This is a genomic window from Psychrobacter sp. CX21 (genome assembly GCF_057396255.1).
The window spans coordinates 57,672-115,342 of the sequence record NZ_JBXYJG010000008.1; the positions used below are offsets into that span (position 1 = coordinate 57,672).

A 57,671-nucleotide genomic window follows, 5' to 3' on the forward strand; every position below is an offset into this window, starting at 1 on the left:
AGTTTTAGAGCGTTAAACTCGCTTAGGCTGTGCTAGTAGTTCTTATACTTAAATGACTTACTCGTTTGCCTTGTACCATTTCTAAGATTTATAGCATATATATGTCCAATAAATTAGTTTAAAAAAAAGTCTTTCAATGAGTTGATTGAAAGACTTTAATTAAGACAACTGCATACATACAAAGGCTATTTCATTAATAGTCCAAGACCTTTTTTAAACAGCTTGCTATACGGAGGTAGCATCAGATTCATGCCATTTATTTTTGCTTGAACAAAAACAGGCTTCATATGGCTTAAGCGCTCAAAGCCATGCTTTCCGTGATAGGCGCCCATACCAGAATTACCAACCCCACCAAAAGGTAACTCGCTTTGCGCAACATGCATAATTACTTCATTTACTGCAACACCGCCTGAAACGGTATAATTGCGCACATATTGTATATCTTCGTTACTTTCTCCAAATACATACAACGCCAGTGGACGTGGACGACTATTAACAAATTCAACCGCATCTCGTAACCCATTAACATGTATGAGCGGTAGCACCGGAGCGAACAGCTCATTTTGCATCACATCACTGTTAGTATCTGGATTGGCTACGATAACGGGCGGCATTAAACGGGTCTCTTCGTTAGCCGATTCTGTCGTTAAAGGGATCACCTTTTCACTCGGCAAATTATCTAAATACCCTTGAATACGTTTAAACTGTTTTGGATTAATGATACGAGTATAATCATTATTGTTGGCAATATTTGGATAATGTCTGTTTACCCATTCTTTAGCCAGTTTGATAAACTTGCTGTGCAGCGATTCTTTAATAAGGACATAATCTGGCGCGATACAAGTTTGGCCTGCATTAATGGTTTTACCCATCATCACTCGGTTCACCACACTTTCAAGGTTAGCATCATCAAGTACAATGACAGGTGACTTGCCGCCAAGCTCTAAAGTCACAGGTGTTAGGTTTGGCGCTGCTGCCGCCATGACCTTTTTACCAACTTCTGTCGAGCCTGTATAAAGTAGATGATCAAAGGGTAACTCACTAAACGCGACTGCCAAATCAACTTCACCAAGTGCTACAGATATAACATCTGGTGAAAAATGCTCAGAAATAGCTTCTGCAAAGACAGAGGCAAATAAAGGCGCAGACTCGCTCATTTTAACCATAACGCGATTGCCAGCAGTTAACGCATCTATGATAGGCCCTATCGCTAAAAATAAAGGGTAGTTCCAAGGCACCATAATACCAACCAGCCCAAGTGGCTGCGGCTGAATTTCATTGTGTGCAGGGCGGTATAGGGAATAGATACCAACCTTTTTTGTTTTCATCCACGATTTGCCGTGTTTTTTGGCATAGGCAATACCGTGTAACGTTGGAAAAGTTTCAGCAAAATTGGTTTCATCTTTGCTTCGATTGCCAAAGTCTTGTTTAATTGCTTCTGCAAACTTATCTTTGTTATCTTTGAGCATTCTTTCTAATGAATCAAGCAGCGTTTCTCGGTCAGTCCAATTCAAAATTGGCTGTTTACGCGTTAAAGTATGCATGTGCTCGAACTGTGAACCCAGCTCTTGTTGATTGGTTATAATACTTTGACTCATTAATATATCCTTATGTTTATGGTGTCAATGATGTGTTTATGGAATCGATGTTCCAATTATTCGAACTTTATATGGCGTTATTCGAAAACGTATGATTTTTTAAATGATGAAACGCCAAACTAATTAACTCAAATTTATAAAATAAATGTAGAATGAATTCTATACAGTCCGCGTTATTATACAAGTTGTTAAATAAATAAATAAACAAGTTGATTCTACGTTTTTAGTGCTTTAAAAAAATAGCACATATTGAAGATTAAATCCCCTATTTTATGGAATTAAATTTAATTATAAGTCGTTAATTGTTATAGACTTAAGACTTATATACTAGCAGACGTGCTTTCATTATTATAAAAATATATGTCTAAAACTATGTCAAACAAAATGCCGAATACACCTAATGCTCAATCATCTATACCCCTAATTAAAAGGTTATCGTATGCCGACTATTTAGTAACTCATGAGCACATGCTACACACAACTCTTAATCGTATTGATAAGAAAAAACAGGGTATATTTACCCCTGATGAGCTTTGGATAGTAGAACACAATGATGTCTATACTTTAGGTCAAGCAGCTAAAGAGGAACACATTTTACAACGTGGTAAAACACCTATTATACAAACTGATCGAGGTGGTCAGGTCACATGGCATGGTGCGGGGCAATTGGTTTTATATTGGCTGATTGATTTAAATAATGCAGGATGGACGGTACGTGACTTGGTGTCGCACGCAGAGCAAAGTATTGAAGATATTGTTAATAACCACTTAGGCTTCAATGCTACAAATAAGACGCCAAATGTACCTGTAAACGCGCCTACTAATCAGTACTACGCAAGATCACGACGTGATGCACCTGGCGTATATATTTATAATACAAATGAACTGCTGCTAGGAAAAATAGCGTCGCTTGGGTTTAAGATTAAGCATGGTTTTAGCTATCATGGCATCGCACTCAACTTAACTTGCGATTTAACGGTATTTAATGCAATCAATCCATGTGGCTACTCAGGTATGCAGATGCTAAAACTTGCTGATTTTGTGGATTTAAAATCAGTAACTGATGCAACTGAAAATATTAATAAAAGCGTTAATCAAGATTTCCTAAATAAAGATACTAATAGTCAAAACCAGTCCACTGCAAACACTAATAAATGTGCCAACCAGAAGAGCCTTGATTCATCAATGAATCAATTACATCATAATGTTCCTAATACATCTCATAACGTAGCAAATTTAGACGTTACGCAACGCTTAGTAACTAATATCGTGCAGCGTTTACAAGGTAACATTGAACTACGCCAAGTTTCAGAACAAAAGAAATCATTAAAGATTGTTAATTAAATATCGTCAATTATATAAAGACGCTTGATACAATTATTTCAATAGGCTCAACAAGTGCTATTAAAGCTGATCGGCTTATTTAAATCCAGTTATACGTATTTAGAACCTGATTTAATAGACCAGAAAAATAGAAAGACCTATTTGAATAGGATGCATAATTATGAGTGAAAATATGACCGACAACATAAAGTCTATCCAACCGTTTAATGATACTAATAATAGTCATAATATAGCTAATACTCCCAACGATTTTGATAGTAATCAGAACGATGATACTAATACTGATATTTCTATAAATGATATTTCTATACCTGATGTAGCTATAAACGATATGCTCGCTCTTGAATTAGCAGCAAACCCCAATACCATTGTACTAAATGAATTAGTGATTGATGATCAAATTGTCTGGCAGATTCATAATTGTAAAATCACTGAGAACACTGCATCTCAAAATGAAAAACTGCCTTTTTTATACCATTACGATGCCTTACCTGAGGACGTAAAAGAACGTCACCCTCTTAACGCAAAACTCTTAAAATATTTTAATACCCCTCTTGATACTAACGAAGCTGCTAATCTAATTGGCATTTCTGAGTCATTATTTCAGTCGCCTTGGCAGGTTAAAATCAAAGGTACGTTAGTGATGTTCAACGAGCGTTTACAAATTGCTCTGCGCCTTAAATTTACCAATACGTCAAAAGACAATGATGCTGTTTATACCAGAGACAAAGCAACTGCGATTAAAACAACAATGCAGAATTGGACGTTTTATGGCAATGTATTTGTGCTAAATAAGTCTACTAAGCCCCTATTGGTAGTAAGTGACGATAGCATAATGCGATTACTAAGCTTATCGGAGTATCAAAGCTTGTCAAATGAACATTCGTTACGCCTCTTAGAAATACTTGAAGAACAAAAATCTCGGTTGGATCAGCTTGATGACGCCATTTTATCCAGACTAATTTAGCTAATTAGCTTAAAAAATAGCTAAATATACTAGGGCGTGTCCCTATTTAGATTAAGAGACTAAAAATTAGATAGATTTTTGTCTAACACGAATAATTTCTAAGATTATATAAACATATTAGCTAGAAATTAGACACAGTTTGGCGAAAATATAGCCATTTTTAGACCCTAATTTATTTCACTTTCAAATAGGGACACGCCATAGATAAATATTTGATTTATCTAGGGTCTGTTGAACATTCAAATATGGAACTGGCGGCGGTTATTTTTTAGGCAATATGCAGGGAAATTTTAGACACTTAGTTATTCTAAGTTAGAACCCCTAATTATTGAAAGTCACAAAATATTGACAAAAAATAGACCCGCCCCGTAGGGCTGATGCTAAAATTGCCCCAAACGTTGTTATAAACCTAGCTAAGGTCCAATACGCTTCGGGCATTATCGTCGGTTTATGCCTAGTTTGGAACAATTTTAGCTATCAGCAGTCCTAATATTTGAATGTTCAACAGACCCTAATCCAAACTTTATACGTTACAATAGAACACGAACAACTTATTTTATAAGGAAGATATATGCAGTACCGCTCTAAAACCTCTACTTCGGGTCGAAATATGGCTGGCGCGCGCGCTTTATGGCGTGCAACAGGTATGACTGACGGTGATTTTGATAAGCCCATTATTGCCATTGCAAACTCATTTACTCAATTTGTACCGGGCCATGTTCATCTTAAAGATATGGGACAATTAGTAGCTCGTGAGATTGAACGTGTGGGCGGTGTTGCAAAAGAATTCAATACCATCGCTGTTGATGACGGTATTGCCATGGGTCATAGCGGTATGCTTTATTCTCTACCCAGCCGCGACCTCATTGCTGATTCTGTTGAATATATGGTGAATGCGCACTGCGCTGATGCGCTAGTATGTATCTCTAACTGCGACAAAATTACACCCGGTATGCTGATGGCTGCAATGCGTCTGAATATACCTGTCATATTTGTCTCAGGTGGGCCTATGGAGGCGGGCAAGGTTCTGGCTTCTGACTTAGATTCTGGTCTTATCAGTCATAATACCGATGGTTCAGATGATGCACCCGATGAAGATTTAGTCAAAAATGATCAAGGTAAAACAGTTCGTAAACTTGATCTAGTCGACGCGATGATTGATGCAGCAGACGATAACGTTAGCGATGCTGATGTATTAGAAATAGAGCGCTCAGCATGTCCGACTTGCGGCTCTTGTTCAGGTATGTTTACGGCCAATTCAATGAACTGTTTGACCGAAGCTTTGGGCTTATCTCTACCAGGCAATGGGTCACTACTAGCCACGCATGCCAAACGAGAAGCTTTATTTTTAGAAGCAGGACGCCGTATCGTTGACTTGGCAAAGCGTCGCTATGAGCAAGATGATGACTCGGTATTGCCACGCTCTATTGCAACCAAACAAGCTTTTGAAAATGCAATGAGCTTAGATATTGCTATGGGCGGATCTACCAATACTATTCTGCATTTGTTAGCGGCTGCCTATGAAGCAGAGGTTGATTTTAAAATGTCTGATATCGATAAGCTGAGTCGCCAAGTACCTTGTCTATCAAAAGTTGCGCCGGCCACTCAGAAGTATCATATGGAAGATGTGCACCGAGCAGGTGGCGTAATCGCTATCTTAGCCGAGCTTAATCGCGCCGGTCTATTGACGACTGATATTCCAACAGTTCATAGCAAGTCTCTTCAAGAAGCTTTGGAGATGTGGGATGTGATGAATACAGATCATCCAAACCATCAAGCTGCACGCGATTTGTATATTGCAGCACCAGGCGGCGTGCGCACAACTCAAGCATTTTCACAAAACAAAGCGTGGTCAAACCTTGATCTCAATCGTGAATCAGGATGTATTCGCTCGATTGATCATGCCTACTCTACAGACGGTGGTCTGGCAGTATTATTCGGCAATATAGCCGAGCGCGGCTGTGTGGTGAAGACCGCTGGTGTCGATGACAGTATCTTAACCTTTACAGGACGCGCCCGAGTTTTTGAGTCTCAAGATGATGCGGTTGACTCTATATTAGCGGACAATATAGTCGCTGGTGATATCGTTATTATTCGTTATGAAGGGCCCAAAGGCGGACCTGGCATGCAAGAGATGCTCTACCCAACGTCATATTTAAAATCGAAGGGATTAGGAAAAGAATGTGCCCTATTAACCGATGGACGTTTTTCAGGCGGTACCTCTGGATTATCAATTGGACATGCGAGCCCAGAAGCTGCTGAAGGTGGCGCTATTGGCTTGGTTGAAGAAGGCGATACTATTCACATCGATATACCAAACCGCCGTATTAATTTAGATATCTCGCAAGAAGAGCTTCAAAAGCGTAGAGACGTCATGGAGTCACGCGGTAGTAACGCATGGAAACCTAGGACTCGTGAGCGCCATGTTAGTCCAGCACTGCGTGCCTATGCTGCAATGACGACCAGTGCCGACACTGGGGCCGTACGCGATGTCACTCAAGTAGAACGCTAGACTAATAAAAGTCATATAGAGATGTGAACGACTTATCTAATAGTTATTTTGAGTTTTTTATTTAAATTGCATCGTTTTATACATAAATGTCAGCTACGGCTGGCATTTTTGTCTATATAATATTGACTATCCTTTAACCATAAAGACGTTTTAAACCCATGATTGAAAACTATAATCAATTTTTATTACTGTGCGGTGCGGCATTCGCTTTGGGGGCATTTGCACCGCTGATGTTTAAAAAGCTGCCTATTTCTCTTCCTATGCTTCAAGTAAGCTTTGGCTTACTACTTGGTTATTTTTGGACCTCATTAGAGTTCTTAAGTCCACTGGAGAACGGCGTCGTAATAGAAAAGCTGTGTGAAATGGTGGTTCTGGTTTCGCTTGTGGGCGCAGGTATTAAGATTGACACCCCCTTAAGTTATAAAAATTGGCGCCCTACCCTTCGTTTGTTATTAATAACAATGCCGATATGTATCGCACTTATGGCAGCTTTAGGCTATTACGTGTTTAGCTTTAGTTTAGCTGCCTCGATTTTATTAGGAGCAGCGTTAGCACCCACAGACCCCGTACTTGCTTCAAGCATTCAAGTTGGGCCACCAAACACAGGTAATGAAGACGCCACCCGCTTCTCGTTAACCTCAGAAGCTGGTTTGAATGATGGTTTGGCCTTCCCTTTTGTCTACTTAGCCATATTAGCTGCAGAGCATGTTGGTAAAACCGATGGGTTATCTTTAAGTATTGTGTATGAATGGATAACATTTTATGTGCTTTGGAAGATTATAGTCGGTGTGGTAGTTGGCATTATTATTGGCAAATTAATGTCACAAATTGTTTTTGCTCGAAAAGTAAAAGAAACCACCATCTCTCAAGGTTATGTCATTATTGCGCTAACCTTGTTGTCATACGGTGCGGCTGAATTTGTACAGTCTTATGGGTTTATAGCTGTTTTTATTGCAGCATTTACCTTTCGAAGAGGCGAGCTTGGTCATAACTACCACGAAGAGCTGCACCACTTTTCTGAACAATCAGAAGGGCTTTTAATGTCATTAGTATTGGTGTTCTTCGGTATTGCTCTTGGCCAAGGTATTAGCTCAGGGGTTGAACTGACATGGCAGGTTTATACAGTGAGTATCATGTTCTTGCTTTTGATACGTCCTTTAGCAGGCTGGTATGGCCTAAGTGGTTTAAACTTACCAGATAAAGAACGTTTTATTATTTCAAGCTTGGGCATCAAAGGCATTGGGTCTTTTTATTATCTTTCATATGCGTTGAATAAAGATGTTTTCCCTACAGATGATGCTCAAGCGCTTTGGCTGATAACAGGTATCATCGTCTTTATTTCTATATTCCTACATGGTATGACCGCACCCTATTTGATGAAAAAGTCCGGTTAATAAACCATAATAAAGCAAAATATTTTATCAAAAAAAATATGAACAACAGCGATGAAAATAATTAAGATCGGTAAGCGTTTATAACCCTTAAGGTATTACAGCATGTTATGACTGGATGGGTGATGATGTTTAAACCAGTCTAAGACAGTCTCAGTAATCGCAAATTGACGAATATCTGTACTCATGGTGACATCAAAATTATGGACATATGCCATAGCGAGTTTTTGACTCGGGTCGCACCATGCTACCGATCCATTGTATCCCATATGTCCAAAAGCTGTTCGTAACAAAGTATCACTACCACACCGACTAAACACGCGATGATACCCGAGCCGCCAGTACATACTATTGGGCTGCGTCGCGGGCATGATAGCATCAGGGCCCTCGATATATACGTTGGTCATATCATCAAATATCTCAGCATTTATGAGCTGCTTTCCTTCCCATTTCCCTTTGTTAGCGAGCATGGCATACATTCTAGCCAATGCATTAGCTGAGGCCACGTTATTTGCCGCTGGTATCTTAGCCGTCATCGTATCAAATGTATAGTAGTCCAAACCAGCTTTACCACGTGGGGCTAACGCATGCTTGAAATCATGAAAGTTTATTTCTTTCATATCAAAATACAAACCCACTATATCCATCGTCTTTAGTGGTGGTAATGGCGGTTCTTTTTTTTGTTCAGAATTTTTAGCAGATGTTGTTTTATTTAAAGAAGATATTGATTCATTATTATTTAGTAATTGATGCCAGCAGTCATAACTACGCAACTGTTGATAAGTATTTAGTGTCTTTTCGGTATCTTCACGCAGGACTGGTTTGGGCGTTCTTAATTTAGAACGTGCTGATCCATTTTGACCTGAACCATATCTTGAATCATTGTTTGCCAAGGGTGAACTTGAAGAATGCGCTCGTAGATCAAATTCATCAAAGTTTTTTACCAAATTTGCAACGTTAGACACTTTATCACTAGGTACACCAAAATACATCTCTTCACTAATATCTAAGGGTCCAGTGAGATAACTTTTTAGGGCGTCATTAAGTTTTAACTTAGTCACTTTTTCTATAAGACCGCCCAACACCCAACCTGATACCAATGCACTATATGCACTGTGAGCACCTACCATTTTAGGCTCAGCAGTAGGCATTTGTTCTATACGTGATAACATCAAGTCCCAATTTTGCATATCGATCGCAGTATCAGTAATCGAACGTATATCAAACAAACCTGCGCTATGCGTTAATACATCTCTTAATCTTATGGTTTGCTTATTATTTTGAGCAAACTGTGGCCAATGTTTGGCAATCGTATCCATATGATTTAGTAATCCTTGACTCACTAATATATGGATTAACGTAACCAACACCCCCTTACCGGTCGAAAAGTTGAGCGATAAAGTTTGTTTATGCCACTCGTGAGTTGGGGTTGCCTTACCCACGCTAACGCTTGCAATCAATTGACCATCATAATAAACCACAACGGAGCCACCTGCAGGGGCATCTTCTAATTGAAGACTATCCAAGGTCTTTTGCAATGTTTCTTGTAGAGATCGGTTTATATGTTCCATATTGGTCACAGTATTCAATTTATCCTTAGTTTTTAAGCCAACTGTTAAGCCATCTGTTAATCCATTTGATAGGCGATATGCTAGTCCAACAATTTGATATCAGCTATTTGGTATCAGCTATTTGATATTAGCTATTTAATATCCGCTATCTGGGTACCAGCAATCGGTTACGGACTTCTTCTTCTAGTCCGGTTAATCCATGATCTTTTCCCCGCTGTATTGCAGTATCCATTTTGCGGCCACGTAACCAGCCCGCTCTTAATGCCATACAAGCACCTACTCGGTTACCTGAGCCGCAATGCAACAATGTCTTTTTACCATGGTGCTTACGCAATGCTTTATCAAATTCTAGCAGGTTTACTTGCTTCAAATCATCTGCATTGGCTATAGGCAAGTGCGTGTAATGTATGCCATTAGACTCAGCTTCTTTTTTTTCATCAAATGAGAGCTCATCTTCAGGTTGCAAATTAATGATATGTTCGATACCCGCATTAGCCGCTAATGAAACTTTTTCAGGCGTTAAGCTCCCCGTTACTACAGTCCTAACATCAGGAAATTTAGCATTTACTAATTTAGACCCTAAAGCTTTTTGTAATTCTGTTAATTCTGGGTTGTTTGGTTCATTATTTTGAGCATCAACACTTACCGACATAAAGTCTCCTATGTTTATTTAAAAGCTGCGAATAAAATCTTTATAAAGCTATAAATATCTATTTTAAAAACAATTTGCCAATTATACTAAATCCCAAATTTTAGGGTCTGTTAAACATTCAAACATTAGGACTGCTGATAGCTAAAATTGTTCCAAACTAGGCATAAACCGACGATAATGTCTAGACATTAGCTAGGTTTATAACAACGGTTGGGGCAATTTTAGCATCAGCCCTACGGGGCGGGTCTATTTTTTGTCAATATATTGAGAAATTTTCTAACTTAGAATAACTAAGTGTCTAAAATTTCCCTGCATATTGCCTAAAAAATAACCGCCGCCAGTTCCATATTTGAATATTCAACAGACCCTTATAGCCAAAGTTTAACACTTTGGCTATTTGTTTTATTTCTAATACTAGTAGCATTAATAGTACTAGTACTCTTTACAATATATAAGATTATTTAATATCGACTGTCATTATCGTTTGGTAATCTTTCCTGCCAAATGAGGTTTGTCATTTTTAGCACTATATAAATTAAACTCGGCTTCACTGCTATCGTCTAACTGATTTAAATTATCCCCTATTAATTCAACTTCAGAGGGTAAAAATATAGGTAATTTAAAAGCAACATCAACCGTATAAGCTTCTGGCAAATCCATCAAGCTTAAGCATTTGGCTTTAGACCACATACCATGAGCGATTGCTTTAGGGAATCCAAACGCTTTTGCCGTATATTCATGAAGATGTATTAAGTTAAAGTCGCCTGAAATTTTAGCATAACGTCGACCAATGTCCTCAGGCACAGAAAAGATACTGTGAATATCGTCTTTTCCGACCTCAGGCTTTTCAGTAGCGGCTTTGGACTTTTTATCTTTTGAACCAGAGTCTGTTTTTTGACGTGATAAGTAAGTAGACACACCTTCCCAAATGAGTTCATCCTCGCTGAGTACCTGAGTGACAAAATCAAATTGTTTGCCTTTGTCGTGGTCACGAAGGTTGGCAAAACTAACTGTCATCGTTACTGTTTCAGTGTCAGCAATACGGCGGTACTGAGTCACTGAGTTCTCAACATGTACCAAACCTAGCATTGCAAATGGAAATGCTTCATCAACCATCATATTCATTTGTAATGATTGAGATAAAACTGAAAAGTAAGTTGGCGGTATTTGGCCATTTTCTGCAAACCCACAGATACGTCGGTAATCCTGCAAGTTAGATTTGTCAATGCTTAACTCATTAACCTTATAAGATGCTTCGGGCAACGTATTCTTTTTACCCTTTGAACTTTTCCCAATGACGGGTAACAATGATTTAATGACTTTGATGTAGGTCTCACGAGCTTCAGGCAGATTTGAAAATTCACGAGTTGACATACTTTCTCCTTTTTATACTGATTTATTATTGTATGAATGATAACTTACTATTCTTAATTCTATTATGCGCAATAATTTACATTTTATTAGTATAACAAGCGCATCGTACCGTTAATCATATTAAATTGAAAACCATTATTAATTAGAGTAACTATCTTTGATTTGAATAACTATTGTTAATTTAAATAACTATCGTTGATTTAAATAACTATCGTTACTTTGAATAGAAATATGGCACTTATTATCAATAAAAAAGCCATCTTACGATGGCTCTTTAATATACTTTAACGACAGGGATTTAAGCTCTAAAAGCGTATTAAACTTGTGTTTAATGAAGCGTATTAGCAAATTCTTCAAGTCGTTAATTAGATATAGTTAGGCGCCAAGTAAACTTTGACCACAAACTCGTAAAATATTACCATTTAAACCACCTGATGCGGGTGAGGCGAACCACGCTGTTGCTTCCGCCACATCAACAGGTAAACCGCCTTGGCTCATAGAGTTCATACGACGACCCGCTTCACGAATAGTCATAGGAATAGCAGCCGTCATTTGAGTTTCGATGAAACCTGGAGCAACTGCATTTATGGTAATTGACTTGCCTTGATCTTTAAGCATTTTAGCGGTGGCTTGTACCAAACCAATAACACCGGCTTTAGAAGTTGCATAGTTAGTTTGGCCTAAGTTACCTGCGATGCCTGAAATAGATGAAACACAGACTATACGAGCATTTTCATTTAACACGTCATGCTGAAATAAATAGTCATTCACTTTAGCAATACTTTGCAAGTTGATATTAATGACCATGTCCCATTGTTTTTCATCCATATTAGCAAGTGTCTTATCACGAGTAATACCTGCATTATGAATGATACCGTCAAGTCCATTGCGCTTAGCTGCTGCTTCAGCGATTTGCTCACCAGCATCTTCAGCGGTTATGTCTAAAGGCAAGGTTGAACCACCAATCTCTCCAGCAACTTTTTGTAAATCTTCTTGCTGAGGAGGAATGTCTAGACAAATAACATGGGCACCATCGCGGGCTAAAACACGGGCCATTGACTCACCGATACCTCGGCTCGCACCAGTAACTAAAATGGTTTTATCAGCTAAAGGTTTTGACCAGTCAACCTGTTTAGAGTCACCTGAACCTATACGAACCACTTGTCCTGAAACATAGGCAGAACGTGCAGACACAAAGAAACGTAAAGTTGAGTCGATATTATCTTCAGCACCTTCACTTACATAAATAAGCTGAGCGGTTATACCTTTTTTAAATTCTTTACCAACTGATTTTACAAACCCTTCAAGCGAGCGCTGTGCCAACGCTGAACCTATTTCTTTACATTCTTCAGGTGGACGACCAACAACAATAACTCTACCAGACTTTTCAACTTGACGGGCAACTGGGTGAAAGAATTCATACATCTGTTTTAGGTCAGCTGCATTACTTATATTACTGGCATCGAATATCAATACACTATACTTATCAGAATTATCAGCACTGTCTTTAGTTTCGATATCAGCAGTTTTAAATGATTGTTGATGCGCATCATTACCAGCAGTATAAACATCAGCTTGAAGCGTATTCAACGTTGTTGCAATAGCATCACTTATACGACTGTCATCACCATTGGCTGAACCAAATAAAACGCTACCACGTACTACCTTCTCTCCTACTTTAAAACGATCCAGTTTAGTAGGAAGCGGCAACCCTAAGTTTTTAGCTACTTTTTTACCTAGTGGCGACTGAACAAACTCTCCATAACGGTCTGACATACTAACTCCTTGATATAATGATTTTAATTAAGTAATAAATAAAATTTTTATTAAAATTATGTTTCAAATACGTAATTTAGAAGTATATACACAAACTAAATATTAAATTATTCGATAGCTATTATACTATCATTTATAGAATGTCATTAATAATGAATATGCTAAAATCAAACATAATTTTATCACTATAGTAATTAATTATAAAATAATATTATGATTTGATAGTTTCTACTATAAACTGTTGTCATCAATGATACTATATAAAATATTATAGAAGTTAGATGTAGATTTTAAATTAACATCATCTATATCAACACTTATATAAACATTTGAATAAACGAAGTTACTTGCAATTTATTCATTCTGTTTAAGTTTGATAGTAATAGATATGCCGTTACCTAAGATTGTCACCATAACTTAAGATTTATTTATAACTTTTTTCTTAGTTTTAATTTTTTAAAAACCGTTTTAGGACTATCTATGTCGCTAGATAATAAACCTGAAACTTTATAATATATAAGGATAATAAATGAGTAATTCCAATCAGCCTAAAGATACCAATGCTTCAAAAGATGCGCCTATTACCTCAACCGTTGTCAGTAAAGATGGCAAACAGCTTCTTGATGAAACATTAGATAATAACACTCAAAACACAAAATCCAAAGCTCAAACAGATTTTGCAGATTTGAAAGAACAAGTTGCTAATTCTCCTAAAACTGAAGCTGACAAAGTAATCAGTGAAGATAGATCTGCTAAGCAAAAGATTATAGAAGCACGTAAAGAGCAAACAGAACAAGCAGACAATCTAAGCGCTGCTGATAGTGCTAATACTAAATCGGCAGATTCAAAAAAGACTGAAAGCATCAGTACTTATACTAAAACTGATTCAAAACCAAAATCTGATTCAAAATCAAAATCTGATTCAAAACCAAAATCTGATTCAAAACCAAAATCTGATTCAAAACCAAAATCTGAGCCAACTAAATCAGATGCTAATAAAGAGTCTAAAAAAGAATCTGAACAAACGACTACAAAATCTGACTCTGAATCTGAATCTAAATCTAAATCAGCCTTGAAAGGTTCAGATAAGACAGCGTCTTCTAATACTAATACCGAATCACCCGCAAACACTAATTCTACTTCTAAATCAAACTCAAAACCTAATACTAATAAGGAACCATCAATGCCAGATAATGCACCATCAATACGTCCTGTTGCAATTTTAGGCGGTAACCGCATACCTTTCGCAAGATCAAATGGCCCGTACGCTGATGCTAGTAACATTGATATGTTAAGCGCGGCTTTAAATGGCTTAGTAGAACGTTATGAACTACAAGGTGAGCGTGTTGGTGAAGTGGTTGCTGGCGCTGTTTTAAAATTAAGCCGAGACTTAAACCTTACTCGTGAATCTGCTTTAAACACCGCTTTAGACCCGCTTACTCCTGCTTATGATATTTCTCAAGCATGTGGTACGGGACTACAAGCAACGTTTGCAGCAGCGAATAAAATTTCTCTAGGTATTATTGATTCTGCTATAACTGGTGGTGTGGATACCACCTCTGATGCGCCAATTGCCGTAGGTGACGGCTTACGTAAAGCACTTATCAAACTTGGTGCTGCTAGAAATAACAAACAGCGCCTTGCTGCTTTAACCTCAATTAATCCTAAAGACTTAATTGATGCTCCTCAAAACGGTGAGCCTCGCACTGGTATGTCTATGGGTGAACATCAAGCAATCACCGCTTTAGAATGGAATATTTCACGCGAAGATCAAGATGAATTGGCGGTTAACAGTCACCATAATCTAGCTCGTGCATATGAAGAAGGTTTCTTCGATGATTTGATAACGCCTTTTAAAGGATTAACACGCGATAATAACTTGCGTCCTGATTCTTCACTTGAAAAACTGTCTTCATTAAAGCCTGTATTTGGTAAGCGTAATGCTAATCCAACGATGACTGCTGCTAACTCTACCCCATTAACAGATGGTGCCTCTTGTGTCTTATTAGGTACAGATGAGTGGGCTGAGCAGCATGGCTTAAAAGCGTTGGCTTATATCACGCACCAAGAAACAGCTGCCGTTGACTTTATTGGTAAAGATGGGGTTAAGGAAGGTCTATTAATGGCACCTGCCTATGCGGTTCCACGTATGTTAGAGCGTGCAGGCTTAACTCTGCAAGATTTTGATTTTTATGAGATTCATGAAGCGTTTGCTTCTCAAGTATTATCAACGCTTGCTGCATGGGAAGATGAGACTTTCTGTAAAGAGCGTTTAGGTCTTGATAAGCCACTTGGATCAATTGACCGTAGTAAGCTTAATGTTAATGGTTCTTCATTAGCAGCTGGTCATCCATTTGCTGCTACTGGTGGTCGTATATTAGCTACTGCTGCAAAACTACTTGATCAAAAAGGTTCAGGCCGTGCCCTAATCTCAATCTGTGCAGCGGGTGGTCAAGGTGTGACTTGTATTGTTGAAAAATAATAATGAATAACTGATTTATTAATATTACAGATGTATTTGAATTATTAATAAGTTGGTAAATTTATAAAAAAAAGAGCCTTATGGCTCTTTTTTTGTGTCTTATAAAATTAATATCGCTTGATAGCAATAACAATAATATAGTCAAAGAAGTCTAAAATGGGCGTAAAGCAACCGAGTGCAAGTTCTACTCATATAGGCTTAGCGAGGTTAACGCCTTAACCGTTTAGTAGTTCGCTAATTAAACTGAATGAAAGAAACTTCTAAACTGTGTATGTCGCCTGCAGTGAACCAGTCATGCCTGCTAACATTCTTTCAATTTCACTTTTGATGGCCAAACCATTTTTATCATTACTCAGTTGCACTGCAAATCCTGAAGGTCGACTTCCTTGGGTTCGATGATTTATCCAAACCACCCCACCTTGAAAATTTTGTCTTTCACTAGATCCTAGCAAGCTTATTGAAACCTTAAAAGTATCGCCTAAACTTACCCGCTGCTGAGATGGAATGAAAATCGCCCCATTTTTTACATAAGGTAGATAGCTCAGATAAAGTTTATGATTGTCAGGTATATCATATTCTATTATGTTATTCATATTAGGCTCAACCATGTCACAACTCTTCTTTTATTTTTTATTTGAAATATTTAATTTATTTAAGCTATTTTGGTTATTAAAGCTATTAAATTATTAATGCTATTAGAATGATTCAATGGCTTTTATAAGCTAAGTTATTTGCCCCGCTCTAAGCTAAACTCTAAGCCCAGCTATTATCACCGTAAATTAATCATAAACGCGCGATAGATTCGGTTAACTTATCATATGCCATTTTATCTTGAACATTTTGGTGTTGAGCCAATTTGATATCATAAATATTTGATATAACTGCTTGTACAGACTCAATGTTTAGATTCTTAATGGAATTATAATCTTCAAACCCGATATCCCTTTGTAATGGCGTTAAACCTAAAATATATCGACTAAAATCCATTAGCATTATTTCAGTAAGCTTTAGCAAATCCTCCAAAGTTAATGTTTTTTGCCAGTATTCACTGGCAGCAATACTAGACCGTTTACCAGATTTAAGTGCCAGCCATATCTTTATCCAATTATCGCGCTGCTGATACCAGTCAGATGCTAGTAAGTCTAGAGCAGCTAAAGGGGCACCATTCGCCAGTTGCAAACCCTGTAAAACTTGTTGGCTAAATTGATGATCATCATTATAAGGTATCATTTGTTCAGCTATAATACGATTCTTCAGATACGAGATCATGTCGTCAGAATTTTTACACTCCAAAGACACATGCTGGACGCGGCTTTTTATTGTGGGCAGCAACTTAGAGGGCATATCTGTTATTAGCAGTAGTTGTATACCCTCTCTAGGCTCTTCAAGTGTTTTGAGTAGAGCATTGGCAGCTGCGGTGGTCATAGAATCAGCATTATCAATCACACATATTCTTCTGCCAGAACTTCCTTGATTAATAAAAGGCTGTAGATGTCTTATGTCATCAACTTTGATAGATGTTAACGGCGTTTTTTTATCAATATTAGCTTTAGTTTTAGACGGTTTTGTTTTTTTTGTCGTGTCTTTTTTAGCTTGATTCAAATTGTCTTCAGATTGTATAGGCAAACTGCCTGCAGGCAGTACCATAAAATCAGGATGTGTACCTGATTTCAACCAAATACAGCTCTCACAATGTCCGCACGCATTATCATAGCTGAGACCGTCATTATGCTTTAACCCTTGGGTATCATTACCACGGTTATAACACAGCAGCCATGCGACAAACCGCCATACAAATTGTCGTTTACCAGTACCCGCCATGCTTGAGAACAATAGGCCATGTGGTAATTTTTCATGTCTATCTAATAGTTGATGCCACGCACTAACCTGCCAAGGTAGAATTGGTCTAAAATATGCTAATTCTTCGGCACCTGTATGCGCTTCATTATTCATCGCTAGCTTCTTTTAATGAGTACTTTTATTGAGTACTTCTATTGAGTATTTAGATTGAGAAATTAATTTAATACTTCCATCTTCTTTTAGTTCTAGTTAATATTTATTTAACAAAATGTCATCGTGGTTCTATGATTAAACGATTAGGTTTATATTAAACTATAAGCTTGTATTTTTAGACACGTTATTCTTAATATAAAACCTTTAACCCATAATATGTAGAACGATACTTAATTGTGAAAAACACTAACAGGCATTTGGTTAAGTCGATCTAAATCTTGCTGGGTATCTACGCCGGCGGGTAATTCTAATAGCGCTTGGGCGATAGCGATCTTTTTACCATTCTCTAACACGCGTAATTGCTCTAAACTTTCAAGCCCTTCCAAAACGCCTTTAGGCCACTTTACAAAGTCTTGGAGTAACTTAACCCGGTATCCATATATTCCTAAATGACGCATACCCATAATGGATGACGCTATTGCGGCAGTTGACGCTAGTTTATTGGATACGTTAGGGCCATTAGTTTTGTTAGTTTCGTTATTTATAGATACTCTGTCAAAAGGAATAGGCGCGCGGCTAAAATATAAAGCATGACCTAAAGCATCTACTACAACTTTTACAGCAGACGGTCTTTTAAATTCATCGAGAGTTGTTATGGGTTCATATAAAGTAGACATGACACTATCGGGACTATCAACTAATAAATCTCTGACTTGCTTTAATAATACAGGCGGTACAAGAGGTTCATCACCTTGCATATTGATGACTATATCGTCAGCAGACCATTTCTTAATCTGTGCAACTTCATTTAGCCTATCAGTACCAGAGACATGATTGGCATCTGTCATGACAACGTTAAAGCCCGCTGACTCGCATACTTGTCTAATACGTTCATCGTCAGTGGCGATACATAGGTCATCTGCAAAATCAGCTTGATGGGCTTTTTCTGCAACCCACAAAATCATGGGTTTATTATGAATGTTTAACAAAGGCTTTCCAGGTAATCGGCTACTTTGAAAACGTGCAGGAATGACAATGTGTACTTTAGGTTGTTTGCCTAACATAATATTTTTATTCATTTTTAAGGCTCATCTAATTACCTAAATTTCAAAAGATTATGGTGTGCTGAAACAATAATTTGCTAAACCACTATAAGATATACAAATACAACTTTGAAAGTATTTTGCCTTCAGTAATCAATACCAATTTGTCTCAATTGTTTGTGCAAAACATCATAACATTTATTAGATAATTCAGCGTTAACAGGTAAAACCCAGATAGACATTTTCGCAATTTGACTGTTAGCTCTAGCTAAAGGTCCAATTTTCACAGCATCTTTTGAGGTAATGACAATCGGATAATCGGTTCGTGATAATAAATCTTCTTCTTTAAATTTATGATGATCAGGCATAGCGACTTCTATAACCTCAAAACCTTGCGACTTAAGTGTGTTAAAAAAACGTTTGGGATAGCCTATACCGCTCATGGCGTATACCTTTTTGTTTAAAGGGTTAAACGTAAATGCATTACCACCCTCGCTATCTACTACGGTATCGTTAATCAATAAAGGCTGTAAAACGTCAGCTTCAAGGTGCATAGAAAGCTGGTACTTAGGAAGCTGATCATGTATCGTATTTTTGGTGTCGATTGAATGAGGGGGATTAGAGTCCTTAACGTTTGGTGCAATGTGATATATAACGGTAGCGTCATTTAAACGACTTATTGGCTCTCTTAAAAATCCTGTAGGCAGCAGCTGCTTATTACCAAACCCGCGCGCACTATCAACAACTATCCATTCTATATCTCGCTTGAGTTTATAATGCTGTAAACCATCATCAGCAATGATTAACTGGGTATCAGGCGCATGACCTAAAACACACTCAATCGCTAACTGTCTATTAGGTGATACCGCCATACTAACCCCAGTTCGCCTAACGATTAAGCACGGCTCATCCCCTACCTCAACGGGCTGACTATCGCGAGTAACAAACTTAGGCATTGAAGCCTCATTGCCGCCATATCCTCGGCTAATGACACCTACCTTGACGTTTTTTTGTTGTAGGTAGTTAACCAGCTCAATTATCAAAGGCGTTTTACCACTACCGCCCACGGTTATGTTACCCACAATCATAACTGGTACAGGCGCCCGATAATTGGTTAGTAACCCCCTATCATATAACTGCCGCCTTATAAAAATAGCAATTCCATATACCCAGCTAAATGGTAGAAGTAACCATAACCACCAAGCTTGAGACTGCCATGCCGCAACCATACCTACCTCAAGGCTTGAAGTAGACTTAAGGGAATCTATAGGGGTTGACGAGTCTTCATCGGTCATAGGGGTATATAGTGATCCTTAGTGTTTACAGTCAATAGAATTTATTCTTCAAAGTCTCTTGCATACATTTGGGCATATTGCCCTGATAAATTCATGAGCTCGTCATGATTGCCTACCTCAACGATAAGACCTTTATCCATAACTACTATTTTATCGGCTGCTTCGATAGTAGTTAATCGATGTGCAATAACGATAGTTGTTCTATTTTTCATCACATTATTCAATGCTTTTTGAATATAATACTCCGACTCGTTATCCAATGCACTTGTTGCTTCATCCAAAATCAAAATAGGGGCATTTTTTAAGAGTGCACGTGCTATAGATAACCTTTGCCGCTGACCGCCTGATAACTGTAAACCTTCAGCACCAATTGAGCTGTTATAACCCTGTGGTAAATTCATAATAAATTCATGTGCAAATGCAGCTTTAGCCGCTTCAATAACCTCTTCATCTGACTTATTAGCCAAATCACCGTATGCGATATTGTGCTTGACAGATTCATTAAAAAGGACAACTTGTTGATTTACGGTCGCAATTTGAGATCTTAAAGACTTTAAAGATATATCATTTAAAGGAATATCATCAATATAAACGGTACCACTAGTTGGATCTAATGTTCGGGTTAATAAATTGACCAGTGTGGTTTTACCAGCCCCACTTTTACCCACTATGGCGACTGTTTCACCCGCATTAATAAATAAGTTAAAGTTATTGAGAGCTTTGGTACCATCTGGATATTGCATCGATATACTATCAAAGCGAATATTACCTTTAACTGAGTCGGTTTGAATACCTGTATCGACTTCTTCTGGCTGATCAAGTAATGTGAAGATTGATTGACCAGCAGCAATCCCTCTTTGAAGCTTCTGATTAACATCAGTTAAAGCTCTAACTGGCTTACTTAGTAACCCTGCGGCTGTCAAATAGGCAATAAACTCGCCTGCTGTTGTGCCTTCCATAACCTCAGGGCGTAAGGCGAGCCAGACGACAACTGACATAGCGGCGGCCATTAATAGTTGAACGGCAGGTGTATTAATACTATTGGTAACAACGACTTTCATGCCTTGTTTTAGGTTTCTTAGTGATGCGGCATCAAATCTTCTGTGTTCATATTCTTGACCACCGTAGTTTTTGACAACATGATAACCACTGATTACCTCATTAGTAATATGGCTCACCTCTCCCATTGTCTGTTGAATACCTTTTGAAAGCATAAGATAGCGCTTTGAAGCTATCTTTATTATATATAGAATTGGAGGTAGTACGACAAATAAGATAAGGGTCAAGCGCCAATTTGAGTATAATAAAAAGCTAAGTAGAGCGATGACTGTTAGACCATCTCTCAATATGGTCTTTAAAGAATCAGTGCTTGCGGCGGTCACTTGCTCGACATCGAAGATTAACTTCGAAGATATGGTGCCTGATGGGTTTTCAATAAAAAAAGAGTTAGGCAGCTTTAAAAGCTTATCAAATACCTCAACACGCATTTCATAAACGATGTTTCTCGAAATAAGGGCCGTAAAATAATTTCCTAAGAATGATCCCACGCCGCGAATTAGAAATATCGCGATAATCAATACAGGAAACAAATTTCTTTGTTCTTGGGTTCCATTATTTATCGCATCAGTTATAAACTGAATCAACTTGGCAATACCAACCTCAGTGGCTGAATTAATAGCAAAACCGATGATGGTTAATAAGATTGCCCACCAGTATTTTTTGACATACTTTAGCAGTCTTAAATAGGTTTGTGCACTGCTTATCTTTACAGGAGGCTGATTAAGGTTGATAACACCCTCTGACTGAACTTTTTGTACTTTTGCAGCGGTAGACTGTACATTGGGTTTATGCTGAGTCATCTATTGCCCTTTATAATTTGACATGCGAAGCATAAAATTTATAGCCAGATAAACCACATAATTCATAAAACTGCAATTCTAAGCTTTTAAAAAGCATCAAGGATTAAATGGTTTTTAAAATACGATATTGAATTAAAAATATGAAGTTTATAGACTAAAGATGAAGGATTCTAATTATAGAATAAAAATATGACTTAACGTTTAAAGTGCGCTAATAAACTTTCTAGCTCATCATGACTATGAAAAAATATCTCAACACTGCCCTTACCGCCCTTTTTCTGTTTTAATTTGACAGTGGCGCCCAAATAGTCTGAAAGTTTTTGATTGAGTTTCTCAACATCTATATCAGATTTAGGTTTTGTGTCTTTTTTTGGTTCAGGATTTAAAATCGATTTAACGAGTTTTTCTGCATCCCGAACTGTCATTGACTCATCGATGATTCTTTGAGCGATAACTGGCTGTTGATCTGAGGACAGAGACAGCAAGGCTCTTGCATGCCCCATATCTAAATGGCTCTCACTAAGATGGTTTTTAACATCGTCATGTAAGTGATTTAATCGAAGTAGATTAGATACGGTGGTTCTTGCTTTACCGACTACATCTGCAATCATGGCATGACTCATACCAAACTCAGTGTGAAACCGCTGTAACGCAGCCGCTTGCTCGATGACAGACAAATCTTCACGCTGTATATTTTCAATCAGCGCTAAAGCAATCGCTAATTCATCAGACAAAGCACGCTCAATGGCAGGTATCGTCGTTTGACCAGCTAATTTTGCTGCCCGCCAGCGGCGTTCACCTGCTATAATTTCGTGCGTTACCCGTTTGGATTTTTTTTCTTCGTTGGCCAGTAGTGGTCTAATAACAATAGGCTGCATCACACCGTGCTGCTTAATAGAGGAAGCCAATTCAGCCAATGCCGTTTCGCTCATATCACGTCTGGGCTGATATTTACCCGCTTGTAAACGCTCTATACGCATTTGTACAAGCGACATATCTTCATCAGCAGAATTTGAGTCATCAAAACCTACTTTTTGCGCACTCGTTTTAGAGCTCGAATTAGCTAATAGCGAATCTTCCGTTAGTGCATCTTTAAATAAAGGACTACCTATTGAGTCGGTATCGTCTTTAGCATTTCGCATAGACGGTTTAACAGCTGGTTTCTTATTTGCGGTACGCCTGTTTGATTCTTTAGTTTTTTTATCAATAGCTGAAGCATTTTTATATGGTGTACCATTCTCTGTCATGCCATTGTCTGAAGTAGCATTGTCTGAAGGAGCATTGTCTGAAGGAGCATTGTCGTCTGACGATCCAATATTTTGCGAGTCATCGCGCAAGGCATCAGCAGTAATTTCTTTTTCTTTTTTTATAGATCCAAGAAGAGCATCTAACCCTCGGTTTGCTGCTAATCCGCGCTTCTTTGCCATGTTAGTTTATCCTCTACTGCTTGCTTATCTGATCTATAAATTTTCAAAATTTAAATAATATAACCCAGCGCAACTACCATAATAACCGTGAATACTTTTATATCAATTCAATTAATTAATATTTCCAATTTAAATACAAACTAACTATTTAATTAAATGAAATATAATAATACTTCAATTCGGTTGAACTATTTAGGGACGACTATTTTAATGGATTGTACAAAGCTTGCAAGGTTATTGATTATTTTTATTAAATTACTTTAGCACAAACTTAACCATATTGACGCCATTAATTATGACTCAACTATAAATGTATAAGGCTAAATATTCACTACTGTATGCTTTGTCTTATAATTTCAGACGCAAGTTTGCGATAGGCCTGTGCACCTTTTGAACTTTTATCGTAATCAATTACTGGCATACCATGAGCAGGTGCTTCTGCAAGTCGTATATTTCTTGGAATAATGGTTTTGAACATAATCTCGCCAAAATGCGATTCAAGCTCTTCTGAGACATCATTTGCAAGTGTATTTCTTGCATCAAATAAGGTGCGTAAAACGCCTCTAATATGTAAATCATGATTTAATTCTTTTAATCTTTCGATAGTTTGGGATAAATCAGCCAAACCTTCCAGTGCATAATACTCACATTGCATAGGTATGATCACACCTTGCGTGGCGACCATTGCATTAATGGTTAATAGATTAAGACTAGGCGCACAGTCGATAATAACGTAATCATATCCCTCTACAGAATCCAATGCGGTATCTAATAATAAATGACTGTCATTCTTACCCATAAGCGTAATATCAATTCCGGATAGATCTCGATTTGAGCCAACCACATCAAATCCTGCAGGACTTTGATACGTTGCCTCCTTAATACTCACGCCTTCAAGCAGTACATCGGCAATTGACAACGCTAGATCACGCTTTTCAAGTCCAGTACCTGTTGTGGCATTACCCTGAGGGTCTAAATCAATAAGCAATACTTTTTTACGCCGAGCTGCCAAACATGAAGCAAGGTTTACAGCTGTCGTGGTTTTACCGACACCACCTTTTTGGTTTGCAATAGCGAGTATTTCCATAACGTTACTTTTTTACCTAGGATCTATTAAATAGTCAATATGGAGCAATGAATATCTTGATGCTTGCTTTTAAATGTATGTACTGGGATCATTAGCAGCTTAACTTTTTATAATAAGCAGTATGTTAATTAATAAAAAGTATGTACATAAATAAAGAGTATGTGTTTAACAGCACCTGTCTTTATGAAGTGCATTTGATTAAACATGTGTTTGATTATTTCTTATAAAGCTCGATAATGTGACGCGTTTCATTTAAAAAGGGCACGTCTAAAGGCAAGCTTTCTACATGCCACTCATGCGTGACTTGGTTTAACTCCTCCTCAGTAGGAATTAAACCCTTCATAGCTTGCAAGCAGCCATCTTTAGCTAATCGCGGTGTAGCTGCCTCTACAAAATCAGTTAAACTTGCAAACGCTCTTGAGGTGACCACATCATACTTGTCAGTGTCATCTAAAGTATAGTTCTCAATCCTACTGGCAATGGGACTTACGTTCTTTACATTAAGCTCACTCACCAACTGCCTGATGAATCTAATCTTTTTTGAATTACTATCTAATGCCGTTACTTCTCGATGTGGCTCACAAATCGCTATAATAACACTTGGCAAACCTGCACCAGTACCTATATCAAGTAGTCTGCCCGGCTTTAAATGAGGCACTATCGCCAAGCAGTCGATAATGTGCTTTATTAGCGCTTCTTTAGGTTGCTTAATAGCTGTCAAATTATAGGTTTTATTCCAAAACAGCAACTTATCTAAATATAATAACAGTGTCCAGCGCTGCTCGGTATCTAAGTTTAGATTTAATTGAGTGACGGCATCATCTAGTAGCTTCTCCAAGCGGTCTATATCATTTTTAATTACAAAAAAATCAGAGCTTGTTATCATAATTGAGATACTCTACTGCACAAGGTTATATTTGATCAACGGTATAAAAAAATCGACTATTTAAACGATACTATTTGAACAATGCTATAAGCAATAAGGGACTATCTTGACACACTTGGTTCAAATAAACTCTTTATATCCCTTAGGGTCAACATAACGAAGCATTATAACACGTTCAATTATTTATAAGATATCATCTCAAATTTTATGCACATTTAAACTTTACAGTAATCGAATATGAATAAAGACATTAGCACCAATACTAATCAAACCCCTATTATAAAATCCAATATTAAGCATGAACAAGATAAGGCCACTATCGATCACATTAAAACCCAATGTGTCATTGATATAATAAAATTAAAAAAATACACTGATCCCGACATATTACCAACTACGACAGCCGATACACCAACTGTAGACCCTGCTCTTGGTCAAGACCGTGCGATTCATGCACTCCGAACTGCTATTGATATCCACGCTCAGGGTTATCATGTATTTGCAGTGGGCGAAAATGGATTGGGCAAAAGAACCTTTATTACTCAGTTTTTACAGCGTGAAGGTCGTTTACAATACCCAGATAATCAGGATGTATGCGATTGGGTATATGTTTATAACTTTGAGAATCCTCGACGTCCCCTTGCTATTGCTCTTCCCGCTTCACATGCACCTGTGATAAAAAAAACAATACTTGAAATATGGAATTTACTCAATGATAGGTTAAAGGTCCATAAACTAAATGAACATAAGTTTAATGCCCTCAACACAGAGTCGACCCTATATCATAGTTCTGAAGATAAAGATAAAGATAAAGATAAAGATAACCATACCCCTACTACCGACGATTTATATTCTATCGATTTTAATCCTCAGGACCCTAGCCGCATTGCGCAAGAATCGATTAAAAGTAGGTTTGATAAGTTACTTAAAACTTATAAGGATTATAATAAGCTATATAATTATCTAATTCATATTCAAAATGACATGATTAAAAATGCTGATGTAATTGCAAGTGGCGAAGATGATCGATTTATATGTGATGATTTAGAATTAATTCCTACTCGCTATGCTTTAAACATCATGGTCACTCAGACTAAACAGTGTCAAAGCCATCAAAATGATAACTCAGATAATGTCATTAATAAAACGATATTAAGTGATTTGTTCGATAAGGACACTGCGTCTAACGAAACGGTCTTTAATGACGCTGACTCAAGTGATACGGTCACAAAAGAATATATTTCTTCAGAATCCTCTAAACATGCGCGTTGCGATTTGAAGTACACCAATGACAATGCGCCTATATTATTTGAACCTTACCCTAAGTTGAATAATTTAATTGGTTTTATAGGTAACTCTCTAAAGTCTGGTACAACGGTTACTAATCACATGCTGATCCAGCCAGGCGCCCTACATGAAGCGAACGGTGGGTATTTAATTATCGAAGCAGGACACTTGGCTGAACACATTGACGCATGGCGCGCTTTAAAAAGAACCCTACAATCCAGACAGGTTGAGCTGTCAAACTACCGTCAAAGCGACTTAATGGGCGGTGTCACTTTACATCCTGAACCCATACCTTTAAATGTAAAAGTAGTCATCTTAGGTGAGCCTGAACTATACGATCAGTTTTCTGAAATTGATGCAGAGTTCAATACCACCTTTAAGATTAGAGCAGACTTCCATGATGAGCTTTCAAGAGATTCTGATAATGAAATAGCCATGTCCTCAAAAATGGCGGATATAATCCATAAATATCATCTAAAGCATTTTGACGCGGCTGCACAAGCCACCATACTTGAATATTTAAGCTTATTAAGCGAAAATCAAAATAAATTGAGCTTGCACTCAGATCATCTGATACAACTTATGCTTGAAGCTAATCGTATCTCTGATCAGCGAAACACAGTGTTAGTTGAATACAGTCATGTCAAAAAAGCCATTGATGATAAGGACTACCGGTCCGATTATTTAAAAGAGCTGTATTTGCAAGAGATAACGGATGGTCAACAGCTGATAAATACAAAAGGCTATGCGGTGGGTCAAATTAATGCGTTAACTATTGTAGATTATGCCAATAGTGAGTTTGGCATGCCCGCTTTATTAACCGCGGTATTACAAAATAGTACTGGATCAGGTGATATATTAGATATCGAACGTGATGTCGAGCTTGGCGGCAACTTACATGCCAAAGGCATGCTTATCATGAACAGTTACTTACGTGCTCTGTTTAGCCCCTATGAGCCCTTAAACTTTACCGCATCACTAGCCTTTGAACAAAGTTATGCACATATTGATGGTGATAGTGCCACCTTGTCTGAGGCGTGTGCCTTATTATCTGCATTGTCTGATGTTTCTATATCACAATCGCTGGCGATAACTGGCTCTATGAATCAGTTAGGAAGAGTACAAGCGGTTGGTGGTATTAATACAAAAATAGCAGGGTTTTATGATGCTTGCTTGCATCAAGGCCTGACGGGCACGCAAGGGGTGATTATACCATCAGCAAATATCACTCAACTGATGCTAAGAGATGATATTATACAATCTGTAAAAGAGGAAGAATTCATCTTATATGCGGTTGATACTTTAAGTGAAGCACTGACTATTTTATCGGAAAAGCTAGTAGACCACGTAAATAAAAAAGGTCGTTATAGAAAATCAACTTTATTTGGTAGAGTGATTAAAAATCTAAAAAAATGGGAAGATCAACTCAATCCACCTGATAGTATGCAAGATGAACTCAACTTAAAACCAAATATCGACTCAAATAGCGATGCGAATAAAAATTAAAATAGCAATTCAAATAACAGTATGATTACCAATACGAATAACTATTATGAAGATTTAGATTAAAATAAAGTTCAAGACTATCAGTACAGATGTTAAGTTAATAACTAATTTTTAGCATTCTACTGAGTTCGCAAACTATACATAATGGCTGATATTATTATGACAAAGGACGGCTCTAGTAACAGTACAGCGACAACCGCAAGACAATGGGAACTGCTTAATCTATTAGAACGTGGTAATTGGCGCGGCACTCATCATTTGCATGAGCAGCTGAGCCTAGCCAATTTTGATGTGAGCCTTCGCACCGTACAGCGCGATCTAAATGCTTTATCAAAACGCTTTCCGATAGAAAAAAATAATGCCAATCCTCAAGGTTGGCGCTGGAAAGAAGACGCACCTGTGCAAAGCTTGCCGCATATGAACCTATCGCAAGCCGTTGCTTTTAATATGGTTGAGGCAAACCTATTACAGCTTTTACCCCCTGCGATTTTAGATGAGTTATTCCCTTGGTTCGACCTTGCCAGAAGACAACTTAAGGACAGTAAGGTCTCACATAACTGGCTTGATAGAGTCCGTATAGAACCCGCCACCCAGCCCTTAATCGCCCCTGAGATGTGCCGCGAATGTAAAGATGCTATCTATCAAGCAATATTTTATGAGCGTCAAATCATGGCTCTTTATACGCGCCGTGATAAAGAAGAACCCGGAATATACTATCTAAACCCCATTGCCATTGTTCAACGCGGAGTGGTTATTTACTTATTGGCAACCAAAGTCAAAGATCAAGAAGAGATTATAAGAACTTTTGCACTACACCGCTTTATTGAAGTCACAATTGAGGATGCTAAACCTGCTATCATTCCAAAAGACTTTGAACTCTCAACGTATCTTGATTCTGGTGGGATGGGGTTTGCGTATTATTTGTTCAATGATTTACCCAATCATGGTAAAAACACCAAAATAAAGCTTGTGTTTGATGGTAAGGCGGGTACAAGCTTAACTGAAAGCAGATTGAGTGAAGATCAGGAAGTGTATGAAGATGACTCTAATAACACTCAGACCATAACGGCAACGATTAACCTTACTTCACAGCTTGTTTGGTGGTTACGCGGATTTGGTAAAAAGTTGATTCATATTGAGCCAAAAATTTTATCACATGCTGTTAAACAAGATAATCCTATCAAGGCGGACAAAGCTAATAAAGTAGATAAATCTAATAAAACGCTTTAAATACTATATACATACTTTCTATTAAGAGTTAATTGTATAGTGATATACTCTTTTGATTCAAACCATAAGGTATAATTAAGAATTGTTTCTAACAATTATTTCAAAACCTAACTTTATTCTCATTTCTACGACCATATTAGGGAGTTTTACTTGGACGCTTCAAACCCCACCCTAAACACCAATAAAAGTGTCAAACCGCAGCATACTTCTGATCCAAGCCTTATGATTAATAACCCTCAGGCTGATGGAGTAACAGTTGATAAACCGATAGAACCCGCTACTGATCTCTCTACAAATACGGCTGATGAAAAACCTACTGAAACTTTAATAGACACGCATAATACTTCAAGCTTATTATGCGAATTACCTATCCATAACAGCACGTTGTTGTTTGGATTAAATTTTAAAAATACCAAAGTTGCCAAGTCTGGTATCCTTAATAAAATCAAAGGTAAAACAGAGAACATGGATTTGGATTTATCGTGTTTGGTTTTTGATAAAGAATTAAAAATTTTAGATACGATATGGTTTAAAAAATTACGTGATATCTCAGGGGCTATTCGCCACCAGGGGGACAGTTTGAATGGGAATGATAGAGGCGATGCTGCAAAGCTTGATCGTAATATAGATGTTGAAACTATTGAGCTGCGCTTATCTAGGCTTGGCAGCGCTGCCACACATATTGCGTTTGTTGTCTCGTCTTATAAGAACCATGCCTTAAATAAAATCGATCGAGGCAATATTTATATCAGTGATGATGAAGGTAATGAGATATATTCCTATGACCTCAAACTGCTTGTATCAAGCAAAGTCGCTCTGTGCGTGGCATTACTAAGTCGCGAATTTGATGATTGGAGATTCACGATAAAGAATATGCCTTTAAGTAGCTCTGATATGGATAACATTGAGAATCAGGTGCATGCAGAGCTTATAAGATTATATGGGGCTTAAGTTAAATTAGTTGTTCAATCTTATTTGGTTAATTTAAATTGGTCAATCCTAATTGGGCAATTATGTATATGCTCGACGCTATAAATGCTCGCCACAATGAGGGCAATAGTTCTTTTTGTCGATTTCCGCTATTTTAAACTCATACTCTTGATCTCGTAATAGCTGGGTTATAACTTCTTCGGCTTGGTCTTTATCGAGCCCAACTTCCCGTCTCAAGCGTTCAATTTGATACTTGTCTTTAATTAAGTCAATATATTCATCTTCAATTAACATCTCCTTAAAGCGCTGTTCAAGAAGCTCACGGCGTTGTTCGAGCTCTGATGCCAAACCAGAGGCTAAAATACCCGCAGGTAATGCGGCTAAACCTACCCCCAATATAGTGATAACGGAACCTAAGAACTTACCCAGTGTGGTAACAGGAATTACATCACCGTAGCCTACCGTGGTTAATGTTACAACCGCCCACCACATAGATTTGGGTATAGACTCAAATACCTCAGGCTGTGCTTGGTTTTCTACCACATATATGCCACTTGAAGCCGTTACTATCATAATGATTAAAATAAAAACAACCGCTTTAAACGATTCTTTTTCTTTACTCAATACCACCAATAAAATTCTCATCGCTGTGAAATAGCGGGTTAATTTTAAGAGTCTAAATAATCTTAAAACACGTAAGAATCGTAAATCGACAGTAACGAAGAAGTTTATAAATGCAGGTAAGATAGATATGATGTCAATAATAGCGCCAGGACTACGTATCCAGATCCATCTTTTGCGCCAATTTGATAAATTTGGATGAGCATCAACACCTTTTTCCTCAACTACCGACCATAGTCGTAATAAGTACTCCATAGTGAAAATAGCAATAGAGAACTGTTCGAATACTTCAAAAAAATGTTGATGCGGAAAATAAATTCGGTCCACTGATTCTGCAATAACCGCCGATACATTGAGTAATATTAATAATATTAAAAACTTGTCTACATATTTACTTAATGGAGTTTGATAAGCATCATTTTCAATAATATCGTAAACGGACTCTCTAAATTGTTGATATAGTTTGTTATTTATCATATTGATATTTGGCTTATCTATTTTTAGAGTTAATGATTATGTGGGTAAAGCTGGTAACGTTAATTACTTAATAAAATAAACGTTACATTATCAAGTTGAAACTATTTAATAATAAATATCATTCATTTTATTATAGAGTAGCCTTAGAGTTTTTACTAATTTATGACATAAAAACCCTAACCGCCAATAGCGATTAGGGTCATGATAAAAGAACTTTAATATCGATCAGTTTAATAATTATAGGCTGACGTAAAAACATTTAGGATAGTTAAATTTAGTAATTTTACTTTTATAGGTTAACTCATATATAGCTTTATTGATAAAGCCATAATTTAATCACTAAAATCTTCTACCTACTGACCAGTACTGCTATTTATATCATTACAATAATATGCGTCTAGGATCTGAAAGTAAGCTTGCGATGTATCTAGTAAAAACTGCAGCATCTGCACCATTAATGACTCTATGATCATAAGATAAAGACAGAGGTAGCATCAGACGCGGTTTGAATTTCTGCTTATCATCGTTCCAGCGAGGCTGCATAGTCGCTTCAGATATACCCAAAATACCAACTTGTGGCCAGTTCACCAAAGGCGTAAAGTAAGTGCCGCCAAGATTACCTTGGCTAGATATAGTAAAGCTTGCACCTTGCAACTCTTTCGCCGTTAATTTTTTATCACGTGCTTTGACAGCTAATTCGCCAATTTCAACGGCAATTTGTTTAATGCCTTTAGTTTGCGCATCTTTGATAACAGGGACTATGAGACCATCATCCGTTGCCACTGCCAGACCAATATTAACGGTTTTTCTAATATGAATCTGTGTGTTGTCATCACTTAGATGACTATTAAACTTAGGATGCTGCATCAACGCATAAGCAGTAGCTTTAACAATGAATGCAAGAATGGTAAGCCCAATTCCTTCTGACTTAAACTCAGCTTTGAGCGATTTACGCAGTTTTTCAGTTTCAGTAATATCAGATAAATCAAACTGTGTCACCTGCGGCAAGTACGTATTGTAGGTTAACTGAGGTATTGAGACTTTTTGCAAACGGCTTAAGTCTATGGTTTCAATTTCGCCCCAAATCTCCTCCCTACTCATATCAGGAAGCTTAGGCAAAGCCGAACTCTCACGGCTTAATGAAGATTTCGAACCGGTATCATTCGTATCGACCATATGCGTTTTCACATAATTAAATAAATCTTCCTTAACGATACGATCATTAAGAGCAGATCCTTCAATTTGTGTGATATCAACGCCTAACTGACGTGCCAATTTACGCACAGCTGGACCCGCATACACATCTGTTAATTTAGCATTCACCTCTAGTTCGCTCAATTTATGCGAACCACCCGATCTAGTGCCTTTATCGGTGCCAGAAGTATTAGTGCCAGAAAACGTCTTAACCTCTTTGTTCTTAGACGTTGAGTCACCATAGCCTACTTGAGTAGGCTTAGAGTTCGCATCAGCTGCTTGGTCTAAATCAGAACCTCCCTTTTTATCGCTCTCTTTTGCAGTTTCTTTGGAGGATGGTTTAGAAGATTCTTTTGAAGATAATTCATTGTCATCAGCAGCGCTGCCCCTTACTTTTATAACAATATAATCTTGTCCATTTGAGACACTATCGCCATCCGCTATTAGAATCTCTTCCACAGTGCCAGAAGCGGGTGAAGGCACTTCTACAGACGCCTTATCAGATTCAATTAGTAGTAAAGATTGTTCAGACTCTACAGAGTCACCAACACTGACCATAATTTCTGCAACGTCGGCTTCCTCTACACCTAAATCGGGTAAAGCAAAAGTTTTACTTTCAGACTGATCTTGCAGTGATGACTCTGAAACGGTTTCATTACTATCATTCACATCTGACATTGTGTTATGAGTACTTATTGAGCCTTTATTTTGCTCATCAACTTTATCTTCAGAGTCATTTACTGAGTCATTTTCATTACTATTGAAATCACTATTGTCATTGATATCTTTAGAGTCAGCCTCAGAGTCTAAGTCAGCACTTTCTTCTAATTCTATTAGAACACTACCTTCACTGACTGAATCACCTTCTGACACTAAAACTTGTGTTACTTTACCAGCTGTTGTACTTGGTACTTCAACTGCTGCTTTATCCGACTCAAGCAAAAGTATATTATCATCTACTTCAATAACATCACCAACTGATACATATATTTCACTTACCTCGGCGCTTTCAACACCTAAATCTGGGGTTTTAATTTCCATGTCTTATCTCCAGCGTAATCGTTATTATTCCAGCCTATTGGTATAATTATTTAAATAGCTTTATTTATCATCATCCAATAACTCAGCGTCCGCTAGATCTTCAGCTTTACCCTCGTTATCAATCTCATCATCGTCTTCTTCTACCAAATCAGGAACTGGATTAGGATTCACTTCGTCTTCATCAGGTGCAGGCGCATCAGGGAAATGATCGTACTGAGGCTGAGGCTGCCATGCTGGAGGCTGGTCAACATCAATGCCTAAGCTTGTAATAGCATCTTTAACCAAACGCATATCTACTTCACCTTCATCTGCTAAGCATTTCAAGGTAGCTACGACGATATGTTCAGCATTGACATGGAAAAAACTACGTAAATTTTCACGCGTATCAGAACGACCAAACCCATCCGTTCCTAAGGTAGTGTATGGACGATTATCAGGCAACCATCCTCTTATTTGCTCTGAGAAATTGCGCATATAGTCTGTCGCTGCGACCACAACGCCTTCATGTTTGGCTAATTGCTCAGTGACCCAAGGTACTTTTTCCTCTTCCATTGGATGCAATCGGTTATAGTCATCACATGCCATACCTTCACGTGTTAATTCATTAAAGCTCGTAACACTCCAAACATTGGCACTGATATTAAACTCATCTAACAAAATACGTGCAGCTTTCTGTACTTCTCGCAATATGACACCCGACCCTAATAGCTGAACATGGGTTCGTGCATTTTCATTGCTATTGTATTCAAGTAAATACATACCGCGCTTAATGCCCTCTTCTACGCCCTCAGGCATAGCAGGATGTTCATAATTCTCATTCATTAGGGTTATGTAGTAATACACTCGTTCACCTTCAGCGTACATGCGGCGCAGTCCATCATGAATGATGACTGCAAGCTCATAACCAAAACATGGGTCATAGGACACGCAGTTAGGTACGGTGCTAAATAATATATGAGAATGACCGTCTTGATGCTGCAAACCTTCACCATTCAATGTCGTTCTACCCGCCGTTCCCCCTAATAAGAAACCTTGAGCTTGGCAATCACCCGCGGCCCAAGCAAGGTCGCCCACACGTTGGAAACCAAACATGGAGTAATAAATATATAAAGGAATCATAGGTAGAGCATTAATAGAGTAACTGGTTGCTAACGCAATCCATGCACTCATCGCGCCAGCTTCGTTAATGCCTTCTTCTAGCATGTGACCATTTTTAGCTTCCCTATAGCCCATTAAAGCATCATTGTCCTCTGGGGTGTATTTTTGCCCGACAGAAGAGTAAATACCAAGCTGACGGAACATACCTTCAAGACCAAATGTTCGCGCCTCATCAGGAACAATAGGTACAACTCTGTCTTGAATGTTTTTGTTTTTAAGCATCATACCCAATAAGCGTACAAACACCATGGTCGTAGATTGCTCTTTACCATTACTCCCTTTAAGTACTCTGTCAAACATTGACAACTCTGGAATGTCTAAGGGAATATGCCCACTACGCCGATTAGGTAGATGTCCGCCCAAAGCTTCACGGCGTCCACGTAGGTATTTCATTTCAGCAGAGTCTTCATCAGGACGATAAAAAGGTAGGGATTCTAAATCTTCATCTGTAAAGGGCAGATGAAATCTATCTCTAAAGTACATTAATCCTTCTTGATCAAGCTTTTTGATCTGATGCGCTTTGTTGACCGCTTGAGCTTGAGATGAAAGACCATATCCTTTCACAGTTTTAACCAATACTACGGTAGGCTGACCTTGAGTTTTCATTGCTTCACTAAAGGCGGCATAGACTTTGATAGGATCATGGCCACCGCGGTTTAGACGTCTGATATCATCATCTGTTAGATATTTGTCTGCCATCTCTTTGAGTTCTGGATATTTCCCAAAAAATGCCTCACGAACAAATCCGCCATCACGGGTTTCATATAATTGATACTCGCCATCGACCACTTCTTCCATACGTTTTTTGAGAGCTCCTGACTCATCCTTATCTAATAGGCTATCCCAGCGGCCACCCCATATAACTTTAATAACTCGCCAGCCCGCGCCTCTAAATACAGATTCAAGCTCTTGTATGATTTTGCCATTACCACGAACAGGACCATCTAGACGCTGCAAATTACAGTTGATGACCCAGATTAAATTATCTAGACGTTCTCGTCCTGCAAGTGAAATTGCCCCTAAGCTTTCAGGCTCATCCGTTTCACCATCACCTAAGAAAGTCCATATTTTACGACCTTCCTCTTTTAAAAGACCACGGTTAATTAAATATTTATGTACGTGCGCGTGGTAGATAGACATGATAGGACCCAGCCCCATCGAAACCGTTGGGAATTGCCAATAGTCAGGCATTAAATAAGGATGCGGATAACTTGATAACCCTTTGCCATCTGCTTCACGTCTAAAATTAACGACCTGCTCTTTAGTTAGACGTCCTTCTAAATAGGATCTGGCGTAGATACCTGGCGCCGAATGACCTTGGTAATACACCATATCCCCACCAAAATGATCACTCGCTGCTCTAAAGAAGTGATTAAACCCTGTCTCATACAAGGTCGCACTAGATGCGAAAGTTGCTAAGTGGCCACCGAGATCATCTTCATTTTGGTTGGCGCGCATCACCATTGCTAATGCGTTGTAACGTATTAAAGCTCTGATATTACGCTCAATAGACAAATCCCCTGGATAAATAGGTTCGTCTTCAACAGGTATGGTGTTCAAATATGCAGTATCAAGGCGGTTAAAAGGTAATCCTTCTTGAACCGCCATGTTATATAACGCTTTTAATAAAAACTGTGCACGGTCTTTATCAGCATGCTTGATAACAGATTCAAAAGCATCAAGCCACTCTTGGGTTTCGTTGCTATCAACATCGTTATAATAATTCATAATTAATATTCCTTGGCTTATATTATTTGCTCGCCTTTATATTAGTTAGGCACAAGTTAAGTTTGGTTAAAGGTCACAAATTAATTTTTTTATAAGATAGTTTTTTAAACTAATTTATTTTTAGTTGGTTCTTGTAAGTCAATTACCTATTAATGTGTATAGTGCTTAAAGTCGAGTTTATATCGAGTGATAATAATAGTTGATCATATCTCTGCTAATATACTTAAGTTCTATTTTAAGACCATTTACATTTAACTACTTCTAATCATTTCAAATTACTAACTCTTTAAATTTTTACCATATTCACCCAGACCCTTTAATAAGTATAAACTTACCTATCTCAAGGTTGAGTTAACAGTTGTAATTCGTTATTAGTATAACGTCAAATATTGAAGCAATGCTATCAACCCATAGAAATGATAAAAAGTTATTCATTTATTTAAGAAATAATGAAAATTTATTGTAATTATAAAAAAGTTAGATGTAATTGTATTAACTTTGCGCTAATATTTAAGGACAATAATTTAAATATGAATAAATTTAACTTTAATTTTACAGTAGATGATTCATTAATTGGTTTGTATTGGTAGTGGCATTAAACTTACGTATTATTGAAGACTAAATTCTTCGAGCTATTAAAAAATACAATGAAACTTAATGCAAATACTAATGGGTCGGCTAAGCGAGGTTAACAGAATAATTTTTAGTAACCTCGCCCCGACTATGTAATTTCGCGGCTATAGATAATATTTCATAAAGATTTTGCATATTAATAAAACAAGTTTGATAATGAGCCAAATTTGGATGTGAAATACATAAAAAAGGAGTTTTTTGTTGCATAGATATTTTACGATGGACAAATTTGAACACATTAATTCAACTATAAATAGTCAATTACTATATCGATGCATGGCACTAACTATTGGTGTTGCTTTTTCTAATGCTGCTTATTCAGTTGAAGCATTAGATATGGTCATCACCGCAAACAAACTGGTTGAAAATGCCGACGGAAAAATGGTGTATGTGCCAGTACGAACTGCAAACGTTGGTGCCATTATTCAATACAAAGCGACTTATCAAAACACACACAATCATGCTCTAAGGAACACCTCCGTAACCATACCTATTCCTACCAATACTGAATTCACAGGTCAAGCTTTTCCACTAAGTGCGCAAGGCTCCATAGATTATCGAAACTATATGGACATACCTTTAATGAGACTTGTGGATGGCAAACTTGAGGAAACACCATTTTCAGACTACAAATCTCTACGATGGAACATAAAATATATTCCTCCTCGTAAGTCCATCGATGTCGCTTTTAACACAATCGTTAAATAGAACGTCCTATTAAAAATTATAATTAACCATAGAACATACAACAAATGGATAAATAAAGTATTTGAATCGAAGCTATTTAAAAACAGCTGTTAATCAAAACAATAGTTAATTATATCTACCGCCAAATTGAACCACTGCCAAATAAGTCAATAAGCCAAGCTTTTAAATCGTAATAACTGTATTTGAATACTATTTGAGTCGGGCATATTGAGTCGGGCATATTGAGTCAGGTTTATTAAGTATCTAAACGATGTTCTAATTTTAAGTAATCCTCTGATTGCATTTCAAGCAAACGAGATCGCGTTCTTTCAATTTCAAAAGCTAGCTTTTCACCGTCATAAAGCTCTAAAATTGATTGCTCCGCTCTTACCAACAACTTAACGCGGCGATCATAAAACTCATCAACCATATAAATAAATCGGCGTGTCGGATCTCGTAGTAAATCGTTTAAAGCCGGTACATTATCAACCAATACAGTTGAAAAATTATTGGCAATCTCGATAAAGTCATTCGCAGAACGCGGCGCCATACATAACTGTCTAAAGTCACAAAATAAGACGGTTTTTGTACGTGCATTGATCGTAATTTGACGCCCATTAATTTCTATAGGATCTTCTGAGATTTTTTGATTATTCGCTATTGAGGTAAAGCGGTTTGCAAGCCAGTGACTATTTTCTTTAGTAAGAGGACTGACATATAGCTCAGCTTGTTGCAATAGTCGTAGTCGATAATCAATACCTGAATCAATATTCATTACTGTGGTGTGTTTTTCAAGCTCATGCACCGCTGGCATAAAGCGGTCACGATGAAGTCCGTCTTTATATAGTCCAGATGGTTCAATATTAGACGTTGCAACTAAGGTTATGCCACGTTTAAACAGCATGGTAAACAAATCGCCCAAAATCATCGCGTCAGAGACATTTGATACAAAAAATTCATCAAAGCATATAAGAACTGCCTCGCCGTGAATAATGTCTGCAACCTTTTCAAGTGGGTCACTACTTCCTTGCAGTTTATTAAGCTCTTTATGCACTCTTTGCATAAAATGATGAAAATGCATGCGCATTTTTCGCTCTATAGGTACAGCTTCAAAAAACATATCCATCATCCATGTTTTTCCCCGCCCTACCCCGCCCCACATATATAGCCCTTTGGGCGGAGTTGGCGCAGATTTAAACAGTCCAAATAATCCTTTTTTCTCGCCTGAATTCTCTATGAGCTTGTTATACACCTCATCAAGATATTCCATAGCCTCTTGTTGGATTGGATCATGATTAAATTCATCGGTGGCAACGGCAGCTTTATATCTCTCTAATGGGGATTTATTCATGGTTAAATTACCGTAATTTTTTTTTGTAGTAAAAGTAAAATATTCAGTATGCCCTTGATAGGTGCAGCTATGGGGTATATCGGGCATGGCGTTCTAATAAGTCTTTGATATCAGTCAGTTGACCGTGGAAAAAATGACTGGCCCCTTTAATAACATACGTTTGAATTTGCTTTTTATCAGCAAATTTATGCATGATATCGGGGTCAATGACATCATCTGCATCGCCATAAATTTGAATGGTTTTTTGAGTAGGTAACATAACATCTGATGCATCATTACTTTCTACCGATGGTGCCATCAAGACGACCTTAATAAGCGTCATATCACTTAGCCCCCAAATATGCGGCGTGACCATCGTTTGCTCAGCAACTCTAGCGGCAACATAACCCCCAAAGGAAAACCCACCCAGCCATAATTTACGGGCAGATGTCTTAGAATACGCCCACTGCAATACAGCCATGGCATCTTCAATCTCACCTTTAGCAAAGTCATGTTCACCAGTTGATTTACCCGTGCCCCTGAAGTTAAACCTTATGACGTGCATTCCTTCATCACGAGCAAAGTTAAACATTGTCGTCACTACTTTATTCTTCATAGTGCCCCCAAAACGAGGGTTTGGATGACATAAAAGGGCAATTACCTTTGTGTCTGGGTCATTAGGATTATCATTTTGCCACAAAGCTTCTACTTCTAAATGACCTACTGGCCCTTCAATAAGTTCTTTTTTAATTTTATTTGCCATAATATCGTTTACTTGAATGATTTAAATAAATTAAAGCCAACTATATTACCAAAGCTTTAGATTAGGAATGGTTACTCTCTGTTACTGGTACAAGTTTATAAAAACCTATTTACTATTAAGTGATGTCTCATCGAAAATATTTATTCGAAACTATGCTGCATTAATAATTCAACACTATTTATATAAATAAAACTCTATGCCATATTATAATAATGGCATTAAGCTGATTTTAACTCAACATTGAGGTATTTTGACTATGATATATGAATTTAAGCATACGCTTGCAACATTAAAACTTTCTACGATAGCGGTTTGCACCACTATTGTATTATCTGGCTGTCAATCGACACCCTCAGCTCCAGTGATACAACGTGCTAATTCTACATTTGAAACGACTGGTATAGGTCAAACTAAAGTTAAAGCGCAAGAACATGCATTAGATAGTGCTAAAAAAACGTGCCGTTCACGCCAAGCTATCATCGTTGAAGACGATCTAAAATACAATGGTGTATTCGATGAACGCACGGGCCGTATGATTGATCAAGTTGGCGCGATAGCGGGCGTAGTTTTAGGAACTGGCAAAACCGATTTATCTCGTGATGATGATTATGAATATACCATTACGTTTCGTTGCCAATAACAGTTTATAGTTAGTAAATAATACGAATTATTAGCTGTTTAATGCTATAAGCTGTTTAAACGTTGCAGCTATTAATAAGTAACAGCTCTTGATAAGCAGTTAATTGTTCGTAGCTAAATTTAAATAGCTGCTACTTACACATAGAATCTTTGCAGTGATACTACTCTATTAGCGTCTTGGATCAAAGGCATCTCTTAAAGCTTCACCAATAAATATTAGTAAAGACAACACAATGGTTAGGCTAAAAAATGCAGATAATGCCAACCACGGGGCATCCAAATTGTTTTTACCTTGAGTCATCAATTCACCAAGAGAGGGCGACCCTGGCGGTAATCCATACCCTAAGAAGTCTAATGAAGTTAAGGCGATGATGTTTGCTGTTAGAATAAAGGGCAACTGTGATAAACTTGAAGCCAATACATTAGGTAGAATATGCCTTAACATGATCCGATAGTCTGAAACTCCCAAATTACGCGCCGCTCTTACATAATCAAAGTTTCTTGCTCTTAAGAACTCTGCCCGAACCAGTCCGACTAAGCTCATCCAACCGAACAATAACATCAATCCAAAGAGCACCCACATACTGGGGCTGAATAAACTGACTAATATTATTATCATAAACAGTTGCGGCAAGCCTGCCCACACCTCCATAAAACGTTGACCTATTAAATCAATCCAGCCACCAAAATAACCTTGTAATGCTCCGACCATTATCCCTATCAACGAACCAACAACGGTCAGTGCAATGCCAAATAATAGGGAAATGCGTAATCCATACAGTATACGTGCTAATACATCACGCCCTGTGTCATCAGTCCCTAGCCAGTTTTGCGCATTAGGCGGGGCGGGATATGGCAGTGCTATTTCAACGCTTGGCGTTTGATCTGCAAACTCGATGGGCGGCATAATCATGAAACCATTGGATTCAATCAATGATTGCACGGCTGGGTCTTTATAATTCGCTTCGGTTTCAAATACACCGCCAAACTCAGTTTCTGGATAGGCGCTCAATACAGGAAAATAGAGTTGACCGTCGTATGAAACTATCAAAGGTTTGTCATTGGCAACAAAGTTTGCGCCCATACATATAATGAATATTGCCATAAACAAACTAAGCGCAATCATCCCTAATCTATTTTTCTTAAAGCGCTCCAAACGTGCCTGCCATATAGGACTTAACATGCTAGGTTTTATCGTTGCATTATCGACATACTGCGCACGCTGTTCTTCTGAAACTGTTTGCATCTATCGGCCCTCAAAATCTATACGAGGATCTATGAGGCGATAGCTAATATCACTTATCAACTGCAATAACAGACCTACTAAAGTAAAGATGAACAATGTACCAAAGATAACGGGATAATCACGTTGCTGAATAGCTTCAAAGCTTAACAGTCCTAAACCATCAAGTTTGAATATAATTTCAATTAAGAAGTTACCGGTGAAGAATATGCCGACAATTGCGGCAGGTATCCCTGCAATGATGATGAGCATGGCATTTCTAAATACATGGCCATATAGTACTTGGTTATTACTTAAACCTTTGGCGCGTGCGGTGAGAACATATTGTTTTGAAAGCTCTTCCATAAAGCTAAACTTAGTCAAATAAGTTAACCCCGCAAAGCCGCCTACCGTACTCGCTATAAGTGGTAACGTTAAATGCCAAAAATAATCTTTTATTTTATTTAATAAACTAAGTTGATCAAAATTCTCGGAAACCAGTCCTTGGAGCGGAAATATTTGCAAGTAGCTACCCCCTGCAAAGAACACCAGCAATATCACCCCAAACACAAAGACAGGTATAGCGTGACCAATTGCCAATAACAAGGCAGTTGCTTTATCGATACCTGACCCATTGCGCATGGCTTTAAAAATACCTAAAGGTATTGCAATCAGATAGATAAGCAGGGTACTCCAAAGACCTAAAGATATGGAGACAGGTAATTTATCAATAATAAGCTCTGTTACGGGTTTGCCTTTAAAAAATGAGTCACCAAAATCAAGTTTGGCGTAATTAGTAAGCATAAGCCAGAAGCGTTCCGGTGCAGATTTATCAAAACCATATTGCGCTTTAATAGCCGCTACCATGTCATCAGACAGCCCTCTTGAACCGCGATAGCTATTGCTCTCAAGAACATTATTGCCGCTCATAGCTGAGGTTGAGGACTCACCCGTAAAATTGGCATTTTCTATTTGTGCAATTTGCTGTTCAACGGGGCCACCTGGCGCAGCTTGTACCAAAATAAAATTGGTTAACAAAATCAAAAATAAAGTAGGGATGATTAGCAGTAATCTTTTCAGTATGTATTGACCCATTTACTCTATTTCCTTGACCAACTATTCTATGCAACACTTATTGAGTTAACAACATTTAAGAGCTGAAAGTAAAACTTATTCATTGAATGATGAATTGGTAATAGGCTAAATATTCAACATTTAAAAGTTATCTTTTAAAGACCTAAGTGCACTAAATACTGTAAAAGGTTTTGAATCTGGTAAAACCTGATATGTCTTAACGCCTTCGATGACGCTTTCTTTATCGACTCTTAAAAATACGTTAACATCACGTTCATGATCGAGTGTGACAGGTAATGAGGGTTTGCCAGCTGCAATGAGCTCATTAACTTCATCTAAAGTTTGTTGCATAAATTTATTATTAGGTTCGATACTCAGTCCAAACTTTAAATTTGCCGCTGTGTATTCATGTGCAGGATAAAACAACGTCTCATCTGGCAGCTTATCAAAACGTTTAAAGCTTTCAAACAACTGATCAATCGTACCTGTAAATACGCGTCCGCATCCAGCACTAAACAAAGTATCCCCGCAGAATACATGTTTTTCTTCATCTTTTTCAAGAATATAAGCAAGGTGGCTTTTAGTATGCCCAGGAACTGCCCAAACTTTGGCAGAGAATCCCCATACGGTTACTGAACTGCCCTCCTTTACAACTTGGTCAGGCTTAATTTCGTGATCAGATCCAGCAACAACATGAGTCATGGGATAAAACTCACGTAGCTCAGCCACGCCCCCAATATGATCCGCATGATGATGGGTAATCCAAATGGCCGTTAATTCTAAATCGTAGTCATCTAGATATTTGGCAACTGGCTCGGCTTGACCTGGATCGATAACAATCGCTTGTTTATTGGAATCATTGACCAATGCCCAGATGTAATTATCTTCAAACGCTTTAATGGGCGTAATAATGATGCTCATAGAGTATCCTATTAATTTATAACCTTTATACGTAGTTAATGTTCAGATCAATTATTTTAAGACCAGAGATTTTAGCATATGCAAGAATTTAAGTAGTTGCTTAAAACTTCTAAAGGGTTAAGTATTCTAATTACCTATTTACCTAACACGGTTTATAAATGTCTATTTATAACAAACACTATATATAGTAAAAACGCTTATGAACAAGCCCGCTTTATAATTAATACGCTTTATAATTGGTACTCTAAATAATTAATATGCTTTAAAACAAACACACTTTACAGCAAACTCTATTAATTTAAATAATTTTCTATTTTCTTCTCAGCAGTTTTATCTATCCACCAATAATCCAAACCTATAGCATTGTCTGGTAACTTATCCATATGACGATACTTATCCCAATAGGCAACTCGGGTTAGCGTTGTACCGTACATTGGTACCATGAAATAGCCACCACGTAGCAACCTATCTAACACTTTGGTATAAAGCACGATCTCATCACGGCTGTCGGCATAAGTGAGCTTAGCTATAATAATATCTATGGCTTCATTTTTAATACCGCTATAATTACGGTTTCCTTGTTCGTCTGCTGCCGCACTACCCCACAAATAGCTTTGTTCACTACCTGGTGACAAACTTTGCGGGAAGCTACTCATAATCATATCATAATCAAAACGCCGCAAGCGCTCTAAGTACTGAGGCATATCAACTAATCTTAATGAGGCATCAAATCCCAGTCTTTTTAAATTGCGAATATAGGGTAACAGAACGCGGCTCATGTTACTGTCGGTCATAAGTATTTCTAATTTGGCAGTCGTGCCATTAGGCTGATAAAGCTTCATGTTTTCATAATAAAAGCCTGCGTCTAGTAACTTTGCGCGTGCTTCTAGTAATGCCTTTCTGTGATAGCCTTTACCATCTGACTCCTCCAGTTGCCAGTCATTTAAAACCGCTTGTTTTTGAAATTTGTTAAGCTTTGGCAGTAGCGGTTTAAGCACGGCATACTCTGAATCACTCGGTTTACCTGTTGCTGCCAGTTCTGAACCATGAAAATAACTTTGTAAGCGCTCGTATTGACCGTAAAATAAAGTCTTATTCATCAGCTCAAAATCTAGAGCTTTAGTTAACGCTTGACGCACTCGAATATCTTTAAATATATCTCGGCGTAAATTCATAACAATGCCCTGCATTACAACAGGGTTCATGGAGGCTATCTCTTCTTTTTTAATAAGCCCAGCTTTAGCAGCTGGGAAATCATAGGCCGTTACCCATCTTCTGGCAGAATTCTCCTCACGAAAGGTATATTGACCGACCTTGAATCCTTCAAGTGCGGTCTCATTTCCTCCATAATAAATGTATTTGATGATATCGAAGTTAAAACGACCTATATTTGCCATCACTTGATTGCCCCAATAGTTGGGGTCGCGCTTATAAACCACACTTTGACCTTCGTTGATACGCTCAAGCTGATAAGGCCCACTTCCCATCAATGGTGTTAATGATAAAGTTTCAAAGTCTTGATCGACTGACGCCTTTTTAAAAACTGGAAATTGACCCACTGTCAGTAAAACTTCTTTATTATCATCATTTTTAAAGTTAAATTTTACTCGGTGCTCATCAAGCGATTCTACGCTATCAATAGCAGATAGATAACTTCTAACTTGCATCAGCCCTTTATTCAATAAAGCATCAAAGGTTGCTTCAACATCTTGTGCAGTAACAGGAGAACCATCCCAAAATTTGGCTTTAGGATGTATATGATATACCACCCAGCTTGTATCCTCAGGATCATAAGTAACCTTTTGAGCAAGCTGCGGGTACATCACAAAAGACTCATCTAATGAGCCAGTCATGAGCGTATCGTATAAGTATTCGGTACCACGCATGGCGATGCCCGTCGTCATCCACGGATTTGCACTATTAAACGTACCAAATGCACTTCGAGATAACGTCCCACCCTTTGGCGCTAAAGGGTTGGCATAAGGAAGATGTGGCGCAGTAACATATTGCGCCTCACTATTATGTGCTAACGCTTCAACCGTAATCGGTTCAGCACTCGATGGCGCTGCAAACAAAGTCACTGCACTCAGGACAGCACATATCAAAACTTTGTTTGAGAACCAATCAATTTTTTTAATTCTCACTAAATGCTCCAAAAACGGGGGGAGGTCATTCTAATCTCAATTGATCTTAATAGCTCAGCATCATAAGATTATTAAGAATGCTTTTTAGCAAATTTAATCATGAAATCACATAGTGCTTCTACTGACTCAAGGCTTACAGCATTATAAAGGCTTGCACGCATGCCACCCACATCTCTATGACCTTTGAGATTCAATAAATTATTGGAAGCTGCTTCTTGTAGAAATAGCGCATCAAGTTCACTATTTTGAAGCTGGAAAGGAATGTTCATAATTGAACGATACCTAGTATCTACCTTGTTGATATAAAAATCATGATTGTCAATGGTGTGATAAAGAAGCTTTGATTTTTCACGATTAATTTGGGCCATTGCTTCCAAACCGCCTTGTTCTTCGAGCCACTTAAATACAAGCCCTGCTAGATACCACGAATAAGTGGCTGGCGTATTGAGCATGGAGTCTTTATTAGCTTGGTTCTCATAATCTAATAAGGCAGGACACCAGTCGCTAGCTTGACCTATTAAATCTTCTCGAACAATCACGATAACTAAACCCGCAGGACCAATATTTTTTTGCGCCCCTGAATAAATAAGCCCAAACTTTGAAACATCAACAGGTTCAGATAAAATACAAGAAGACATATCGGCTACTAAAGGCGCACTCACATTGGGTGGATCAAAAATTTGAACGCCGTGAATCGTTTCGTTAGCGCAGTAGTGAAAATATTGAGCATTATTACTTAATTTCCAGTCTTGAGTATCTGGTACAGTAGTATAGTTACTGTCTTTGCTGCTGGCCACTTCATTCACTTGCCCAAGTCCCAACGCACTATAGCGTTTAGCTTCTTTTATGGCTTTTATTGACCACGGACCTGTCGTCAAATAATCAGCGTAGCCATCACCCCATTTGCCTTGCATTAAATTGAGTGGAATCGCAGAGAACTGAAGCGTCGCTCCACCTTGCAAAAACAAAACCTTATAGTTATCGGGTATCTGCATCAACCGGCGCAAGCTCTGTTCAGCTTGTTCAGCTACCTCAACATACTCTTTACTTCGATGGCTCATCTCCATAATTGACACACCTTTACCGTGCCAATCTATAAGTTCATTTTGCGCGGTTAATAACACTTCTGTTGGAAGCGCTGCTGGACCAGCACAAAAATTATGCGCACGTTGAGAGCTTTTTAATGAGCTATCTAATGAGCTGTTAATAGTAGATTTTAGATTTCTCGATTTATCGTTTGTCATATGCTGCTAACTCTATTAAGGTGAAATTATGGTTTAGGGCGTGGCCCTAATAACTGACATTTTAATAAATTATCGTACATTCAAGTTCTAAGCTATGTATTTAACTATTCTAAAGCTATACCATTAAGAGTTAATAAATTGCCAAAACTCTCTTTTATTCTCACCATCCTCAACCATATCTTTAAGGTAAGGACCCTGAGTTATTCCTTCAATTTCAATACAATCAGGTAGCGCAGTCGCTGCTATTACCTTATTATTATCAGTTTGAGCCAGTTTGAAAATAAACCCTGCAACACTTGCGTTGGCCGCTTCTTTATCAGTAATACCTTCACAAATTGGGAATTTTTGACTCTGTTGAGTGACAGACAGTGAAGACGTTATATTCTCCCATAATTGCGACAACTGAGTTTCTCTTATTTCAGCATTATCAGCCAATATGATAATGCCTTTATAATTGACACCAACAACCTCAAAAGGTGCCACTTGTGACAAACTCATTTCTTCTACAAACGGTGCCACCGAAGTGCGTGAAACAGGGGTGTCAAAGGTTTTAGGAGCATCAAGGGTATCAGTTGTATCTATTGATCTAAGCGTTAGACTTTGAGAATCAGTTTTATCCGTAACTTCTTGAGAAGAAACAGGATTTAATATAGGCGAGCTTGTTATGCTTGAGTGATGATCACTTTCTGAGTTAGTCTCTGTAGCTATTTGGTTAGAATATAGGTTTGGTTGAGTAGGCTTTTCATCCGTAGCGCTATCTAAATTAGGAGCGCTAGAATTATAATGGTTTGCTATCAGAGCATCTGATAGCTGTGCATCTGTTGGCTGTGCATCTGATAACTGAGCATCTAATGGCTGAAAATCCGAAATAAGTGAATCTACATCAACAAATTGCGTAGTTGAGGTAGTACTCGCCCAAACATCAATGCCCATCAATACCAATATGTGGCGTTGTTGAGCAATTAATGGCGATATGCGAGCGCCATGAGCATCGTCATGGTGATACTCATTTTTAGTAACTATATCTTTAGTATATTCAGTTATCGTCATAGGGTTGGCAAGCGTTTTGGCTAACAGTTATTAATAGTTGTATTTAAGATATAGTCAGCGAAATACTAAACGGTTACGATGTTAACCTTGCTCGCCCTACTATAGTAGTACTTGCACTCGGTTGATTGGTAACCATTTTAGATTTCATTGTCTATTGATGCACTATCTATTAGATATACTTTTTTAGTTTAACAAATTTGATTGGATTAAACGATATAAACGATGTCATTTATAGTTTAGGTTAAAGTAAGCACATATTGAACTGGTTATGGTTTAAACATGTACCGATTGAAGGACTTATTAAAAAGACCAAGTTCAATTCAAATTGAGCTTGGTCTTCTTCTTTAGTGAGACTAATAAAACAAAACTAGGGCGAGTCTTTAAGTGGATTATGTGGCTAAAAATGAAGACACGCCCTCGCATTAGTTCAATATTATTGAGCCTCAGCAGTGGCTACGTTTTTATCCCATATCTTAGGATATTTATAGCCAGGGAATGTTGCATGCGCATACGCTTTAAATTTATCAGAGTTGTAGGCATCAGTGACATCTTTTAACCACTTAGCATCTTTATCCTCCGCTTTAACTGCTGACCAATTGACATACGCGAAGCTTTTTTCTTGGAATAGCGCATCGGTTAGATCAATACCCGCGTCGGTCGCATAGTTACCATTGATGACAGCAAAGTCTACTTCATCACGAGCTCGCGGTAATTGGGCTGCTTCAAGCTCTATGATATCGATATTTAGGGGATTGGTAGCAATATCAGATTTTGAAGCGGTTAGCGGGTCAATATCATCTTTTAAGGTTATCCAGCCCAAATCATCCATCATCACTAACGCACGGGCAAAATTACTCGGATCATTAGGTGCTGACACTGTCATACCTTGATAAGTATCGTCTAAGCTGGATTTTTTACCAGTATATATACCTAAAGGCGCTGTAGGTACTTGGAATACTTCAACCAAATCTAGGTTGTTCTCTGCAGCAAAGGTGTCAAGATAGGGTTTATGTTGAAAAACATTTATGTCTAAATCGCCTTCAGCTAATGCTAAGTTTGGACGCACATAGTCGGTAAATGTAGTCAACTTCACGGTATAGCCCTGAGCCTCAAGATCATCTTTGATTTGAGTACGTACCATATCTGCAAAATCGCCTTCTGTTGTACCAATAACGATGGTTGTTTTTTCTGTATTCACACCATCTACATTGGCCGCTTCTTCGGTAGCATTGTCACTACACCCGATTAATACCATAGCAGACATACCTGCTATTACAGCTGATAAATAGATACGTTTACAAATAGCACTTAACTGCATTTTAAATCCTTAAGTTTATGATTTGATTACTCTAATTTAATATGACGCTATATTAACTTAAAAGTTGCTTATTACCTATGACTAAACTCATGATAATTTTTAACGATCATGTGAGTATTTTTAACTAAAAAATCAAATACTTTTTAACGAGGCCTTTAAATTTAAAGTTAATAAAATCTTTAATTCCGGAATTACTTATTATCGTTTATCAAGACGGGTCGCTAACCAGTTACCGAAGCCTTGAATGCCCACGACCAATAGGGATAGCATTAGAACAATAAAAATCATCACTTCAGTTTGGTAGCGGTAATAACCATATCGGATGGCCAAATCACCCAATCCTCCCCCGCCAATCATGCCAGCCGCTGCTGAAAAAGACAGTAAGCTGATACATAAGATCGTCACGGACAATACAAGCCCTGAACGAGCCTCGGTTAATAGTACTTTAACGATGGTAAAAGGTGTGGCGCCCATTGATTCTGTGGCTTCAATAATACCGCGCGGTACTTCACGCAAGTTTTGCTCAACCAAGCGTGCAAAGTAGAATGAGCCTGCAATGGCCAATACAAAAGACGCAGCGATTGGTCCAATACTGGTACCAATTAATGATTTTGTGAATGGTGTCATTGCAATCATTAAGATTACAAACGGGAATGCGCGCATGAAGTTAGTAATGGCACCTAAAATGTTATATATAGCCTTATTTTCAAGTAACTGTTTGTCGCCTGATAAAAATAAAAATATACCAAACAACCCCCCTATTACCACCCCTGCAAGTGTTGAGATACCCAGCATAATGAACGTATCAATTGTAGCTTGTAAAATCTCTTCTCGAAGCTCCCACAAGCGCCCAGTTGCTTCGTTTAAACTTAATGCAGACATTTATCAATCCTCCACAACCAAACCACGACCGATTTCAGTGTTTGCAATTATTTGATTATCCACAATATCTGCTACTTCCAATAATTTGCCGTCATGCAATAAAGCAGCTCTATGACATAGGCGCCTAATCACGCTCATCTCATGAGTCACAATCACAATAGTTACCCCAAGCTTTTCATTAACTTCCTTAAGCGTACTTAATAATGCCCGGGTCGTTTGAGGATCTAGCGCACTGGTGGGTTCATCAGCCAATAGTACTTTAGGATTCGAAGCAATGGCACGTGCTATACCAACCCGTTGTTTCTGTCCACCAGACAACTGCGCTGGATAATGATTCGCTCTATCTGTTAAATTCACAATCTCCAAACACTGCATGACTCTATCGTAAGTTTGATCTTTAGGGTAGCGGGCTACATTTAAATTAAATGCGACATTTTCAAAGACAGTACGGTTGGACATAAGGTTAAATTGTTGGAAAATCATACCCACATTATGACGTGCTACCCGCAGTTGCTTAGGCGACATATCAGTCAGTACTTTATTATCGATAGTCACCGACCCACCATCTGGCTGTTCAAGTAAATTCATTAAACGCAGTAAGGTAGACTTGCCTGCTCCAGAATATCCCATTAGGCCAAATATCTCACCTTGCCTGATGTTTAATGAGATAGGCTCAACAGCAGTAAACCAATGTTGTTTGCCATCTTTTGTAGTTTGGAATTTTTTATGAACTTGATTTAGAACAATCATATCTGTCATGGCATACACTTTAATCTACACACACTATTTTTTACTACTGTATTTAAATCTGTCAATTGTGTTGATTGAATACAATAGGCCAATTTTGAAACGCAGTAATATAGCATATTAAGCCTTTAATAGCATTAGCTTAGGCTAATAACGTCATTCAGCTTTGGAATATATTTATAGTAAAATCTTAGATGTATAATTATTTTCGCACGTTTTGAGATAGGTAGAGGTAGGAGGGCGCTAATGTATGTAGCTTATACTTGTACTTATACTTTTACTTATACTGATACTGATACTTATGCTTACGCTTATAAGAAGGTGCGGGACTACCGTCTAAATATATTAAGTAATAAACTAAACACTATACTAACTACAATCATAGTCACAATAGGAAAATAGACACGCGTGTTGCCAGATTCGTAGCGTATGTCACCAGGCAGTTTGCCAAACCAAGATAATGCACTAGGGAACATTGTCCATATAATGCCAATCGCTACTAAAAATACGCCTATAATAATTAATATCTTTGGCATTCTAACAACTCCATTTATAATGATTTAGGATTAATGGCTGACAATATGACGAATATAACTACCATGCGGCTAATATAGCTAAAACATAATAAAAGTAATGACAATTATTAATTTTGATTTTTCAAAGTTCTAACTGTTTTAGACCTATAAAATGCATTCATGCGAATTTAAATATAGCTTAGTGTAACAAATTTAGAAAATACAAACCTGCACGCAATGTTGAGTTTTTGCTAAACTAAGCGCATTAAGGTTTATATAGAATTTTATGCAAACACTTTGAAAAACTGGTTTTAAACCAGTTGTCAATTATTTAAACAACCGTATTAATTACTATAACGACAACAATAACTAAGGATATCTATGAATGTTTTAATTATTGGTTCAGGTGGCCGCGAACATGCATTAGCATGGCAATGTGCTAAAGACACCAATGTCGCCACTGTGTATGTTGCTAACGGCAATGCCGGTACCAATGAAGAATCAAAATGTCAAAATATAGCATTAGATACAAGCGTCCATGACGATGTCATAACCTTTTGTATAGACAATAATGTGGATTTTATCATTGTAGGGCCCGAAGCACCTCTAGTAGCTGGGCTAGTTGATGATTGTAAAAAAGCGAATATTCCAACTTGGGGACCCTCTAAATACTGTGCTCAGCTTGAAGGCTCTAAAACATTTGCTAAAGAATTCATGTTAGCCAATAACATTCCTACTGCTAAATACAAAGGGTTTACCGACATTGAACCTGCAAAAGAATATGTTAACGAAAACGGTGCGCCTATTGTTATCAAAGCAGATGGATTAGCCGCTGGTAAAGGAGTTATTATTGCTGAAACCATAGAACAGGCTCACGAAGCAATCGAAGATATGCTCATAGATAATAAGTTTGGCGACGCAGGTAGCCGAGTAGTCATTGAGCAGTGCTTACAAGGTGAAGAGGCCAGCTTTATATGTATGGTTGATGGTACTAACATCTTACCAATGGCTTCAAGCCAAGATCACAAACGCGCCTTTGAAGACGATAAAGGACCTAATACCGGCGGGATGGGCGCTTACTCGCCAGCTCCAGTGGTAACCAACAAGGTGCACCATAAAGTGATGACGCGGGTGATTAAACCTGTTGTCAAAGCCATGCAAGACGCGGGACATCCTTACACAGGCTTTTTATATGCAGGATTAATGATTGATGAGAACGATGACCCCTACGTTATTGAGTTTAATTGCCGTTTTGGCGATCCAGAAACTCAGCCAATTATGATGCGTTTAAAATCCTCTTTGGTCGAATTAATACAACTGGGTCTTGAAGGTAATCTTCCCTCAGAAGCTGATTGGGATGAGCGAGCCGCATTAGGTATTGTAATGGCTTCAAAAGGCTATCCAGAAACGTCTTCAAAAGGCGATGTTATCACAGGGTTGCCGCCCTTGGATGACAGCGACACTGTAAAGGTATTTCATGCAGGTACCAAAACAGATGGTGATTATATTGTCACTAATGGTGGCCGTGTTCTTTGTATTACTGCGTTAGGTGATACAATTTTAAACGCTCAGCAAACTGCACTTAAAACAACTGCTTCCATACAGTTCGATGGGGCTCATTATCGCCGAGATATAGGTAATAGAGCGTTAGACCGATAGCTATTAAAACCGCCGATAGCTATTAAAACCGCCTATAGCTATCAAAACCGTTAGCCATTTAAACCAATAGCTATTAAATTTAATTTATAGATAAGCTCTTTTTTTTATTAGGCTCTTATATAGTCATCGTTAAACTGATAACATTTAAGCTGCTTATTTAGTTATAAATCTTATAATGGTACGTCTTTTATTTGTACTATTTTAATTAATGCATCTTTTAAATAGACCAGTCTGGTTATTTGAACCGATGCCTTAACCTTTTGTGGTTTAAACATGTCCAATTCGTTACCGACTCAAGATCTTAAAAATCAAGATATCGAATCTAATACCCCGCAGCCCTCTACGTCATCTAATGAAATGGAAAGCTTGAAAACAACTCGTTTGGATAGACGATTATCTATTGCCAAAACATCCTTAAACCTTGGTCGCCGCTGGGCTGGTAATAGTTTTTCAGGTCTGTTTTTAAGTAAAGAGCAAAAAGCTTCAAGAAATGAAGCCTTTATGAAAGAACAGGCCAATTATCTTGCTGATGAGCTTGGTAAGCTTAAAGGTTCAGTTGTCAAAATTGGACAGATGTTGGCATTATATGGCGAGCATTTTTTACACCCTGAAATCACCACTGCCCTACATCGTTTAAATGATAGTACAGCAAGCTTGGCTTGGTCTACCGTTGAGTATACGATAAGACGGCAACTTGGTGATCGTATTAATGACCTTGAAATTTCAAAATACCCAATTGGTACCGCCTCCCTTGCTCAAGTTCACCGTGCCAAGATAAAAGCATCGGGACAAGAAGTGGTGCTAAAAGTACAGTATCCAGGTGTTGCTGATGCTATAGACTCTGACCTGAGCTTATTCAAACAATTACTAAAAGTCACAAACGCGGTACCTCAAACCAAAGCATTAGATGAATGGTTTAATGAAATAAGTGACTTACTAAAAGTTGAAGTAAATTATGAGCTTGAAGCGGCTACTACGAGTCGTTTCTATCACCGCCTAAAGGACGATGAGCGCTATGTTGTTCCTAAGGTATTCGAAGAATATTCTACCGAAAGGCTTTTGTGCTTAAGTTATGAAGAAGGTGTTCCGGTTACGGACGCTAATCTACAAGCATTATCTCAACAACGCCGCGATGTCTTAGGTAAAGCTGCGATTGATATTATGTTGAATGAGATATTTGTATGGGGTGAAATGCAAACTGACCCAAACTTTGGTAACTATTTGATTAGATCAGAACCGGCAGATAAGCCCAATGGAAAAGATGAATTAATTTTATTAGATTTTGGAGCTATGCGCCAGTTTGATGAAAATCTTTTAAAAATAGCGCGAAATTTAATGTTAGCTGGATTTAATTATAATAAAGATCAGATGATTCATGCCATGCAGGGTTATGAGTTTTTTGACAGTATGAGCGCAGAAGTTAAGTCAAATATGGCAGACGTATTTTTATTAGCGACAGAACCCTTTAGATCGCCCAAACTACAATCACAAACTGCCAATGACCTTATAGATGACGAAGGCTATTATCATTGGGCGAATAGTAATTTACACAAACGTTTAATAGAAGCTTCAAGTAACGCGATGCAATCTAGAGAATTCAGCTTACCTCCAAAAGAGTTTATGTTTATAAGCCGTAAGTTTATTGGTGCTTATACCTTTTTAACTGTTCTGGATGCCCGCACTAATACATACGATACCATCAGTAAATTTGTTCCTATCAATACGACGCCACGTTAAATAAAATAATTCTAAGTTATACCACTGTCATAACTTAGAATTATAGTTGATAGTGAAACTGCACATAAAGTTAAAATTGAACGAATATTATTTATTATTAATTTTATTCACTTTTAAAAGAACTAGTTGAATAATATTCATCAAATCTGGTTTTATAATTTTCTGGCTTTTGTATATTAATTTCCCAACACTGCTCACCACGTGCCAAATACTTTATTTCAAAATGAGTGCGTTGACTGTTTTTACTAACTTCGAATTTTTGAACCGGTAATTTCCACATAGTTACAACGCGGTCATAAGCGTTTTCAATATAAGGCTCGATATTACTAGCCAGAATAATTTCGCCATCGGTTTTTAATCTAGATAATAAAAATTCAAAAAATGGCATATTTAGCCATTGCTGATTTGGATTTTTCTGCTCTGGATTAGGATATAGAATAAAGATGGTATCTATCGAGCGTGGCGGAAGAGCATATATGCAATATGGTATGGCGTCTGCATGGACAGGCGTTAGATTATTTAGCTTAACATTGGATGCTGATAATTTTCCGATTTGATTAACAAATGCAGAATATTTATTCTGAGTTCGTTCTATGGCGATGATGTGTTTTTCGGGATTATTTTTAGCAAATTCAATAGCATGCATCCCCTTCCCTGCTCCAATTTCTAATACTATTGGAGTTTTTTTATTATAGTCATTATTTTCAATAACTTTCTTGATAATCTTAGGGACACAAAAATCTCTGGGTGGTCTAAGTTGTTCTGGCTTAAATAAGCGTATATTATTGGTATTCATTTAAACTCGCTTATCGTCTTTATAACTTGCATAATTTATTTATTCGCCTGATTATCTTAATTGTCTTTTTATAAATTCATACTATGATAATTGGACGATTTTATAATTCGTACCCTGGTATTCGAACTATATCATTCCTACAATATCATTTTAACAATGGTATTCAATAAGCTTAAAATATTCAGACAGCCCCTAGTTTGCATACAATTTGTCTAATTTTTTATCACCATTTTCAAATTTAGCTGAATCATTATATAACACAGCGGCGCGATATCTTAAATGAAATCAGTATATTATTACGTTAATGTAGGGTCTATCGAATTTAATAACAGTAGTTAAAGTGATTTGTTGAAATAAATATATTCGAACTTTCTTATTAATAAAGATGATTATTATGAATACACCGAACAATCTATACAAAGCTAATAACATTACCGAATCTATCCACTCAGATCACAAAACCTATCCATGTCCACAATGTAATAAAGAGACTAAATGGCAGAATAACCCTAATAAACCTTTTTGTAGCGATCGCTGCAAATTGATTGATTTTGGCGCTTGGGCCAATGAGGATTATCGTGTGCCTGCCGAAGACTCTCCTTTTTATCAAGATTTGGACTAATTAAATTTAGAATACTATTAAATACAGGATATGTTGACTAATCCTCTGTTAAATCAATAAACGATTATTCCAATTTGTAGATTAATAACGTACTGAAGTATTTAAACAACCTTTAATAAGCCTTAATATACGCTAATAACTTCTCATTAATTTTAATAACTTTAGGAATTTAAATGTCAGCTTCTCATTCATATATTATGCCTACCTATGCCCCTCAGCCCATCAGCTTTAAAAGAGGTAGTGGTAGCTGGTTATATACTGAAGATGGAACAGCATATCTAGATGCTTTAACAGGGATTGCTGTTTGCGGGTTGGGTCATTGCCATCCAAAAGTTACCGAAGCAATCACACTGCAAGCGTCAGAACTTGTCCATACCAGTAATTTATTTAGGATAGATTGGCAAGAGAAGGCTGCTGAATCCTTATGTACTGCTGCAGGAATGGATTCTGTATTTTTTTCCAATAGTGGTGCAGAAGCCAATGAAGCTGCATTAAAAATGGCCCGTTTATATGGTTATAAAAAAGGATATAAGAACCCTAAAGTTATTGTCATGGATAAAGCGTTTCATGGCCGTACATTACTCACGGTGTCAGCGACAGCCAATCCTAAAGCACGTGAAGGTTTTTTTACGTTAGATGCGAGTTTTATCCGAGTACCATTTGGGGACGCCGGTGCATTAAGAAAAGCCGCTAAAGATCATTCTGAAATCACTGCTGTACTACTAGAGCCTATACAGGGAGAAGGCGGACTAAATACTGCTAAAGATGGGTTTGCCTATCTAGATCAAGTTCAACAAATTTGCGATACAAATGAGTGGCTATACATACTTGATGAGATCCAAACCGGTAATGGACGCACAGGAAAGTATTTTGCATTCCAGCACAGTCAAGCGGTACCAGATGTATTAACGACTGCTAAAGGACTGGGCAATGGTTTTCCTGTAGGTGCGTGTATGGTGCAAGGACGTGCTAAAGACTTGTTCCAAGCTGGTAGCCATGGTTCAACCTATGGCGGCACGCCTCTTGGTAGTCGTATTGTATATACGGTATACGATCTATTAAGCCATTCAAATGTTATGGACAATGCTAGGACAGAGGGCGATTTTATTCAGCAAAGCTTATACAATAAGTTAAAATCATTAGGCGTGACTACCCGTGGTACTGGTATGATGATGGGCATAGTGTTACCAAGCCAAACAGACTGTAGTCTAGTTGTAGACTACGCTCGTGATACAGAAAACTTGATAATAAATGTTACTGGCGGTCATGTCGTCAGGCTGCTGCCACCATTAAATATTA

At 37.8% G+C, this 57,671-nt stretch carries 43 protein-coding genes (1 of these 43 only partly in view); 14 read left to right on the forward strand and 29 right to left on the reverse strand.

Annotation, left to right across the window (positions count from 1 at the left end; all coding sequences use genetic code 11):
* Nucleotides 1–185: 185 nt before the first annotated feature.
* Entirely contained in the window at nt 186–1,598 is a 1,413-nt protein-coding gene (locus AC2SLP_RS06285) for a coniferyl aldehyde dehydrogenase (RefSeq protein WP_486535817.1), read from the reverse strand.
* Between the two features lie 384 nt (nt 1,599–1,982).
* Between AC2SLP_RS06285 and lipB the strand changes: the two genes are divergently transcribed.
* From lipB to AC2SLP_RS06305, 4 genes are all read left to right on the forward strand, one after another.
* Entirely contained in the window at nt 1,983–2,942 is a 960-nt protein-coding gene (lipB, locus tag AC2SLP_RS06290) for a lipoyl(octanoyl) transferase LipB (RefSeq protein WP_486535863.1), read from the forward strand.
* Nucleotides 2,943–3,102: 160 nt separating this feature from the next.
* Entirely contained in the window at nt 3,103–3,909 is an 807-nt protein-coding gene (locus AC2SLP_RS06295; protein ID WP_486535818.1) for a hypothetical protein, read from the forward strand.
* Between the two features lie 571 nt (nt 3,910–4,480).
* Entirely contained in the window at nt 4,481–6,421 is a 1,941-nt protein-coding gene (gene ilvD / locus AC2SLP_RS06300) for a dihydroxy-acid dehydratase (RefSeq protein ID WP_486535819.1), read from the forward strand.
* 158 nt (nt 6,422–6,579) lie between these two features.
* Nucleotides 6,580–7,815, forward strand: a complete 1,236-nt coding sequence (locus tag AC2SLP_RS06305) for a cation:proton antiporter (protein ID WP_486535820.1) — start codon at nt 6,580–6,582, stop codon at nt 7,813–7,815.
* A gap of 95 nt (nt 7,816–7,910) precedes the next feature.
* Here AC2SLP_RS06305 and AC2SLP_RS06310 read toward each other — a convergent pair whose 3' ends face one another.
* The 4 genes from AC2SLP_RS06310 to AC2SLP_RS06325 all read right to left on the reverse strand — a co-directional run bounded on the left by AC2SLP_RS06310 (nt 7,911) and on the right by AC2SLP_RS06325 (nt 13,185).
* Nucleotides 7,911–9,383: a serine hydrolase domain-containing protein gene (locus AC2SLP_RS06310; protein WP_486535864.1), complete on the reverse strand. Its 1,473-nt coding sequence runs from the start codon at nt 9,381–9,383 to the stop codon at nt 7,911–7,913.
* A 145-nt stretch (nt 9,384–9,528) separates the two neighbouring features.
* Nucleotides 9,529–10,035: a protein tyrosine phosphatase family protein gene (locus AC2SLP_RS06315; RefSeq protein WP_486535821.1), complete on the reverse strand. Its 507-nt coding sequence runs from the start codon at nt 10,033–10,035 to the stop codon at nt 9,529–9,531.
* A 477-nt stretch (nt 10,036–10,512) separates the two neighbouring features.
* Nucleotides 10,513–11,409 carry a MaoC family dehydratase gene (locus tag AC2SLP_RS06320; RefSeq protein ID WP_486535822.1) on the reverse strand — a complete coding sequence of 299 codons (897 nt, stop codon included), beginning with the start codon at nt 11,407–11,409 and terminating at the stop codon, nt 10,513–10,515.
* A 375-nt stretch (nt 11,410–11,784) separates the two neighbouring features.
* A complete protein-coding gene (locus tag AC2SLP_RS06325) occupies nt 11,785–13,185 on the reverse strand; it encodes a 3-oxoacyl-ACP reductase (RefSeq protein WP_486535823.1) in 1,401 nt (466 codons plus the stop codon).
* Nucleotides 13,186–13,714: 529 nt separating this feature from the next.
* Here AC2SLP_RS06325 and AC2SLP_RS06330 point away from each other — a divergent pair.
* Nucleotides 13,715–15,667 carry an acetyl-CoA C-acetyltransferase gene (locus AC2SLP_RS06330; protein WP_486535824.1) on the forward strand — a complete coding sequence of 651 codons (1,953 nt, stop codon included), beginning with the start codon at nt 13,715–13,717 and terminating at the stop codon, nt 15,665–15,667.
* Between the two features lie 260 nt (nt 15,668–15,927).
* Here the strand turns inward: AC2SLP_RS06330 and AC2SLP_RS06335 are convergent, their stop codons facing one another.
* The 8 genes from AC2SLP_RS06335 to rsmG all read right to left on the reverse strand — a co-directional run bounded on the left by AC2SLP_RS06335 (nt 15,928) and on the right by rsmG (nt 25,217).
* Entirely contained in the window at nt 15,928–16,275 is a 348-nt protein-coding gene (locus AC2SLP_RS06335) for a PilZ domain-containing protein (protein WP_486535825.1), read from the reverse strand.
* A gap of 175 nt (nt 16,276–16,450) precedes the next feature.
* Complete coding sequence (locus AC2SLP_RS06340) at nt 16,451–17,620, reverse strand: DNA polymerase III subunit delta' (protein ID WP_486535826.1); 1,170 nt, start codon at nt 17,618–17,620, stop codon at nt 16,451–16,453.
* 230 nt (nt 17,621–17,850) lie between these two features.
* On the reverse strand, nt 17,851–18,699 hold the full coding sequence (gene kdsB / locus AC2SLP_RS06345) for a 3-deoxy-manno-octulosonate cytidylyltransferase (RefSeq protein WP_486535827.1): 849 nt from the start codon (nt 18,697–18,699) through the stop codon (nt 17,851–17,853).
* A 110-nt stretch (nt 18,700–18,809) separates the two neighbouring features.
* Nucleotides 18,810–19,958: a tetraacyldisaccharide 4'-kinase gene (gene lpxK, locus AC2SLP_RS06350; RefSeq protein ID WP_486535828.1), complete on the reverse strand. Its 1,149-nt coding sequence runs from the start codon at nt 19,956–19,958 to the stop codon at nt 18,810–18,812.
* 41 nt (nt 19,959–19,999) lie between these two features.
* Nucleotides 20,000–21,817: a lipid A export permease/ATP-binding protein MsbA gene (msbA, locus tag AC2SLP_RS06355; RefSeq protein WP_486535829.1), complete on the reverse strand. Its 1,818-nt coding sequence runs from the start codon at nt 21,815–21,817 to the stop codon at nt 20,000–20,002.
* A 194-nt stretch (nt 21,818–22,011) separates the two neighbouring features.
* Nucleotides 22,012–23,244, reverse strand: coding sequence for a ParB/RepB/Spo0J family partition protein (locus AC2SLP_RS06360; protein ID WP_486535830.1), 1,233 nt, complete (start codon nt 23,242–23,244; stop codon nt 22,012–22,014).
* Nucleotides 23,245–23,575: 331 nt separating this feature from the next.
* Nucleotides 23,576–24,331 (reverse strand): ParA family protein, encoded by a 756-nt coding sequence (locus AC2SLP_RS06365; protein WP_486535831.1) that lies wholly within the window; start codon nt 24,329–24,331, stop codon nt 23,576–23,578.
* Between the two features lie 214 nt (nt 24,332–24,545).
* Entirely contained in the window at nt 24,546–25,217 is a 672-nt protein-coding gene (gene rsmG / locus AC2SLP_RS06370) for a 16S rRNA (guanine(527)-N(7))-methyltransferase RsmG (protein WP_486535832.1), read from the reverse strand.
* A gap of 237 nt (nt 25,218–25,454) precedes the next feature.
* On the opposite strand from rsmG, the gene AC2SLP_RS06375 reads away from it, so the two are divergent.
* The 3 genes from AC2SLP_RS06375 to AC2SLP_RS06385 all read left to right on the forward strand — a co-directional run bounded on the left by AC2SLP_RS06375 (nt 25,455) and on the right by AC2SLP_RS06385 (nt 30,191).
* The gene (locus tag AC2SLP_RS06375; RefSeq protein WP_486535833.1) at nt 25,455–28,010 is read left to right on the forward strand and encodes a Lon protease family protein; all 2,556 of its coding nucleotides are present in this window, start codon (nt 25,455–25,457) and stop codon (nt 28,008–28,010) included.
* Between the two features lie 159 nt (nt 28,011–28,169).
* On the forward strand, nt 28,170–29,240 hold the full coding sequence (locus AC2SLP_RS06380) for a helix-turn-helix transcriptional regulator (RefSeq protein ID WP_486535834.1): 1,071 nt from the start codon (nt 28,170–28,172) through the stop codon (nt 29,238–29,240).
* A gap of 150 nt (nt 29,241–29,390) precedes the next feature.
* Entirely contained in the window at nt 29,391–30,191 is an 801-nt protein-coding gene (locus AC2SLP_RS06385; RefSeq protein ID WP_486535835.1) for a TerD family protein, read from the forward strand.
* Nucleotides 30,192–30,269: 78 nt separating this feature from the next.
* Here the strand turns inward: AC2SLP_RS06385 and AC2SLP_RS06390 are convergent, their stop codons facing one another.
* From AC2SLP_RS06390 to aceE, 3 genes are all read right to left on the reverse strand, one after another.
* A complete protein-coding gene (locus AC2SLP_RS06390; protein ID WP_486535836.1) occupies nt 30,270–31,268 on the reverse strand; it encodes an ion transporter in 999 nt (332 codons plus the stop codon).
* Nucleotides 31,269–31,649: 381 nt separating this feature from the next.
* Entirely contained in the window at nt 31,650–33,503 is a 1,854-nt protein-coding gene (locus tag AC2SLP_RS06395) for a 2-oxo acid dehydrogenase subunit E2 (protein ID WP_486535837.1), read from the reverse strand.
* A 60-nt stretch (nt 33,504–33,563) separates the two neighbouring features.
* Nucleotides 33,564–36,389 carry a pyruvate dehydrogenase (acetyl-transferring), homodimeric type gene (aceE, locus tag AC2SLP_RS06400; protein ID WP_486535838.1) on the reverse strand — a complete coding sequence of 942 codons (2,826 nt, stop codon included), beginning with the start codon at nt 36,387–36,389 and terminating at the stop codon, nt 33,564–33,566.
* Nucleotides 36,390–37,298: 909 nt separating this feature from the next.
* On the opposite strand from aceE, the gene AC2SLP_RS06405 reads away from it, so the two are divergent.
* The gene (locus AC2SLP_RS06405; protein WP_486535839.1) at nt 37,299–37,730 is read left to right on the forward strand and encodes a hypothetical protein; all 432 of its coding nucleotides are present in this window, start codon (nt 37,299–37,301) and stop codon (nt 37,728–37,730) included.
* Between the two features lie 235 nt (nt 37,731–37,965).
* Here AC2SLP_RS06405 and zapE read toward each other — a convergent pair whose 3' ends face one another.
* Nucleotides 37,966–39,060 carry a cell division protein ZapE gene (zapE, locus tag AC2SLP_RS06410; protein ID WP_486535840.1) on the reverse strand — a complete coding sequence of 365 codons (1,095 nt, stop codon included), beginning with the start codon at nt 39,058–39,060 and terminating at the stop codon, nt 37,966–37,968.
* Between the two features lie 67 nt (nt 39,061–39,127).
* The gene (locus AC2SLP_RS06415; protein WP_486535841.1) at nt 39,128–39,802 is read right to left on the reverse strand and encodes an alpha/beta hydrolase; all 675 of its coding nucleotides are present in this window, start codon (nt 39,800–39,802) and stop codon (nt 39,128–39,130) included.
* Nucleotides 39,803–40,058: 256 nt separating this feature from the next.
* Here AC2SLP_RS06415 and AC2SLP_RS06420 point away from each other — a divergent pair, with 256 nt between their 5' ends.
* The gene (locus AC2SLP_RS06420; protein WP_486535842.1) at nt 40,059–40,442 is read left to right on the forward strand and encodes a hypothetical protein; all 384 of its coding nucleotides are present in this window, start codon (nt 40,059–40,061) and stop codon (nt 40,440–40,442) included.
* Between the two features lie 168 nt (nt 40,443–40,610).
* On the opposite strand, the gene AC2SLP_RS06425 is transcribed toward AC2SLP_RS06420, so the two are convergent.
* The 10 genes from AC2SLP_RS06425 to AC2SLP_RS06470 form a co-directional block, all read right to left on the reverse strand.
* Entirely contained in the window at nt 40,611–41,624 is a 1,014-nt protein-coding gene (locus tag AC2SLP_RS06425; protein ID WP_486535865.1) for an ABC transporter permease, read from the reverse strand.
* Nucleotides 41,625–41,687: 63 nt separating this feature from the next.
* Complete coding sequence (locus tag AC2SLP_RS06430) at nt 41,688–42,758, reverse strand: microcin C ABC transporter permease YejB (protein WP_486535843.1); 1,071 nt, start codon at nt 42,756–42,758, stop codon at nt 41,688–41,690.
* A 120-nt stretch (nt 42,759–42,878) separates the two neighbouring features.
* The gene (gene gloB / locus AC2SLP_RS06435; RefSeq protein ID WP_486535844.1) at nt 42,879–43,658 is read right to left on the reverse strand and encodes a hydroxyacylglutathione hydrolase; all 780 of its coding nucleotides are present in this window, start codon (nt 43,656–43,658) and stop codon (nt 42,879–42,881) included.
* A 293-nt stretch (nt 43,659–43,951) separates the two neighbouring features.
* Nucleotides 43,952–45,802 carry an extracellular solute-binding protein gene (locus tag AC2SLP_RS06440; protein ID WP_486535845.1) on the reverse strand — a complete coding sequence of 617 codons (1,851 nt, stop codon included), beginning with the start codon at nt 45,800–45,802 and terminating at the stop codon, nt 43,952–43,954.
* A gap of 71 nt (nt 45,803–45,873) precedes the next feature.
* Nucleotides 45,874–47,046, reverse strand: a complete 1,173-nt coding sequence (gene serC, locus AC2SLP_RS06445) for a 3-phosphoserine/phosphohydroxythreonine transaminase (protein WP_486535846.1) — start codon at nt 47,044–47,046, stop codon at nt 45,874–45,876.
* 123 nt (nt 47,047–47,169) lie between these two features.
* A complete protein-coding gene (locus AC2SLP_RS06450) occupies nt 47,170–48,096 on the reverse strand; it encodes a hypothetical protein (protein ID WP_486535847.1) in 927 nt (308 codons plus the stop codon).
* 433 nt (nt 48,097–48,529) lie between these two features.
* On the reverse strand, nt 48,530–49,414 hold the full coding sequence (locus AC2SLP_RS06455; RefSeq protein ID WP_486535848.1) for a MetQ/NlpA family ABC transporter substrate-binding protein: 885 nt from the start codon (nt 49,412–49,414) through the stop codon (nt 48,530–48,532).
* Between the two features lie 198 nt (nt 49,415–49,612).
* Nucleotides 49,613–50,296: a methionine ABC transporter permease gene (locus tag AC2SLP_RS06460; protein WP_486535849.1), complete on the reverse strand. Its 684-nt coding sequence runs from the start codon at nt 50,294–50,296 to the stop codon at nt 49,613–49,615.
* 3 nt (nt 50,297–50,299) lie between these two features.
* Nucleotides 50,300–51,055, reverse strand: coding sequence for a methionine ABC transporter ATP-binding protein (locus AC2SLP_RS06465; protein WP_486535850.1), 756 nt, complete (start codon nt 51,053–51,055; stop codon nt 50,300–50,302).
* Between the two features lie 317 nt (nt 51,056–51,372).
* Nucleotides 51,373–51,579: a DUF2905 domain-containing protein gene (locus tag AC2SLP_RS06470; RefSeq protein WP_486535851.1), complete on the reverse strand. Its 207-nt coding sequence runs from the start codon at nt 51,577–51,579 to the stop codon at nt 51,373–51,375.
* 360 nt (nt 51,580–51,939) lie between these two features.
* Between AC2SLP_RS06470 and purD the strand changes: the two genes are divergently transcribed.
* Both purD and AC2SLP_RS06480 read left to right on the forward strand, forming a co-directional pair.
* Entirely contained in the window at nt 51,940–53,217 is a 1,278-nt protein-coding gene (gene purD / locus AC2SLP_RS06475) for a phosphoribosylamine--glycine ligase (protein ID WP_486535852.1), read from the forward strand.
* Nucleotides 53,218–53,490: 273 nt separating this feature from the next.
* Entirely contained in the window at nt 53,491–54,954 is a 1,464-nt protein-coding gene (locus tag AC2SLP_RS06480) for an ABC1 kinase family protein (RefSeq protein WP_486535853.1), read from the forward strand.
* A 103-nt stretch (nt 54,955–55,057) separates the two neighbouring features.
* Here AC2SLP_RS06480 and AC2SLP_RS06485 read toward each other — a convergent pair whose 3' ends face one another.
* The gene (locus AC2SLP_RS06485; protein ID WP_486535854.1) at nt 55,058–55,750 is read right to left on the reverse strand and encodes a class I SAM-dependent methyltransferase; all 693 of its coding nucleotides are present in this window, start codon (nt 55,748–55,750) and stop codon (nt 55,058–55,060) included.
* A 430-nt stretch (nt 55,751–56,180) separates the two neighbouring features.
* Here AC2SLP_RS06485 and AC2SLP_RS06490 point away from each other — a divergent pair, with 430 nt between their 5' ends.
* Together AC2SLP_RS06490 and AC2SLP_RS06495 are read left to right on the forward strand one after the other, a co-directional pair.
* A complete protein-coding gene (locus AC2SLP_RS06490) occupies nt 56,181–56,372 on the forward strand; it encodes a DNA gyrase inhibitor YacG (protein WP_486535866.1) in 192 nt (63 codons plus the stop codon).
* 173 nt (nt 56,373–56,545) lie between these two features.
* Nucleotides 56,546–57,671 carry the 5' portion of an acetylornithine transaminase gene (locus AC2SLP_RS06495; protein ID WP_486535855.1) on the forward strand. Its footprint extends 68 nt past the window's final position, so only the first 1,126 of its 1,194 coding nucleotides appear in the window; its start codon is at nt 56,546–56,548; its stop codon lies beyond the right edge, outside the window.

Coding starts and splice junctions, on each gene's coding strand:
- AC2SLP_RS06420 (WP_486535842.1), top strand. CDS start 40,059: ATGATATATGAATTTAAGCATACGCTTGCAACATTAAAACTTTCTACG.
- AC2SLP_RS06295 (WP_486535818.1), top strand. CDS start 3,103: ATGAGTGAAAATATGACCGACAACATAAAGTCTATCCAACCGTTTAAT.
- AC2SLP_RS06405 (WP_486535839.1), top strand. CDS start 37,299: ATGGCACTAACTATTGGTGTTGCTTTTTCTAATGCTGCTTATTCAGTT.
- AC2SLP_RS06395 (WP_486535837.1), bottom strand. CDS start 33,503: ATGGAAATTAAAACCCCAGATTTAGGTGTTGAAAGCGCCGAGGTAAGT.
- serC (WP_486535846.1), bottom strand. CDS start 47,046: ATGACAAACGATAAATCGAGAAATCTAAAATCTACTATTAACAGCTCA.
- AC2SLP_RS06455 (WP_486535848.1), bottom strand. CDS start 49,414: ATGCAGTTAAGTGCTATTTGTAAACGTATCTATTTATCAGCTGTAATA.
- msbA (WP_486535829.1), bottom strand. CDS start 21,817: ATGACTCAGCATAAACCCAATGTACAGTCTACCGCTGCAAAAGTACAA.
- AC2SLP_RS06320 (WP_486535822.1), bottom strand. CDS start 11,409: ATGTCAACTCGTGAATTTTCAAATCTGCCTGAAGCTCGTGAGACCTAC.
- AC2SLP_RS06430 (WP_486535843.1), bottom strand. CDS start 42,758: ATGGGTCAATACATACTGAAAAGATTACTGCTAATCATCCCTACTTTA.
- purD (WP_486535852.1), top strand. CDS start 51,940: ATGAATGTTTTAATTATTGGTTCAGGTGGCCGCGAACATGCATTAGCA.
- AC2SLP_RS06470 (WP_486535851.1), bottom strand. CDS start 51,579: ATGCCAAAGATATTAATTATTATAGGCGTATTTTTAGTAGCGATTGGC.
- AC2SLP_RS06325 (WP_486535823.1), bottom strand. CDS start 13,185: ATGTCAGACCGTTATGGAGAGTTTGTTCAGTCGCCACTAGGTAAAAAA.
- zapE (WP_486535840.1), bottom strand. CDS start 39,060: ATGAATAAATCCCCATTAGAGAGATATAAAGCTGCCGTTGCCACCGAT.
- AC2SLP_RS06390 (WP_486535836.1), bottom strand. CDS start 31,268: ATGATAAATAACAAACTATATCAACAATTTAGAGAGTCCGTTTACGAT.
- AC2SLP_RS06340 (WP_486535826.1), bottom strand. CDS start 17,620: ATGAATAATGAAGCGCATACAGGTGCCGAAGAATTAGCATATTTTAGA.
- AC2SLP_RS06315 (WP_486535821.1), bottom strand. CDS start 10,035: ATGTCGGTAAGTGTTGATGCTCAAAATAATGAACCAAACAACCCAGAA.
- AC2SLP_RS06335 (WP_486535825.1), bottom strand. CDS start 16,275: ATGGTTGAGCCTAATATGAATAACATAATAGAATATGATATACCTGAC.
- AC2SLP_RS06305 (WP_486535820.1), top strand. CDS start 6,580: ATGATTGAAAACTATAATCAATTTTTATTACTGTGCGGTGCGGCATTC.
- AC2SLP_RS06310 (WP_486535864.1), bottom strand. CDS start 9,383: ATGGAACATATAAACCGATCTCTACAAGAAACATTGCAAAAGACCTTG.
- gloB (WP_486535844.1), bottom strand. CDS start 43,658: ATGAGCATCATTATTACGCCCATTAAAGCGTTTGAAGATAATTACATC.
- AC2SLP_RS06415 (WP_486535841.1), bottom strand. CDS start 39,802: ATGGCAAATAAAATTAAAAAAGAACTTATTGAAGGGCCAGTAGGTCAT.
- AC2SLP_RS06375 (WP_486535833.1), top strand. CDS start 25,455: ATGAATAAAGACATTAGCACCAATACTAATCAAACCCCTATTATAAAA.
- lipB (WP_486535863.1), top strand. CDS start 1,983: ATGCCGAATACACCTAATGCTCAATCATCTATACCCCTAATTAAAAGG.
- AC2SLP_RS06460 (WP_486535849.1), bottom strand. CDS start 50,296: ATGTCTGCATTAAGTTTAAACGAAGCAACTGGGCGCTTGTGGGAGCTT.
- AC2SLP_RS06450 (WP_486535847.1), bottom strand. CDS start 48,096: ATGACGATAACTGAATATACTAAAGATATAGTTACTAAAAATGAGTAT.
- lpxK (WP_486535828.1), bottom strand. CDS start 19,958: ATGACCGATGAAGACTCGTCAACCCCTATAGATTCCCTTAAGTCTACT.
- AC2SLP_RS06480 (WP_486535853.1), top strand. CDS start 53,491: ATGTCCAATTCGTTACCGACTCAAGATCTTAAAAATCAAGATATCGAA.
- AC2SLP_RS06365 (WP_486535831.1), bottom strand. CDS start 24,331: ATGGAAATACTCGCTATTGCAAACCAAAAAGGTGGTGTCGGTAAAACC.
- AC2SLP_RS06380 (WP_486535834.1), top strand. CDS start 28,170: ATGACAAAGGACGGCTCTAGTAACAGTACAGCGACAACCGCAAGACAA.
- AC2SLP_RS06330 (WP_486535824.1), top strand. CDS start 13,715: ATGAGTAATTCCAATCAGCCTAAAGATACCAATGCTTCAAAAGATGCG.
- ilvD (WP_486535819.1), top strand. CDS start 4,481: ATGCAGTACCGCTCTAAAACCTCTACTTCGGGTCGAAATATGGCTGGC.
- AC2SLP_RS06425 (WP_486535865.1), bottom strand. CDS start 41,624: ATGTTAAGTCCTATATGGCAGGCACGTTTGGAGCGCTTTAAGAAAAAT.
- AC2SLP_RS06285 (WP_486535817.1), bottom strand. CDS start 1,598: ATGAGTCAAAGTATTATAACCAATCAACAAGAGCTGGGTTCACAGTTC.
- AC2SLP_RS06485 (WP_486535854.1), bottom strand. CDS start 55,750: ATGAATACCAATAATATACGCTTATTTAAGCCAGAACAACTTAGACCA.
- rsmG (WP_486535832.1), bottom strand. CDS start 25,217: ATGATAACAAGCTCTGATTTTTTTGTAATTAAAAATGATATAGACCGC.
- aceE (WP_486535838.1), bottom strand. CDS start 36,389: ATGAATTATTATAACGATGTTGATAGCAACGAAACCCAAGAGTGGCTT.
- AC2SLP_RS06360 (WP_486535830.1), bottom strand. CDS start 23,244: ATGGCAAAGAAGCGCGGATTAGCAGCAAACCGAGGGTTAGATGCTCTT.
- kdsB (WP_486535827.1), bottom strand. CDS start 18,699: ATGAATAAAAATATTATGTTAGGCAAACAACCTAAAGTACACATTGTC.
- AC2SLP_RS06465 (WP_486535850.1), bottom strand. CDS start 51,055: ATGACAGATATGATTGTTCTAAATCAAGTTCATAAAAAATTCCAAACT.